Raw genomic sequence first — 57,671 nt, 5'->3', positions numbered from 1 at the left:
TCGCCGAACGATGGGACGGTCTACCGCATCGCCACCGGCGTGCAGCAGACCGCGGTGTTCTGGATCAAGGAGAAGGCCTACTCCTTGCAGGACATGCTGGCCAATCCCGACCCGGCGACGCTGCAGCGCTTCGTCGGCGGCACCGTCGTGCAAATCTTCCTGAGCGGTGCCGACTACCACCGCTGGCACGCACCGGTCGACGGCGTACTGGCGTACCGCAACGTGAACGGACTGCTGTTCAGCGAAAACGAGGACAGCACGTTCGATAAAGATGCCGGCGTGGCCTCGCAGGTGTACGGCGCAGCCGTCAACAACCGCGGCATCGTCGCCATCACCGCCGACGACGCGCGGATCGGCACGGTGTTCGTCATGCCGATCGGCATCACCGAGATTTCCTCGCTGACCCAGACCGTGGCCGATGGCCAGCACGTCAGCAAGGGCGAGGAGCTGGGCTATTTCAGCTACGGCGGGTCGACGCTGTGCGTGGTGTTCGAGAAGAAGGTGTCGCTGAACTTCGGCGCTCTCAAGCAGGGCGCGACCCTCCAGGTCAACGCGCAACTGGCGACGGTGAACCTCCCGGTCTGAGCTGTCGCCCGCGCTGCGAACGCGCCAGACGCCGCCGCGGACTTGCGGCTGCGTCCGGTCTCGCCTCCACGCGTCCGCCAGTCCATCGTTGCCACGATCACCAGCCATACCGGCGGCCAGTCGAGCGTCATGCGTCGCCACCTTTCTCCTGGTGGCGCACGGCCAAGAAGAGCGCCTACGACGACGAAGCACACGCCGGCAAGCAGGTGCCGCTGCCGGCGCTACGCAGGTGCTGCGCCTCAGGCCTCCTGCAAGCCGGGCTTGCCGTGGGCGATGGCGTAGCGCCGCCAGCTCTGCAGCGTTCCGTTCGGCCGCATCACCTGATCCAGCGTCTTCATGTCGCCGATCCACGCGTCGCGGCGCACGTCGCACAGCAGATAGCCGCGCTTGTCGGTACTGGCCTTCAGGTGCGGACTGTGTCGCAGCATGTTTTCGGCCACCGCATCCTCGCCGAGGCCATCGGAGCCGGAGGTGATCGAGGTGGCCAGCAGCTCACTGGAGACGATGCCGGAATCGGCGTCGTCCTGCACCAGGTCGCTGGCGAAATGGCGGTGCGCGTCGCCGCAGGTGGTGACCACGTTACCGAAGCCGACCCGCTGGATGTGGTCGAGCAGGCGCCGGCGGCTGGCCAGATAGCCCGACCATTGGTCGTCGGAATACACCACCTCGCCGTTCTTCTCGATCGCGTAGTTGCCCAGCGCGACCTGATGGGCAATGGTGTGCCAGCGCGGCGCCTTGTCGGCCAGGCCGTCGAACAGCCACTGCTCCTGCGCCTCGCCCATGATGCTGCGCGCCGGCGACTGCACCTGGTCGCGCTGCGTCATGTCGACCTGCTTGCTGCGGTACTGGCGGGTATCGAGCAGATGCAGGTCCATCAAGGTGCCGTAGCGGGCGCGCCGGTACAACTGCATGTGGCCGTCGCGCGGAAGCGCAGTGCGGCGCAACGGCATGTTCTCGTAATACGCCTGGAACGCCTGCGCGCGCCGCAACAGGAACACCTCGCTGGGGGTGTCGTCCTGGTCTTCGGCGCCGGCCCAGTTGTTGTCCACTTCGTGGTCGTCGAAGGTCACGAACCACGGCGCGGCGGCATGCGCCGCCTGCAGGTCGGCATCGGACTTGTACTGCGCGTAGCGGCGTCGGTAGTCGTCCAACGTGTAGATCTCCGGACCGACATGATTGCGCAGGTTGGTGAACGGACGGCCGTTCATCGTGCGCGGGCCGGGCCGCGCTGCGCCTTCGTAGATGTAGTCGCCGTAGTGGAAGACGAAATCCAGCGGCTCCTCGGCAACGCACCGCCATGCGGTGTAGTGGCCTTCCTCGTAGTGCTGGCAGCCGGCAACGGCGAAACGCACCCGCTCCACCTTGGCGGTGGCCGCCGGCAGCGTGCAGGTGCGGCCGACCGGGCTGGCGTGATCGCCGATCCTGAAGCGATACCAGTACGGCCTGGCCGGCGACAGACCTTCGAGTTCGACGTGCAGCGCATGGCCCAGTTCCGGATGCGCCAGCGACGATCCGCGTCGCACCAGCGTGGCGAATCCCTCGTCGGCCGCCACCTCCCAGTCGACCACCATCGGCCGCGTCGGCATCCCCCCGCCGTATACCAACGGCTCGGGCGCCAGCCGCGTCCACAGCACCACGCCCTCCGGCGAGGGGTCGCCGGAGGCCACGCCCAGGGTGAACGGCGTGGTCGCGAACCGCGGCGAGGCAAGCAGGTTGCGGGGGAGCAAGGTCTTGGCATCGGTCTGCGTGGCCAGCGCGGAGGCGGTCTGCATCCAGGCGCCGAACGCGGAAAGGCCGGACAGGGCGAGAAAACGCCTGCGATTGAAGGTACTCATGGCGATCGCCTCAGTTGTAGATCACATGGAAGTAGAAGAAACGGCCGTAGTCGTCGATCTCGGTGCGGAAGCGTCCGTTCGGGCCGGTGCTGTAGGTCGGCTGCGTGTTGAACAGGTTCTTGGCCTCGTACTTGAGCGTCACGTGCTTGCCGATCCTGTGGCTGAAGGCCAGGTTGAAGGTCATGTACGGGTCGTAGTACGAATCCAGCCACTGCGTATCGCCGAAGTCGACCAGCATGCGGCTGCGGTAGGTGCCGGAAAAGCGCAGTTGCGCGCTGTGCCAGGGCATGCGCCAGATCAGCGAGCCGTTCAACGACCAGTCCGGCTGGTACAGCAGGCGGTCCAGGCGGCGCTGGCTGCCGTCGGTGATGGTGTAGTTGGTCCGCCCTTGCAGGCGGGTAGCATTGAAATACATGTCCAGGTGCTGATTGCCCCAGCGCAGGTTGCGGTTGGCGACGGACAACTCGATGCCGCGCAGGGTGGACTGATCGGTATTCATCGGCTGGGTCACCCGATAGCGGACGTCGCCGATGGTCTCGTAGGTGGTCAGGGTATAGATGTCGTCCTGGATGACCTTGTCGAACAGCGCCACCGACACCAGGCCGTTGTTGCCGTTGAAGTACAGATCCCAGGCCAGGTCGAGGTTGGTGGCGCGGCGCGGCTTGAGGCCGGCGTTGCCCTGCTGGATGGTGCAGAAGTTCCCGCCCTGCCCATCGTCGCCGCAGTTGGTCTGGGTCGCCTGGGCGATGTTGCTCGGCGTCGGCCGGCCCAGCGTGCGGCTGGCCGACGCGCGCAGGCGCTGGTCGTCGCTGAGCTTGAAGGTGGCGTTCAGCGACGGCAGCACATTGGCGTAGCCGCCCGTGTTCTTGCGCAGGTCGGCGCTGTAGGTGGCGCCGCCATCGGCGCTGAAGGGGCTATACGCGTCGAAGCGCGTGTGGTCGTAGCGCAGGCCGCCGATCAGCAGCAGCCGCTCCCACGCATAATGCGCCGAGACGTAGGCATTGCCGATGTCCTCGACGTACCGGTAGTCGCTGGTGAGGTTGGCGTTCGGGTAGGCGGCGTTGTTGTTGCCCAGCGTCGGCAGCAGCTGCTCGGTCCACAGGCGGTTGTCGATCAGCGGAAAGCCCGGCACGCTGCCGACCAGGGTCGCGCCGGGATACAGATAGCGATTGAGCGTGGCGCCGGTCTTGTAGTAGGTGAAGTCGATGTTCTGCCAGATGTCCAGGCGGCGGTACTCGGCGCCGGTGGCCAGGCCGAAGCCACGCGCGTCGGCGTCGATGTTGTGGGTGAAATCCACGCGCACATCGTCGATGCTTTCCTGCGCGTCGCGCGGAGAGATGTAGGCCTGCGCCGGATTGAGCTTGAACGCCGAGGTGGTCAGCAGGCTCGGATCGGACACGCCGACCGCGTTCGGAAAACCGTTGCCGTCGTTGGCGTAGTCGACGAACAGCCTGCTCGGATACGCGCGCACGCCCCAGTACACCTGGGTGTTGTCGAACGTCTCTTCGGTATGACCGGCGCGCAGGCTGAGCCGCGAGCGCTCGCCCACGTCCCAGTCGAACACGGCGATGGCGCCGCGGTTGCTGCGATCCCAGCGGTCGTGCCGGTTCTTGATGTAGATGCTGTTGATCTGGGTGGTGCCGCCGTCCTCGCTGGCGTTGCGGATCGGGAACTTCGGATTGGAGTACAGGTCGGTCTTGTTCATCGTCGAGTTCTCGTAGAACCGGTACGAGTACAGCAGCAACGAGGCGTAGAACGGATCCTGCGACGGCTTCCACTCCAGCTTGGCCGACCCACCGAAGTTGGTGATGTAATTGGTATAGGTGCCGGTGCTGAAATTGCCCGGCGCACGCAGACCGTTCCAGCCGGCGGCCGCCTCGGGATCGGTGGTGCCGTCGGTCAGGTACTTGCCTGCGGCGTCGAAGTAATAGTTCGATTCCACCCAGCGCTTGATGCTGTTGCGCGAGCGTTGCTCATAGCGCGCCACCGCCACGACCCCGAATTCCTGATCGGCCCCGAACTGGTTGGAGAACACCGCCTTGGCGCTCTTGCCGAAGTGTCCCAGCGTCTTGTGGTCGCCGCCGGCGCTGCGGCCGACGTCGGTTTCGGCGGTGGAGTAGATGCCGGCGAGATCGGCGAAGACGTAGCGGCCCGAGCGATCGAAGGCGCTGCGGCTGACGATGTCGATCACCCCGCCGATGGCATCCGGCGCCTGCTCCGCACTGAAGCTCTTGTAGATGTCGGTGCGGGTGCCGATGTCGCTGGGAATGAGTTGCAGGTTGTTCATGCGCTCGCCCGAGCCGCTGCCGCCCACGCTGGCGATCGCGATCCCGTCGATGGTGGTGTAGTTGAGGTTGGGCTGCACGCCGCGCACGGTCACGTAGCGCGGCTCGCCCGCGTCCTCCACCGCGCTCACCCCCGGCGCGGCCATGAGGCTCTCGGCCAGCGTCTCGTCGCCGTAGCTGTCCATCTCGTCGTAGATCACCGAGTCCTTGATGCCCGGAGATTGCTTCTTCTGCTCGATCACCTCGTGCGCGGCGATCACGTTCACCGCATCCAGCGTCGGTGCCGCACTTTCCTGCTCGGCGCCCGGCTGCGGCGCGGCCGTCTGCGGCACATCGCGTGGCGGCGGCGCGGAATCGATCGCGATGACGTTGCCGTCCACCACCGAATAGCGCAGGCCGGTGCCTGCCAGCAGTGCCTCCAGCGCCTGCTTGACCGTCGACCCCGCCGCCACCGCGCCGCCCGTGCGCGGGGAGCCGTTGGGCGAGTACAGGAACTGCACGCCTGACTCACGCGACAGCTGCTGCAGCGCGCGGCTCAGCGGTTGCGCGGCGATCGGCGTGGTGATCTTCGCGGCCAGCGCATCCGGCGTCGCGGTCTGGGCCTGGCCGAGGAAGGCGTGGGAGAGGACGATGGCCAGGGCGATCGACAGGGAGAGCGGCTTCCGCATCACGGTTCCTTGAGGGAGAGAGGATGTCGACGCCGCGTCGCGGAACGACAGCGGCTTCTCCTTAAGAAAGAGCGGGCAAGCGCCGGGATGGAGAACGCGGATTCGATGAATTTTTTCTGACAACGTCCGCGGCATGCTCAGCGGCTGGAAACGCGCACCGTGTCGCCATCGCGCTGCACCACCAAGCGCGGGTCGCGCTGCAGGAAGGCTTGCAGGGCCGAGACCCGGTGCGCGTCCAGGCTGCCGGACAGGCGCGCCGATGCAGCCGCCTGGTCCGCGATCACCACCTGTACCGTGTTGTGGCGATTGAACGCCTGCGCGACCTCGTCCAGGCGTTCGTCGAGAAAGGAAATCTTGCGCTGCTGCCAGTCCAGCAGCATCGAGGCCGGCATGCTCAGCGGCCGCACCACCAGGCTGCCGTGATCGACCGTGGCCACCCGACCGGCATCCAGCCGCGCCAGGCAACGCGCATTCTCGCCATTGCTGCAGACCTCCACTGCACCGGACACCACCCCGATCCGGGTGTCCTGCAACCGGCGCGCGACGTCGAACACGGTGCCGATGTCGCGGATGTGCAGCCCGTCGACCTGCACCTGGAAGGGGCGCCGGTCCGCTGCGATGTCGAAACTGGCCTCCCCGCGCAGCAATTCGGCGCGCCGGGCCAGCCATCCCAGCCGCACGCGCACCACGCTGTCCGCGTTGAGCCGCACCCGGCTGCCATCGGCCAGGGTGAACGCGCGCAGCTGTCCGTGCCCGGCCTGCAACAGCAGTTCCGGCGATTGCAGATGCGCCAGCAGGACGCCCAGGGCGATCGCCACGCAGGCCGCCGCCGCAATCGCCACCTGCCAGCGTCGACGCGGACGCCGGGCGGCCGGTGCGGCATCACGCGATCCCGTGCCGGAGAACAGCGGCACGACCTTGGCGCGGGACGGATGCGCGGCGACGGCGGCTTGGCCGGCCGCCGCATCCTGCCGCCGCCGCGGGCTCATGGCCTCGCCCACTTCGCGATGCAGGCGCGAGGCGCGCAGGTATTCGCGCACATGTTCGGGCGAACGCTGCATCCACTCCAGGAACGCCAGACGCTCGGGCTCGCCCAATGGCGCCTCGCGATGACGCAGGAACCAGGCCGCCGCCTGCTCGGCCACGGTGCCGTCCATGGTGGGTGGCGCTTGGCTCATGCCTCACCCCGGATGCGCAACCTCGCCCTGCACGCCTGCAGGCCCCTGCCGATGTGCTTGCGCACCATGTGCACGGACACGTCCATCCGCGCGCTGATCTGCTGGCACTCCAGTCCGTCGCGATAGTGCAGTTCCATCATCTGGCGGGTGGCCGGCGGCAGTTGCGCGATGGTGTTGCGGATGGCGCTCCAACGCTGCCGGCGTTCGAACTCGCCCTCCACGTCCTCTTCGCTTTCGAGCACTTCGGCCAGCAGCTCGACATCCTCCAGCGGCGGCAGCGCAGCGCGCGAGCGCGCATGTTCGCGCGCCAGGTTGGCCGCCACGGTATAGAGATAGGCTTCCGGGTTGGCGACGGCCTCGGCGTTCTCGCCGGTGCTGCGCAACAGGCGCAGATAGACCTCCTGCGCAAGATCCTCGGCGTCCTCGGCATGCGATCCGCGGCGCAGGAAGAAGCCACGCAGCAGGCGCCCCCGCAGCGCATAGCTCTTTTCCCATACCCTCGCGCCACTCACGACCGCTCCAACCGCGTCCAGAGATGGAAACAGGTGATCTTCCGGGGAGAAGATGACGCCACGATTTCATCGCCAGGTCGGCCCCCGCATGACCTGGGATCCGTATGCGATGCAAGCCTCCGCTATCGCTCGGGGTTCGACGAGGCGGCGTTCGCTGTTTGTCAGGGTCCGGCAGTAGCTGGGGGGCGGCAACTGGCGTTGAGTCGCGCAACGAGTTGCATACGCGCGTCGCCGACCGCGGCGCCCAGAATCCCCGTTGCATCGGAGGTGGATGAGTTCCAGTTGATTCTGGCCGACTGCCCGCGCGCAACGAACGCCGAGGCACCGTGGGGCCGAATCTCGAATGCCGCCACCCCGGTGACGGTTGCGGGCAAGGCGCTCAGATAGAGCTTCTGAATGCTGATCGTCACCGATGGCGCGTCCGCATCGCGCGACCAGCCCACCGATCCCAGCGCCTCACGGACGCTGGCAGCGATGTCAGGAAAGGCATACGTGCGCTTACCAAGCATTCCCACCTCCGTGGTCGATCGCGCATCGACGATCCGACCCAGCCGGTAGGGGCAGCGCAGACCGGAGTTGACCGTCGTCGGCAGATGCAGCACCTCCGCGCGCTCCATGCGGGTAGCGCAGCCACTGAGCGATAGCAGCAGGCTGAGCGAAGCGGCGATGCGGATCATCAGGGATGGGCCGCTTGGCCTTGAGGAATCGGTTGGTCCTTCGGCCTGTATGTTTCCCAGAAGGTCTTGCGCCGGACCGGCACCGTGGACACGGACGTCTCTGCAGGCGCCTGCACTGGGTGGGCAGCCGTGTCGACGGCCGCAGACGCGACCACGCTCGGAGCCGGTTCGCCGTGCGACACGGCGGCGACCTGCACGATGGACGTGTCAGCGCTCGACAGAGTCGGCGCGACCGCCTGGGATGCCATTGCATCGGCGGCAACCGGCCGGTCCGCAACGGCCACCGTCAACGCTGCCGGCTGATAGTCGGAACGCAACCACTGGTACCCGGTGATGGCCTGAAAGCGCGTGTTGCCAGCACGCACCCACACCACGTCCCCGTCGCGCCGCTCGATGCGGCCAGACACACTCCGCCCGGCAATGTCCGATTTTCCCTTGATCTTCTGGTCCCATTGCTGGCGACCTTCTGCAGAAAAGTCGTAGACCATCATGGCAACGGCCTGGTCGATCGATTGATCGAGCAACCCGCCCATCCGCGCTGCTCCCAGATCGAGCCAAGGCCTGCTTTCGCCCGGGGCGGGCAACTGGAAACTGGAGCGAACAGCATAAGGACGCGAGAACAGGAACCTGGTCTTGACCGTTCCGTTCTTTATCTGGCGATCTTCGATCGTCACATTGAGCAGAACATAGGCCGTGCCCATCGCATCGCCCATGGCGTACCGCGGCCTGATGACCAAGACATGCTTCGGCATGCCATCCAGGTCCTGCCGTGCCTCCCAAGGCGCATGAACGACCGTGATCACAGGGCGATCGGCGATTCCCGAGCCAGGCAGTCGGCGTTGCAGGGATCGCATCAACGGCGTTTCGAAATCGTAGCCGACCATCATGTTGCGCAACGGCAGCACGGTAGCTTCGGCAGTCTTGTTCTTCGCGTTCTGCACGGCAGTTCCGATCAGGGCACCGACCAGCCCGAACTGCATCCCCATCTCCATCGCGGTTGACGAGACATCGATCGCCAGTTCCTGCTGGGTGAGTTGCACCTCGACCGGCATGTCGGACGCCAATGGCAACGGCAACGCATTGTCGCGGGCCATCGAAGACGCACAGAAAACGCTCAGCCCTAAGGCCAAGCACAGTCGCTTGAACATCGTTATCCCCCTGAGTCGGCACCGGCCAGCCGGCGGCGTGCCCGCCGGCCTCCCCGATTCGGCAGTCTAGCCACGCCACCTGGGTTGAGTAAAGGCGAGCGATCGCGCACCTCGATGCCCAGCATCCCGTGACAGGCAATGGCGGCGACGGTCGGCGCATGGGTGCGATCAAGTCATGGGCGCTATCAAGAACAGGCGCGACGCGCCGACAACATACAAATGGGCCAACCGATGGCGCATTCCGCGCAACAACGTCGACATCGGCCTTGTAATGATCGCGACATCATTACTCTTTCAGCACTTTAGCAACGGGTCGCCGGCATGGCCGCGGTACGCTCAACCCCGGACGGAACGATGGGCATGCTGGGCCGGTATCTCTTCTATTTTTTCGCCTGCGCGCTGATCAACTATCTCGCGCTGCTGGAACAGAGCGCAGTTGGCCTGATCTTCTTCTGGCCCGGCAATGCCCTGGGCGCGCTGCTCGCGCTGCACTGGCGCAGCCGCGACCGCCGCTGGGCTCCCTTGCGGCATGGCGCATTCTTGCTGCTGTTCTTTGCCGGCCATTATGCGACCTCGCTGCTGGTGCCGCAGCCGATGACGCCGCAGCAGCAATTCTGGGCATGTCTGTTCGATACGCTGCATGTCGCCTCCTACGGTATTGCGATGCGGCTCGTGGTGCGGCACCGGCACTGGTTCGCGCCCTACCGTCGCACCGCCCTGCTGATCGCGCCGGTGCTTCTGTCGGTCCTTGCCTCGGGAGCGTGCGTCGGGCTGCTTCTCAACCGCCTGGTTCCCCTCGGCACGACCGGTTTCGTCGTCATCGACTGGATCAGCGAACAGTTCCTCACCTGCCTGGTGGTCACCCTGATCTTCCATGGCGGCGTGCGGAGCAACTGGATCGCCGAACGGCGGCGCCACGACCGCCCCGCGGTCCTGCTGATCGCCGCGCTGGTGCTGGCGCAACTCATGCTGACCTTCAGCCCCTGGCTGACGATCACCTCGATCGCCGCCATTCCTGCCCTCGTCGCACTGGCACGGTTCGACTTCAAGGGCACCGTGCTGGTGACCGGACTGTGCATGACCCTGCCGACGCTGTCGCGCGTGCACTTCTACGTGGTCACCAACAACTACCAGAAGAGCGCCAACTTCTACCAGGAGATCTTCGCGCACCGGATCGAATTCGCCATCGTGGCGATCCTGGTGGTGTTCATGGCGGAACTGCTGGGTCAGAAGCACCGCCTGCTGGTGAAGACCACCTACCAGGCCGAGACCGATCGCCTGACCCGCCTGTACAACCGCGCCTTCATGGTCAAGGCCATCGATCGACTGCCGCCGGGGAGCAGGCTCGGACTCGCGGTCCTGGATATCGACGATTTCAAGAAGATCAACGACACCTACGGCCATGCCGTCGGCGATCGCATCCTGCTGATGGTATCGGCGGTCCTGCAACGCAGCGCGCACGCCACCGGCATCGCGGCGCGCTGGGGCGGCGAGGAGTTCCTGATCGCGCTACCCGACATCTCGATGGACGACTTCCTCATCGCCTGCGACCGCCTGGTCGCCGATGTCCGCAGCCAGCCGGACGAGCGCAGCAGCGGCCTCCCGCAAGTGACCATCAGCCTCGGCGGTGTCCACATCGAGCGCTTCGAGCGCGCCGCCTTCGAACACGCGTTCTCCGCCGCCGATGCACAACTGTACCAGGCCAAGCGCGAGGGCAAGGACCGCGCCCGCTTGCTGCGCATGCAGCAGGTGCCTGCTCTCGGCGGCTGAACCGGCAGCACGCGCGGCACGACCCGTCGCCCGTCCTGCTCTACGCGCGGTCGCCGCGCATGCAGCGGCTCACATGGGCCGCCAATCGGCGCGACGGCTCCATCGTCCATGCCCACGGTGCCCCGATCGCACGGCACCGGCGCTCCGGCCTCGCGACCCACCCGACCAGCCGCAACCCCAATCCACTAAACTTGCCTCCCCCACGGGCGGCCCGCCGCCCCATGCCCTGTCGCACCGGCGGCGCGCGCCATGCGCCCGCCGCCCCGCACGTCCGCACGAAGGCGCCATGACCTCCGAGAAAGTCCCCGAACACACCCCGCTCATGAAGCAGTTCTTCGCCGCCAAGTCCGAGTACCCGGACCTGCTGCTGTTTTTCCGCATGGGCGATTTCTACGAACTGTTCTACGACGACGCGCGCAAGGCCGCGCGGCTGCTGGACATCACCCTGACCCAGCGCGGCAGTTCCGGCGGCGCGCCGATTCCGATGGCCGGGGTGCCGGTGCATGCCTACGAGGGCTATCTGGCGCGGCTGGTGGCGCTGGGCGAGTCGGTGGCGATCTGCGAGCAGATCGGCGATCCGGCGCTGGCCAAGGGCCTGGTCGAGCGCAAGGTGGTGCGCATCGTCACCCCGGGCACGGTGACCGACGAGGCCTTGCTGGACGAGCGCCGCGACACTTTGCTGATGGCCATCGCGCGCACCAAGCAGGGTTACGGCCTGGCCTGGGCCGACCTGGCCGGCGGCCGTTTCCTGGTCAACGAGGTGGACAGCGAGGACGCGCTGGAAGCCGAACTGGCGCGACTGGAGCCGGCCGAGCTGCTGGTGCCCGACGAGGACCAATGGCCGGAATTCCTGCGCGAGCGCCGCGGCGTGCGACGCCGTCCGCCGTGGCTGTTCGACGCCGACAGCGGCCGCCGCCAGTTGCTGGCGTTCTTCCAGCTGCACGATCTGAGCGGCTTCGGCATCGACGACAAGCCGCGCGCCACCGCCGCCGCTGGCGCCCTGCTCGGCTACGTGGAGGAAACCCAGAAGCAACGTCTGCCGCACCTGACCGCGATCGCGATGGAGACCGCCAGCGAGGCGATCGCGATGAACGCGGCCACGCGTCGTCATCTTGAATTGGACACGCGGGTCGACGGCGACACCCGCAACACCCTGCTCGGCGTGCTCGACAGCACGGTCACGCCGATGGGCGGGCGCCTGCTGCGGCGCTGGCTGCACCGTCCGCTGCGCCTGCGCGAGGTGCTGGTGCAGCGTCACCACGCGGTCGGCACGTTGATCGACCGCGGCGCCGATGCCGACCTGCGCGAGGCGTTCCGCGCGCTCGGCGACGTCGAGCGCATCCTCACCCGCGTCGCCCTGCGCTCGGCGCGTCCGCGTGACTTCTCCACCCTGCGCGACGGCCTGGGCCTGCTGCCGAAGGTGCGCGCGATCCTGGCGCCGCTGGATTCGCCGCGGCTGGCGGCACTGGCGGCGGAGCTGGGCCAGCACGACGAGATCGCGCACCTGCTGGCGTCGGCGATCGCCGAACAGCCGCCGCTCAAGCTCAACGACGGCGGCGTCATCGCCGCCGACTACGACGCCGAGCTGGACGAACTGCGCCGGCTCAGCACCCACGCCGACCAGTTCCTGATCGATCTGGAAGCGCGCGAGCGCGCCAGCAGCGGCATCGCCACGCTGAAGGTCGGCTACAACCGCGTGCACGGCTACTACATCGAGATCAGCAAGGGCCAGGCCGACAAGGCGCCGGTGCACTACAGCCGGCGCCAGACCCTGACCAACGCCGAGCGCTACATCACCGAGGAACTGAAGAACTTCGAGGACAAGGTGCTGTCGGCGCGCGAGCGTGCGCTGTCGCGCGAGAAGCTGCTCTACGAAGGCCTGCTCGACACGCTGGGCGAGCGCCTGGAGCCGCTCAAGCGTGCCGCCGCCGCGCTCAGCGAACTGGACGTGCTGGCCGGCTTCGCCGAACGCGCGCAGGCGCTGGACTGGACCCAGCCGGAGCTGGACAGCGGTGCCTGCCTGCGCATCGAACGCGGCCGCCACCCGGTGGTGGAAGCGGTGCGCGAGCAACCGTTCGAGCCGAACGATCTGGATCTTCATCCGGACCGACGCATGCTGGTGATCACCGGTCCGAACATGGGCGGTAAATCGACCTACATGCGCCAGAACGCGTTGATCGTGCTGCTCGCGCACATCGGCAGCTATGTGCCGGCGCGGCGCGCGGTGATCGGCCCGATCGACCGCATCCTCACCCGCATCGGCGCCGGCGACGACCTGGCCCGCGGCCAGTCCACCTTCATGGTCGAGATGGCCGAGACCAGCTACATCCTGCACCACGCCACCGCGCAATCGCTGGTGCTGATGGACGAGATCGGCCGCGGCACTTCCACCTACGACGGCCTGGCCCTGGCCGATGCGGTGGCGCGCCATCTCGCCCACCACAACCGCTGCTACACGCTGTTCGCCACGCACTATTTCGAGCTGACCGCATTGGCCGACGAATCGGTCGAAGGCGGCCCCAGCGGGATCGCCAACGTGCATCTGGACGCGGTCGAGCACGGCGACCGCCTGGTGTTCATGCACGCGGTCAAGGACGGTCCGGCCAACCGCAGCTTCGGCCTGCAGGTCGCGGCGCTGGCCGGCCTGCCCAAGACCACGGTGGCGCAGGCGCGGCGGCGCCTGGCGGAGCTGGAGCAACGCGGCGGCGAGAGCCATGCCTCGCAGATGGCGCCGCAGGCCCTGGACGCGCCGCAGCAGTTCGGCCTGTTCGCGGCCACGCCCTCCGCAGCACAGGAAGCGCTGGCCGCGCTGGATCCGGACGAACTCACGCCCAAGCAGGCGCTGGAAGCGCTGTACCGGCTCAAGTCGCTGCTGTAGGGCGGCGTACGATTTAGCCCCTCTCCCATCGGGAGAGGGGTTGGGGTGAGGGTACGGGGCGCGCAGCGCCTGCACTGATCTGGCAATGCGAGACTGTGCCCGTACCCTCATCCGCCCCTGCGGGGCACCTTCTCCCGACGGGAGAAGGGAACAGCCGAGCCCCTGGGTTGGGGTGAGGGTGCGGGGCGCGCAGCGCCTGCATTGATCTGGCAATGCGAGGCTGTGCCCGTACTCTCATCCGCCCCTGCGGGGCACCTTCCCCCGGAGGGAGAAGGGAAGCGCCGAACCCCTCTCCCACCGGGAGAGGGGTTGGGGTGAGGGTACGGGGCGCGCAGCGCCTGCATTGATCTGGCAATGCGAGGCTGTGCCCGTACCCTCATCCGCTCCTGCGGGGCACCTTCCCCCGGAGGGAGAAGGGAAGCGCCGAGCCCCTCTCCCATCGGGAGAGGGGTTGGGGTGAGGGTACGGGGCGCGCAGCGCCTGCACTGATCTGGCAATGCGAGGCTGCGCCCCGCACCCTCATCCGCCCCTGCGGGGCACCTTCTCCCGGAGGGAGAAGGAAAGCGCCGAGCCCCTCTCCCACCGGGAGAGGGGTTGCCGCACGGCACCCCCAACCGCGGTGGTCCACCTTCCGCTAGGCGGTCGCCGGCACGGCGTTCGGGCGCGGCATGAACGGATTCGGATGCGCAGCCAGCAACGCATCGTCGATGGCCGCGGCACGCTGCGCCGCCGGCCGTGCCATGTGCCGCTGCACGAAGGCGACAAACGCCGGCCGCGCCTGCAGCACGCCGATGCGCGTGTAGAAGCCAAGGAACGCGGCGGCATACAGGTCGGCCGCACTGAAGCGGTCGCCGGCCAGGTGCTCGCGACCGGCGACGCCCTGCTCCAGCATGTCCAGCAGATCCTCGCCGTGGCCGTAGCCCGCACTGTGCGCCGGCGCCAGGGTGCCGTGCTGCCTGGCGGTGAGAAACGCCTCGGCCGGCCCGGCCAGCAGGAACAGCCAGCGGTAGTACTCGCCCCGCGCCGGCGATCCCAGCGGCGGCGCCAGTTGCCGCTCCGGCACCAGGTCGGCCAGGTAGGCGCAGATCGCCGCGTTCTCGGTGACGGTGGTGGTGCCGTGGACCAGCGCCGGCACCTTGCCCATCGGGTTGATCGCCAGATAGTCGGGCGACTTCATGCCGGTGCCGTAGTCGAGGATCTGCGCGCCGTACGCCAGGCCGGTTTCTTCGAGCATCCAGCGCGCGATGCGACCGCGCGACATGGGGTGGGTGTAGAGCACAAGATCGTGGGACATGGTCGGACTCCGTGGTGGACGCCACGCAGTCTGCGCGCGCCCTGCTGACACCTGCTGTCAGGAGCCGACGCCGTGTCCGGTGGCGGCGCGCCAGCGCCGGATCAGCAGATGCCGCCGCGTCGGATAGCGTTCGCCGTCGTCGTGCAGCGCCAGCACCCGGTCGGCGCGGAAATGACGGAAGTCGCCGCGCAGTTCGCACCACGCCGCAATCATGCCGAAGCCGCCCAGGAAGGCCATCGCGAACGGCCAGATGCGCCGTTGCGAGGCGACGCCGCCGGCATCGGCGTAGTCCATGTGCAGCACATGCTCCAGGCGGATGCCACGACGCAGGACCGGCAGCCACGGCGCCGCCGGCTGCGCGGGCGGGGCCGCGGGCACCAGCAACCCGCTGGTCTCCAGCGCCAGCCGCAACGGCGCCGGCAATGACGCCCCGATCCGGGTGATGGCGCGCTGCGCCGCCTGCGCCAGTTCCGGATCGGCCTGGCTCGCCACCCAGCGCGCGCCCAGGGTCAACGCCTCCAGCTCGTCCTCGCTGAAGTTCAGCTCCGGCAGCAGGAAGCCCGGGCGCAACACGTAGCCCACGCCCGGGTCGCCGAGGATGTCGGCGCCCTGCCCGCGCAGGCTGGCGATGTCGCGGTACAGCGTGCGCAGGCTCACCCCCAGGTCGGCGGCGAGCTGCGCCCCGGCCACAGGCCGGCGGCGCCCGCGCAGGGCGTCGAGCAGGCGCAGCAGACGGGTGGCGCGTTGGGTCATCGCGACAGGATAGTGGGCAGGCGCCGCCAACGGGAGGCACTGTTGCGTCAGGCATCGCCCGCCTGTCGCTGCATTCCGATCGGTGTCGCACGGCGCAGCGACGCTGTCGCCTGGAGGAAACAGGGACTTCTATACTCGACGGCGAACGCGCCGCCCCGCTCCGTCGCAAACGGAGCCGCGGACACCAGCACACGCCGCACGCGTCCGCGACGGCTACATCCAACGAGGGAACGCATGCAGCCACGCTCGCGAACGTCGTCACGCCCCCCGGTCCGCTGCGCCACCGCAGGTGCCATGCAGGCGCCACATCCGCGCAGCGGCCGTCGCGGTACCCAGGCCTGAGGCGACGATGATGGAATTTGCCCTTTTTGCCATCGGCGTGGTCGTCGGCGCGGTGCTGTTGCATCTGGCGCGTCCTCTCGGGCGCAGCGCCTCCGCGCAACGGCCTGCACCGGCCACCGACGCTGACGACCACTACCACGCCGCGCCCGAGGTAACGCAGGAGACCCCGGCGCAGCATCTGCAGCGGCTGCGGCAGCAGGTGGAAGCACAGGACGAGCAGATCCACAGCCCGGCCGATCTGGCACAGATTCCGCAGTTCCAGCAAGGCGTGGCGCTGCTGGCGGGCGCGGAGTTCTCCCATGAGGAGCTGGTCGAGGCGCTGGGCAGCCCAGGCTACGTGCTGCCGTGCATGGCAGCGCAGGCCTTGGCGCAACGCCGCCACCCGGATGCGGACGCGGTCCTGGACGTGCTCCCGCACCTGGGCTCGTATCCACTGAGCTTCCTGTTCGACTACCTGCAGCGCCTGCCGGATGCCGACCATCTGCACGCGCTGCTGCGCCACGCACGCGACTGGTGGTGGAACGTCGTCCCGTTCCGGCAACGCCTGCGCGCGTATCTGCAGTGGGCCGCGAGCAAAGCCCCGGCGGACCGCCCGGTGGATTTCGACGAACTCGATGATGCAGCGCTGACCGCACTTGGCGACACCCTCGCGCAGTTCAAGGAACCGGTGCTGGAGCCGTTCCTGCAGCGCCTGCACGACGCACGCAAGCAGCGTCGCGAGCAGCGCGTGCTCGGCGCCTTCGGCCGTGTCGTCGCCGCGGTGCCGGCGCGCCTGCGCCTGCGCCACCCGGGGCTGGACGCGGCCTTGCAGCGTGCCTACGAGCACGTGGTGACCACGCCCCCGCAGCCGGTCCTGCTGGTCGGCGAACACGGCGTGGGCAAGAGCGTGCTGATCGACCTGCTCAGCGAACGCCTGCTCGGCGAAGGCTGGCGTGTGTTCGAGGCCTCCGCCGCGGAGATCCTGGCGGGGCAGAGCTACATCGGCGAACTGGAGGGGCGCATCCGCGAGATGCTGGCGGTCCTGCATCGCGAGCGCGCCCTGTGGCGCGCGCCGGACTTCTACGACCTGCTGCACAAGGGCGCGCATTCGCGCGATCCGCGCGGCATCCTCGATCTGGTGCTGCCGGCGCTGGAGCGCGGTGAGCTGCGCCTGATCGGCGAGATCACGCCGCGGCAACTGGCGCAATTGCAGGTGGCGCGGCCGACCACGCGCTCGCGCTTCGAAGTGGTGACGCTGGAACCGGCCGCGTCCACCGCGCTGGCGCAGATCGGCGCACAGTGGGCGCAGGCCCAGGCGCAGGCGCTGCAGACCGAGGTGATCGACGCACGGGCCCTGGCCGAAGCCGAACGCCTGGCCGCGCAGTACTTCCCCGATCAGCACGAACCCGGCCGCCTGCTGCAACTGCTCGACGAGACCCTGCAGTCCGCGAAGGACGGCGACGACGCTCGCCTGCCGCTGGACGACGATGCCCTGCTGCAGGCGGTGGCCAGGCGCAGCGGGCTGCCGCTGGAGGTGATCGATGATCGCCAACGGCTGGAACTGGAGACGCTGCGCCGTTTCTTCCGCAAGCGCGTGCTGGGCCAGGACGAGGCGGTGGAGACCCTGCTCGACCGCATCGCCATGCTCAAGGCCGGGCTGATCGACAGCCGCCGCCCGATCGGCGTGTTCCTGTTCGCCGGTCCGACCGGCACCGGCAAGACCGAATTGGCCAAGGCACTGGGCGAACTGCTGTTCGGCACTCCCGAGCGCCTGCTGCGCCTGGACATGAGCGAGTTCCAGGGCGAGGACGCGCTGTATCGGCTCACCGGCGACGACAGCGCCGGGCAGCGCACGCTGATCGCTCGCATCCGCGAGCAGCCGTTCTCGGTGGTGCTGCTGGACGAGTTCGAAAAGGCCCACCCCAAGGTCTGGGACCTGTTCCTGCAGGTGTTCGACGACGCCCGCCTGAGCGACCGCAACGGCAACACCGCCGACTTCCGCCACAGCATCATCATTCTCACCAGCAACGTCGGCGCCACGCTGGCCCGCGGCGCCGGCCCCGGCTTCGCCACCGTCGCCGGCGGCTACTCGCGCAACGCGGTGGAAAAGGCGGTGTACGAGACGTTCCGCCGCGAGTTCGTCAACCGGCTCGACAAAGTGGTGCTGTTCAACCCGCTGGATCGGGCGCTGATGCGCGAGATCCTGCACAAGGAACTGGATCGCACGCTGACCCGGCGCGGTCTGCGCAATCGCGCCTGGGCGGTGGAATGGGAGCCGTCGGCGATCGAGTTCCTGCTCGACCGCGGCTTCACCCCGGACCTGGGCGCTCGGCCGCTGCGCCGCGCGATCGAACAGCATCTGCTCGCGCCCCTGGCACGCAGCATCGTCGAGCAACGCGCACCCGAGGGCGACCAGTTCCTGTTCGTGCGCGGCGCCAGCGACCGCCTCGACGTGCGCTTCATCGCACCGGACGCGCCGCCGACGCCGGAGCCCCTGCCCGCCGCGGTCGACCCCGCCGCGCCGACGGATCTGCGCGACCTGGTGTATGCGCCCAACGCGGACAACGCGGTCCTGCCGCGCCTGGATGCGGCCTTGCATCGTCTGCAGGAATCGCATGCCACGCCGGCCTGGCGGCAGGCGCGCGAGGCCGACTTCGCCGCCATGGGCGAGCGCGATTTCTGGTCGCAATCCGGCCGCTTCCAGGTGCTGGACCGGATCGAGCGCCGCGACCGCATCGAAAGCGCGCTGGCCACCGCCGTGCGCCTGCGCGCGCGGCTGGACGGCGGCGCCCAACGCGACGGCGAGTTCGTGGCGCGGCTGACGCAGTTGCTGTGGCTGCTGCACCTGGCCAGCACCGCGCTGCAGGAGCAACGCCCGCAGGATGCGCTGCTGGACCTGCGCATCGGTGCCAGCGAGCTGCACCGGCATCCGGCCGAAGCGCGGCAGTGGTGGCAACGTCTGCTGCAGATGTATCTGGCCTGGGCCGAGCAGCGCAACATGCGGGTGGACGTGCTGGCACAGGATCCGCAGCAAGGTCGCGCCTGGCTGGCCATCGCCGGCTTCGGGGCACTGGCGTTGCTGGACGCGGAAGCCGGCCTGCACGTGCAGGAACAGGAGGTCGACGAACCTACCCTGCGCCGGCTCGCGGTGCAGGTGCGGGTCGCCCCGGACCTGCCCGGGCAGGCACGGCGCGCACCCATCGGCGAGGACGAACTGCGGGTGTGCCGACGCTATCGGATCGCGCCTTCGCCGCTGGTGCGCGACAGCGTCCGCGGCTGGCGCAGCGGACGCCTGGAACGGGTGCTGGGCGGCGATTTCGACGTGATGCCGGTGGACTGAGTCCTGTCAGGGACGGGCACAGCATGCGGGCCACTGCAGGGACCGCCGGCCGGCGCGCGATGCGCGCGACCACACCGCGCATCGCCATCGATGCGATAGCCAGCCTCTATCGATTGATTAGAATAATTCGAATTCTATAAATCACGGCTTCCGCCTATGGTGTCTCCAGTTTCACCGTATCGCCGCCGTATGATCGCGGCGCCGAGCCACCCCATATCGTCCCTCGAGATCAAGGCAGCCTCCCATGACCAGCGAATCGAAATGCCCGTTCCACCAGGCTGCCAGCGGCAGCGGCACCAGCAATCGCGACTGGTGGCCCAAGCAGTTGCGCGTGGACCTGCTCAACCAGCATTCGGCCCGCTCCAACCCGCTGGACCCGCAGTTCGATTACGCCAAGGCGTTCCAGCAACTCGATCTGGAAGCGCTCAAGCGCGACCTGCACGCGCTGATGACCGACTCGCAGGACTGGTGGCCGGCCGATTTCGGCCACTACGGCCCGCTGTTCGTGCGCATGGCCTGGCATAGCGCCGGCACCTACCGCACCGGCGACGGCCGCGGCGGCGGCGGCCGCGGGCAGCAGCGCTTCGCCCCGCTCAACAGCTGGCCGGACAACGTCAGCCTGGACAAGGCGCGGCGCCTGCTGTGGCCGATCAAGCAGAAGTACGGCCAGGCCATCTCCTGGGCCGACCTGCTGATCCTCACCGGCAACGTCGCGCTGGAATCGATGGGCTTCAAGACCTTCGGCTTCGCCGGCGGCCGCGCCGACACCTGGGAGCCGGATCAGGACGTGTACTGGGGCCGCGAGACCAAGTGGCTCGGCGGCGACGACCGCTATGCGCACGGCTCGCCGGGCGTGGACGAAGCGCACGGCGTGCTGGTGAAGGACGACGACAGCGAAGTGCGCCACACCCGCGACCTGGAGAACCCGCTGGCCGCAGTGCAGATGGGCCTGATCTACGTCAATCCGGAAGGTCCGGACGGCAATCCCGACCCGCTGCTGGCAGCCAAGGACATTCGCGACACCTTCGGCCGCATGGCCATGAACGACGAAGAGACCGTGGCGCTGATCGCCGGCGGCCACACCTTCGGCAAGACCCACGGCGCCGGCCCGGCCGACCACGTCGGTGCCGAGCCGGAAGCGGCCGACCTGGAAAGCCAGGGCCTGGGCTGGTCCAACAGCTTCGGCAGCGGCAAGGGCGGCGACACCATCACCAGCGGCCTGGAAGTCACCTGGACCACCAAGCCGGCACAGTGGACCAACGAGTTCTTCGAGCACCTGTTCAAGTTCGACTGGGAACTGAGCAAGAGCCCGGCCGGCGCCCACCAATGGGTGGCCAAGAACGCCGAGGCGGTGATCCCGGACGCGCACGATCCGTCGAAGAAGCACCTGCCGACCATGCTCACCACCGACCTGGCGCTGCGCTTCGACCCGGCCTACGAGAAGATCTCGCGCCGCTTCCTGGAGAACCCGCAGCAGTTCGCCGACGCCTTCGCCCGCGCCTGGTTCAAGCTGACCCATCGCGACATGGGCCCGCGCGCGCGCTATCTCGGCCCGGACGTGCCGGCCGAAGAACTGCTGTGGCAGGATCCGATCCCGGCCGTGGACCATCCGCTGGTCGACGCGCAGGACATCGCCGCGCTCAAGAAGACCCTGCTCGATTCCGGACTGAGCGTGGCGCAACTGGTGTCCACCGCCTGGGCGTCGGCGTCCACCTTCCGCGGTTCGGACATGCGCGGCGGCGCCAATGGCGCGCGTATCCGCCTGGCCCCGCAGAAGGATTGGGAGGTCAACCAGCCGGCGCAACTGGCACAGGTGCTGGCCACGCTGGAGCGCATCCAGGCGCAGTTCAACGGCGCGCAGAGTGGCGGCAAGAAGATCTCGCTGGCCGACCTGATCGTGCTCGGCGGCGCCGCCGCGGTGGAACAGGCGGCCAAGCTGGCCGGGCAGACCGTCGAGGTGCCGTTCGTGCCGGGTCGCATGGATGCCTCGCAGGAACAGACCGACGTGGAATCGTTCGCGGTGCTGGAACCGATCGCCGACGGCTTCCGCAACCATGCCAAGCGCCGTTACGCGCTGTCGGCCGAAGCGCTGCTGATCGACAAGGCGCAGTTGCTGACCCTGACCGCGCCAGAGATGACCGTGCTGGTCGGCGGCCTGCGCGTGCTCGGCGCCACCAGTGGTCAGTCCGCGCATGGCGTGTTCACCGATCGCCCGGGCGTGCTCAGCAACGACTTCTTCGCCAACCTGCTGGACATGGACACCGAGTGGAAGGCGACCTCGGAGATGAAGGACGTCTACGAAGGCCGCGACCGCAAGAACGGCGCCGTGAAGTGGACCGGCACCCGCGCCGATCTGGTGTTCGGTTCCAACTCGGTGCTGCGCGCAGTGGCCGAGGTCTACGCCAGCGCCGACGCGCAGAAAAAGTTCGTGCGCGACTTCGTGGCCGCCTGGACGAAGGTGATGCAGCTGGACCGCTTCGACCTGGCTGCCTGAAGACCGTAGCGCACGCCACGACAACGCCCCGCTCGCCGGGGCGTTGTCGTGCGTGTGAATGGCAACCGCCATGCGCCGAACGTGTGGCAGAGACGACAGGATGGTCGCGCGACGTCTCAGCGCGACAACGCGTGGCCGCATCCATCGACGCGAGCGGCCTGCAGGTCCACAGCCCGTCCGCTGGCCGCGATCGATACCGCGCCGTCGTGCCAATCGCGCGACGACGCACCGCGCTCGGCTACAGCGCGTCCAGATCCCCCAGCGCGTGGATCAGCCGCCGCGCACGCTTGTCCGGCTTGCCCTCCGGCGCCTGGTAGCCGTTGCGCTCGGCGCTGCGTTGCGCGCGCAACTGCGCACGGCGTTCGCGCGAGGCCTCGCTCTCCTGGTACAGCGTCTGCGCCACGCTGGCCGGGCCGCGCGTATCGCTCAGCCCCAGCACCTGGATCTCGAACACCTCGTCGCCGCGCTGCACGCGCACCTGCTCGCCTACGCGCACCGCGCGCGAAGATTTCGGCCGCTGCCCGGCCACGTCCACCTTGCCGGTTTCCACCGCCTGCTTGGCCAGGCTGCGGGTCTTGAAGAAGCGCGCGGCCCACAGCCAGACATCCAGGCGCACCGCGGCAGCTTGCACGACAGATTCATTCATTGCGTTGCTCGACATCCACTTGCGTTGGAGGTTGTAGGCAGCCAGAAGCGATGCCGGAACGGAACACCGCGCCGGCCGGAAACATGGGCCGGCGCGCATGTCTCCCCGCACAAATGGCGATGCCATCGCTTCAATACAAGCACCGCGCCCGCCAGGACCCGCCCCTCCAGGATGAATGGGTTGGCAGGGAAGAATGGGGCGATGGGTAGCAACAGGCCACGATGCGGACGCGCCCGGGCGCGGCTTGCCCAGGTCGTTCGTCACGGGCCGCCGGCACACGCCTCGATCCACGCCCGCGCCAAGGCGCGCATGATGCGATCTGTGCCGAACGCGCGCCCATCCTCGCCGCAAGCACACGACCGCGCGACTCGGGTAAGACTGACCGCCGCACGCGACGGCACAGGCCACACGCCGCGCGGCAGCGCAGGCCCGCACCATGCACGACTACCACGCGAACGCGCCAGACCACGGCGCCCAACCCGTCCATCGCCCCACCGCCATCCGTCGGTGCTAGTGTGGCCGGCTCACGCTCGATCCCGACCCGCGATGCCCAAGCCCGCCGTGCTCACCGAAGGCCCGATCGGCCGCCAGTTGCTGCTGTTCTCGCTGCCGATCATGGCCGGCAACATCGCGCAATCGCTCAACGGCTCGGTCAATGCCGTGTGGATCGGCCGCTATCTCGGCGAAGCCGCGCTCACCGCCGCGGCCAACGCCAACAGCATCATGTTCTTCCTGATCGGCTCGGTGTTCGGCATCGGCATGGCCTCCACCATCCTGATCGGCCAGGCGATGGGCCGCAGCGACGTGGCCCAGGCGCGGCGGGTGATGGGCACCAGCGCCACCTTCTTCATCGGCATCTCGGTGCTGATCGCCGCCAGCGGCTGGTGGCTGGCGCGGCACCTGCTGGCGGCGATGGGCACGCCGGCGGCGTCGCTGCCGCTGGCCGAGGCCTACCTGCGGGTGATCTTCCTGGCGATGCCGCTGCTGTACACGTTCGCGTTCCTGTCGGCGGCGCTGCGCGGCACCGGCGATTCGCGCACGCCGTTCCGCTTCCTGCTGCTGTCGGTGGTGCTGGACATCGGTTTCAATCCGCTGCTGCTGTTCGGGCTGGGGCCGTTCCCCAAGCTGGGCATCGCCGGTGCGGCCTGGGCCACGCTGATCGCGCAGGCGGTGGCGCTGACCGGCTTGCTGCTGTACCTGCGCCACAAGCGCCACGTGCTGTGGCTGGGCCGCCGCGACGCGCGGCTGTTCCGGCTCGACCTGCCGATCCTGCGTGCGCTGATCGTCAAGGGCGTGCCGATGGGCCTGCAGATGGTGCTGATCTCCCTGGCGATGATCGTGATGATCGCGCTGGTCAACGGCTACGGTACCGCCACCTCCGCGGCCTACGGCGCGGCGCTGCAACTATGGGCCTATCTGCAGATGCCGGCGATGGCGATCGGCGCGGCCTGCTCGTCGATGGCCGCGCAGAACGTCGGCGCGCAGCGCTGGGACCGGGTGGCGGCGACCGCGCGCAAGGGCGTGCTGTTCAACTTCCTGCTGACCGGCGCGCTGATCGCGCCGCTGATCCTGTTCGATCGCTGGACCCTGGCGCTGTTCCTGCCGCCGCACAGCGCAGCGCTGGAGATCGCGCGCCATCTCAACCACATCGCGGTGTGGTCGTTCCTGTTCTTCGGCGTCACTTTCGTGATTTCCGGCGTGGTCCGCGCCACCGGCGCGGTGATCCCGCCGTTGCTGATCCTGGCGCTGTCGCTGTGGGGCATCCGCGTGCCGTTCGCGCAGTTGCTACAGCCGCAACTGGGCGTGGATGCGGTGTGGTGGAGTTTCCCGACCAGCGCCACCTGCGCGATGCTGCTGTCGCTGGCGTATTACCGCTGGGGCAACTGGCGCAAGGCGCGCATGCTGGCGCCCTCGCCGCCGGAGACGGTGGCGCATCCGGCGGAAGTGCCGGCGCAGCCGCCGGCACCGGTCGCCGACGTGGCGGTCGCCCAGGACCCGGCGCGCTGAGTGCCTGGCGGCGGCAATGCCTTGCGGCCGAATCCTCCGCCACTTGTAGGAGCGGCTTCAGCCGCGACCAGCCCGCCGACCATCATCGAGACGCAGGCAGGCGCTCGGCGGCGAGCGATTCTGGGAATGCCCGGTCGCGGCTGAAGCCGCTCCTACGAGGGCGTCCCGCGCGTGCGTCGGTTAAACAACAGCGTCGCGAATCATCGCACCGCAGGCCACGGCGCACATCCAGCCCATTCCACAAATGCAAACGGCCGCCCGAAGGCGGCCGTTGCGGCAGCGACCAAGGGTCGCTGGAAATTACTCGGCCTTGGCGGCAGCAGCAGCGGCCTGACGCGCGACCTTGGCCTGCGCAGCGGCGGCCAGATCTTCCTTGATGCGGGCGGCCTTGCCTTCCAGGCCACGCAGGTAGTACAGCTTGCCGGCGCGGACCTTACCGCGGCGCTTCACTTCGACCGAGTCGATGGTGGCGCTGTGGGTCTGGAACACGCGCTCGACGCCGTAGCCGTGCGAGATCTTGCGCACGGTGAACGAGGAGTTCAGGCCGGCGTTCTTGGTGCCGATCACCACGCCTTCGTAGGCCTGCACGCGCTCGCGGTTGCCTTCCTTCACCTTGACGTTGACGACAACGGTGTCGCCCTGGTTGAACTCCGGCAGCTTGCGCTGGATCTGGGCGGCTTCGAAGTCGGCCAGGATGGTCTTGTTGAGCTTGCTCATGGTGGGCACCGCTTGTGTCTGGTGAGGTGGTCCGGCAGTCGCCGCACGGCGATTGCACGATATCGGATGGGCCAAGCACGGAACGCACTGGCCGGAAAGCCGGGCATTTTAACCCAGCCCGGCGGCCATGGCTAGGGCCTGGGTGGATTTTCCTGTTCGGCGGCCGCGGCCGCTTCCCGTTCCTGGCGAAATTCCTGCAGCAGCCGCCGGTCGGCCACGCTCAGCGCCGCCTCGTCCAGCAGCTCCGGGCGCCGCAGCCAGGTGCGTCCCAACGCCTGCATGCGCCGCCAACGGGCGATCGCGGCGTGGTTGCCGGAACGCAGCACCGCCGGCACCTCGCCCAGGGCGTGCTCGCGCGGGTGCGTGTAGTGCGGGCAGTCGAGCAGACCGTCCGGGCCTTCGAAACTGTCCTGGGCCGCGGATTCGGCGTCGTTCAGCGCGCCCTCCTGCAGCCGGGTCACCGCATCCACCAGCACCGCCGCGGCCAGTTCGCCGCCGGACAGCACGTAGTCGCCGATCGAGATTTCCTCGTCTACCGCGGCGGCGACGAAGCGCTCGTCCACGCCCTCGTAGCGTCCGCACAGCAGCAGCAGCCGCGGCAACGCAGCCAGTTCGCGGGCCTTGGCCTGGGTCAGCGGCCGCCCCTGCGGGCTCAGGTAGATCAGCGGCGCCGGTTGCGGATCGGCGTCGCGCACCGCCTGCAGGCAGGCCTGCAGTGGCTCGATCATCATCACCATGCCCGGGCCGCCGCCGAACGGGCGGTCGTCGACCTTGCGGTAGCCGCCCGTGGCGTAGTCGCGCGGGTTCCAACCATGCAGGTCCAGCAGCGCGCGCTCCTGCGCGCGCCCGACCACGCCGAACCCGGCGCACTGGGCGACGAACTCGGGGAACAGGCTGATGACGTCGATGCGCATGGGGCGGGGATTGGGGAGTCGGGATTGGGGATTCGGCAAAGCGACAGCGGGGCCGGCGTGCGGCCGGCATCGCTCAGAACTCGGGATCCCAGTCGACCACGACCAGGTTGGCCTCGAAATCCACCGACTTGACGTAGTCCGGTTGCACGAACGGCACCAGCCGTTCGCGGTCGCCACGCACCACCATCACGTCATTGGCACCGGTGGAAAACAGGTGCGATACCTGCCCCAGCGCCACGCCGTCGACGGTGCGCACGTCCAGACCTTCCAGGTCCACCCAGTAGTACTCGTCCGGGCGCGGCGGCGGCAGGCTGCTGCGCGCCACGTAGATCTCGGTCCCGCGCAGGGCCTCGACCGCGTCGCGGTCGGTGACCTCGGGCAGTGTGGCGATCAGGTACTTGCCGGACTCGCGGCCGCGCACGCCGTTGAGGCTGCTTTCGCTGCCATCGGGCTTGCGCACGATCCAGGGCTGATAACGGAAAATGGCGAGGCGCGGCTCGGTCCAGGACTCGAGCTTCGCCTCGCCACGAATGCCGAACGCGCCGAGGACCCGACCAAGCAGGATGCGGCGCTGGCTGTCTTTCATCGGAGCAAACGCAAGGGCCGCGCGCGGGGCGCGGCCCGCAGGATCAGGCCGCGACGGCCTGGGCCTTGGTGGCTTCCTTGTACAGGTTGCGCACCTTGTCGGTCAGCTGCGCGCCATTGGACACCCAATGGTCGACGCGGGCCAGGTCCAGCACCACGCGCGGCTCGGCGCCCTGGGCAACCGGGTTGTAGTAACCCAGGCGCTCGATGTTGCGGCCGTCGCGCGCGCTGCGCACGTCGGACACGATGATGTGATAGAAGGGGCGCTTCTTGGCGCCGCCACGGGTAAGGCGGATCTTGACCATGGTGAGTTTCCGGTGTTGCCCAGTCGCCAGGATGGCGCGGTGAACCGACGATTATAGCCACCGTCCCCGCCGCTGCCAAGTCGTTGCCGCTGATGCGGCAAGGGAATTGGGGATTTGGGATTGGGGATTCGCCAAAGCGGCGCCGCTCAGATTGCCTGCCAGGGCTGGGTGCTTAGCGCTTGTTCCAGTAACGCCAGCAGTTCCTCGGCCGGGCGCAGCGTGCGCCCGTCCACCGCCGCGACCGCCTGTTGCCCGCGGGCATTGCAGGTGAAGGCGGCCACGTCCGCGCCGAGTTCGTGGAGCGACAGCGGCCGCACGGCCTGCGCCACGCCCAGCGCGGCGAGCCCGGCCTGCAGCAACCGCTCCTGGGTGCCGCGCAGTGCCGGCGCCTGCGGCCAGTGCAGGCAGGCCCCGTCCCACAGTCCCAGGTTCCAGGTCGGCCCCTCGGCCACCTGCCCCTGCGAGTCCACGAAAAGCGCATCGTCGCTGCCCGCCTGCAGCGCCAGGCGGCGCTGGTGGAATGCGCCGAAGGTGCCGACATGCTTGAACTGCGGCGCCTCGCGCGCGAACACGACGCTGCGCAGGCGCAGCGGCGCCAGATCGGCCTGCGCAGGCGCCGCCAGCGACACGAGCAGTTCCACCGCGCAGTCGGCATCGGCCCGGCGCAGCGAGAAACCCGGCGCGAACACGGTGACGCGCAGCGAGGCGTCGCCACTGCCGAACGTGACCAGCGCCGCACGCAGCGCGTCGCGCACGCGCGCAGCCGGCAAGTCGCTGCCGAACAGCGCCGCGTTGGCCTGCTGCAGCCGCTGCAGATGCAGATCGAACCCGCGCACGGCGCCGTCGCGGACCTGCATGGTGCTGAAATGCCCGTAGTTCACCAGCGCGACCGCGGCCAGCAGTTCTGCGCCCGCAGGCTGCCCGTGGTGGAAGACCTGCGCGCTCACGGCAGGTCCTGCGCCTGCGCCCACCAGCGTGCCAGCAGGTCCGCGGCAGGCGCGGCCGGCGCCATCCATGCCGACTGCCCCGCCCAGGCCTGCATCGTCGCCAGGTGGTCGTCGCGCTGCGCGGCCTGGCGCATCGGCGCGGTCAGCCCGCGCTGCACCGGGTACGGCCGCGGCGGCGGCGCCTCCGGCGCGGCGGCCGCGCGCACGTAGTCGGTGACCAGCGCCCGGCCGAGGCGGCCCGAGAAGGCGCGGGTCAGCGCGGTCTGCTCGGGTTCGGCCTGGGCCAGCGCGGCCGCCCAGGCCGGCGCCAGTGCTGCCTCGGGGCTGCGCAGCAAGGCGGTGCCGATCTGTACCGCACTCGCACCCAGGGCCAGCGCGGCGGCGATGCCGCGCCCGTCGCCGATGCCGCCTGCGGCGATCACCGGGATCTGCAGATGATCGACCAGCCGCGGCAGCAGGGCGAACAGCCCGGTCGCCTGCCGCTCGGCGCTGCCGGCCTCGAACGCACCGCGATGGCCGCCAGCCTCGGCGCCCTGCGCGACCACCGCATCGGCGCCGGCGGCCTGCGCGGCCAGCGCCTCGTCCAGGGTCGTGGCGCAGGCGAACCAGGCGATTCCGGCCTGCTGCAGGCGCTGCACCTGGTCCGGCCGGAACAGGCCCATGATCGACGAGGCCACCGCCGGCCGCGCCGCCAGCAGGGCCTCGAACTGGGCGTCGAAATCGGCCGGCGCCGCATCGCCGGCGGCCGCCTCGACCGGCGGCCCCCAGGCGCCGAGAAAAGCACGCACCTCGGCCTCGGCGGCGGCATCGCGCGCGGGCGGCGGATCCGGCACCCACAGATTGATCTGCGCCGGCCCGCCGCCAGCGGCGCGGAATGCATCCATCCACGTCACGATGTCCTGCGGCGCGGACAGCACCGCGCCCATCGCGCCCATGCCCCCGGCCGCGGCGACCGCGGCCGACAGCGGCACCGGGCAGGCACCGGCCATCGGGCTGAGCAGGATCGGCAGGCGCAGGCCGAAGCGGGCGCAGAAGGTGGTGGCGCGAGTCTGAAGCGAAGGATGCATTGCCCTCTCACCGTGCACGGAAGGCGTCAGTATGCGGGACGCACCCCGCCCTCTGCCGGTCGGGAGCATCAGCAGCAAAGAGCTTCCTATCGTGGTGGGCGGCGCATCCAGCGCGATGTCGTGGGCTGCCGTGCGCGCCACGGCATGTCTTGCCGGGATTTCGAGCGCCCCTCTCGCACATCCGATGACGTCACGAGCGCAACGAAGTAGAAGCGGGTCCGTGCATCACGGACCCGCCAAGCGCAGTCAGGCGCCGAAGTGGATGCTGCCACGCAAGGGAGCGGGATTGGCATCGCAGTACTGCTCGAAGTCCGCATAGAACCGGACCACATTGCCCTGCGCATCCTGTTCAATCTTGCGCACGTTCAAGGTGCCACGGGTCGCGTTGCACCCGCGCCCGTTGCCATAGAAATCGAAACCGGCGTTGACGCTATCGGCGAACCGGCTGATGGAATAACGCCCCGGTGCCAAGGTCTTGCCAGCGGGCGCCGCAATGGTCGCAGTCCAATCGTCGCGCAGGCCCGAGGCGGCATAGCGAAGCCGTGACGGCGTCCCGTCCAACGCAAACACGCTCGTGTCGTTGTAGTACGTCTTGTCCACGCCACCCCCGACATAGTCGCCATCGCCGCTGTTCAATTTCAGAAACAGCGGCGCCGCGTTATAGCTGACCACGCCCGCAAGCGCCGGCGCCTTGTTGGTCTCGCATTGCTGAACGAACGACGCTTCCAGCTGATCCACGTTCCCGGCAGAGTCGAACGAGACCTGCCGGATCGACACCTTCCCCCAGATCCGGTTGCAGCCCCGTCCGGTGCTTGAGACGTCGAGCCCGGGCGAGCGGCCGGTCTTGAACGACGAGCGCTCTGCATTGGCATAAACACCGGGAGCGAGCCCAGTCCCGACGGGAGGCGCGATCGTGATCGACCAGTACTCGCCCGTCGTACTGGTGATGGATAGCGCGACCCGATCCTTGTTGCCACGCACGCCGAAGGTCGCGTTCGCGTCGGTCAGGACGGCCTTCTTGCCCTGGCCGATGTAGTCGCCCGCGTTGCTGGAGTAAGAAAATATCGAGGCTGCGTCACACGCGAACGCCAATCCGGCACCCGCCAACACCGCCGCGAACCTGCACACGTGTCCATTGAGTCCTTGCATACATCCTCCGATGATTAGGGTTGCCCGGTCCGGAGCAAGCCGCGCCCGTCCGCGGACGCGTCATCCTAAACATCGGCAGTGTCATGGGCTGCGACAGGCGTCGCCGCCGCGGACTCAGCGGAACGGCAGGCCGCCGCGGCCTCCCATGCCACCCATCATGCCCTTCATGCCGCGCATCAGGCCCTTCATGCCGCCGCCTGCCATCTTGCTCATCATCTTTTCCATCTGCTGATACTGCTTCATCAGCTTGTTGACGTCGGCCGGCTGGGTGCCGGAGCCGCGGGCGATGCGCGCGCGGCGCGAGCCGTTGAGCAGGCCCGGGTTGCGCCGCTCCTTCTTGGTCATCGAGCCGATGATGGCGATCATCCGCGGCACGTCCTTGTTGCCGGCGACCTGCTGCTTGAGGTGCTCGGGGATCTGGCCCATGCCCGGCAGCTTGTCCATCAGTCCGGACAGGCCGCCCATGTTCTGCATCTGCTCGAGCTGGTCGCGCATGTCGTTGAGGTCGAACTTCTTGCCCTTGGCGACCTTCTCGGCCAGCTTCTGCGCCTTGTCCTTGTCGACCTGGTGCTCGACCTGCTCGACCAGCGACAGCACGTCGCCCATGTCGAGGATGCGGCTGGCCAGGCGGTCGGGGTGGAACACATCCAGGCCGTCGGGCTTCTCGCCGACGCCGATGAACTTGATCGGCTTGCCGGTGATGTAGCGCACGCTCAGCGCCGCACCGCCGCGGGCGTCGCCGTCGGTCTTGGTCAGCACCACGCCGGTCAGCGGCAGCGCCTCGCTGAACGCCTTGGCGGTATTGGCCGCGTCCTGGCCGGTCATCGCGTCGACCACGAACAGCGTCTCGGCCGGGTTGATCGCCGCGTGCAGCGCCTTGATCTCCTCCATCATCGCCGCGTCGATGGCCAGGCGGCCGGCGGTATCCACCAGCAGCACGTCGACGAAGGACTTGCGCGCGTCGGCGATGGCGGCGCGGACGATGTCCACCGGCTTCTGCGAGGCCTCGGACGGGAAGAACAGCACCCCGACCTGCTCGGCCAGGGTCTTGAGCTGCTCGATCGCGGCCGGGCGGTAGACGTCGGCCGACACCACCATCACCTTCTTCTTGCGCTTTTCCTTCAGGTGCTTGGCCAGCTTGCCGACCGTGGTGGTCTTGCCTGCGCCCTGCAGGCCGGCCATCAGCACGATCGCCGGCGCCGGCACGTTGAGGTTGAGGTCGCTGGCGGCCGAGCCCATCACCGCGGTCAGCTCGTCGCGCACGACCTTGATCAGCGCCTGGCCCGGGGTCAGGCTCTTGAGCACTTCCTGGCCGACCGCGCGCACCTTGATGCGCTCGATCAGCGCCTGCACCACCGGCAGGGCGACGTCGGCCTCGAGCAGCGCGATGCGCACTTCGCGGGTGGCTTCGCGGATGTTCTCCTCGGTCAGGCGACCGCGGCCGCGCAGGCGCTGCATGGTGCCGGAGAGGCGTTGGGTGAGGGATTCGAACATGCGGGCAGGTCGCGGACGGGAAACGGCCGTCGATTATAGCCGGGCGCGCCGGCGATCCCCCGGCGGCGCCGTCACGGCCGCCGGCGCGATATGCGAAACTGACCCGATGCTCATCACCGTCCTCGCCACCCTGCTGTACCTGGCCGCCAGCGGCCTGCTGATCGCCGCGGTGGTGCGCGACCGGGTGGACCGCAGCCGGGCCTGGTTGTGGCCGGCGCTGCCGGCGGTGGCCCTGCATGCGGGCTATCACGTGCAGGTCGCCCTGCACACCGCCGGCGGCCCGGACATGCACTTCTTCGCCGCGCTGTCGCTGGTCAGCTTGGGCATGGCGCTAATGACCGCGCTGGTCGGCGCCAGCGGGCGCATGGCCGCGCTGGGCGTGGTGGTGTTCCCGCTGTCGGCGGCGCTGCTGCTGGCCTACCACGGCTACGGCCACGAGCCGGCGCCGGTGCTGGACTGGCGGCTGCAGTTGCATGCCTGGCTGGCGCTGCTGGCCTACGCCACGCTGGGCATCGCCGCCCTGCTGGCGGTGATGCTGTGGCTGCAGGAGCGCGCACTGCGGCGCCGCGACTTCCATCCCTGGCTGCGCGCGCTGCCGCCGCTGACTGCGCTGGAGACGCTGCTGTTCCGCACTATCGTGGTCGGCTTCATCCTGCTGACCCTGACCCTGTTGACCGGCGTGCTGTTCGTGCAGGATTTCCTGGCGCAGCGGCTGGTGCACAAGACCGTGCTCAGCGTGCTGTCGTGGATCGTGTTCGGCGCGCTGCTGTTCGGCCGCTGGCGCTACGGCTGGCGCGGGGTCAAGGCGGTGCACTGGACCCTGGCGGCGATGCTGTTGCTGCTGCTGTCGTTCTTCGGCAGCAAGTTCGTGATCGAGCTGGTGCTGGGGCACGCGCAGTAGTCCGCACAACCTGACGCGGCGCGTGTTTTGTAGGAGCGGCTTTAGCCGCGACCGGGCGTTTCCAGGAACGCCCGGTCGCGGCTAAAGGCGCTCCTACGATGTTCCCCGCATCAACCGCCGCCCTGCCCCGCCAGCGCCGCCTCCACCGCCGTCCAGTCGGCGCCGCGGTCGACCTCGGCGAAGTGGTAGGCGATGCGATGCCGATAGACCTGGCCCGGACGCAGGATGCTGTCGGGGAAACCAGGCTGGTTCGGGGCGTCCGGATAGCCCTGCGGCTCCAGGCAGATACCGCGGCCCAGCGCCGGATGCTGGCGGTCCAGGCCCTGGCCTTCATAGAGTTGCACGGCCGGCATCGGGCTGACAATGCGCATGGCCACGCCACTGTGCGGCGAATACAGCATGGCGGTGCAGTCGTGGCCGTCGGCCAGCACCAGGCAGTGGTCGTAGCCGGCGCTGATCGACAGTTGCGGATCGGCGGCGATGTCCTTGTCGGCGATGGCGCGCGCGTGGCGGAAATCGAACGGCGTACCGGCCACGCTGGCGACCTCGCCGCGCGGCAGCAGCGCGGCGTCGCCGACTGGCAGATAACGATCGGCCGGCACGCGCAGCCACTGCGCCGCGGCGGGCACCGCGGCATCGCCGGCCAGGTTGAAATAAGGATGATGGGTGAGATTGAGCGGGGTCGGCGCATCGGTCTGGGCGACGAACTCCACGCTCAGGCAGCGGCCTTCGACGCGGTAGGTCGCCTCCACCGAGACGTTGCCCGGGTAGCCCTCCTCGCCGGCCGGCGAGTCGTAGCGCAACTGCAGCATGCGCTCGGTCTGTGCCAGCACCGTCCACACCCGGCGACCGAAGCCCAGCGCCCCGCCATGCAGATGATTGGCGCCCTCGTTGGCGGTGACCGCGTAATGCCGGCCATCGAGGGTGAAGGCCGAGCCGGCGATGCGGTTGCCGAAGCGCCCGACCAGCACGCCCAGGTAGGCCGGATCCTGCAGGTAGTCCTGCAGCGTCGGCAGCCCCAGCACCAGCTCGGTCTCGCCGTGCGCACCACGCAGGCGCAGGCTGCGCAACAGGCCGCCGTAGGTCAGCAGTTCGGCGCGCAGGCCGTCGCCGCTGTCCAGGACCATGCACTGGATGGCGGTACCGTCGGGAAGATGACCGAAGAGCGAGGACATGCAGGAGCCTGGGCGGTGCGCGCATGCGCGGGGTCCGCAGCATAACCAGCGATGGCGCGACGCGGCCATCGCTGCACGGGCATCGGCGTTGCGCTGTGCGATACCGCGCACGTTCTGGGCGCGGACAAGGTGGGATGCCGTACGCGCATTGCAATTCCGGTATAGCGGCGTCGCATTTGCGCATTGGTCCACCCTGCGCGTGTCTTCTATGCTCGGACCAGGGGACAGACAGCGGTAACCGGGGGCAGCGCACCGAGGCAGCGCCGACGCGATCGCGTCGAGGTTGCCTCCCAGCAGGCGACATCCCCTTGGCGCCACGCCAACGCGACGCGCCGGCCGTCACTCACACGCAGCGCTGGCGACGGCGCCGCCCTACCCGACAAGGAGTTCCCGATGCGTTCGCCCCGTTTCCTGAAGCAGCGTGCGGTGTGTTGGCGGCGGTTGCCGCTGATCGCCGCGACGATCGGCCTGGCACTGACCGCCACGCTGGCGCAGGCCGCCGACGTCGAGGTACGCGGCACCCTGCATGCCGACCGCCCTGGCGCCGCGGTGTCGCGCCACCTGTTCGGGCAGTTCGCCGAACACCTGGGCAACGGCATCTACGGCGGCGTCTGGGTCGGCCCGGACTCGAAGATCCCCAATACCCGCGGCTACCGCAACGACGTGGTCGCCGCACTGAAAGCGCTGGATGTCCCCGACATCCGCTGGCCCGGCGGCTGCTTCGCCGACGAGTACCACTGGCGCGACGGCGTCGGTCCGCGCAACCAGCGTCCGACCAGCGTCAACACCCACTGGGGCGGCGTGGAGGAACCCAACAGCTTCGGCACCCACGAGTTCATGGACTTCACCGAACTGCTCGGCACGCAGGCCTATGTGGCCGGCAATGTCGGCGATGCCGCACCGGACGAGATGGCGCAGTGGGTGGAGTACATGACCGCGCCCACGCGCTCGACCCTGGCCGAGCAGCGCCGCCGCAACGGCCGCCAGGACCCGTGGAAGGTGCCGTTCTTCGGCGTCGGCAACGAGCTGTGGGGCTGCGGCGGCAACATGCGCGCCGAGTACGCCGCCGACGTGTTCCGCCGCTACCAGACCTTCGTCAAGGCGCCGGCCGACCAGAAGATCATGAAGATCGCCCCCGGCCCCAGCGATGCCGACTACCACTGGACCGAGGTGATGATGCGCGAGGCCGCCAAGTTCATGGACGGCCTCAGCCTGCACTACTACACCATCCCCGGCGGCTGGCCGCCGCGCGCCTCTTCCACCACGTTCGACGAGGCGGCCTGGATCGAGACGCTGTCGCGCACACTGCTGATGGACGAGCTGATCACCAAGCACAGCGCGATCATGGACAAGTACGACCCGGACAAGAAGGTCGCGCTGGTGGTCGACGAATGGGGTACCTGGTACAAGGGCCTGCCCGACGTGAACCCGGGGTTCCTGCGCCAGCAGAACACCTTGCGCGACGCACTGGTGGCCTCGCTCAACCTGGACATCTTCGTCCAGCACGCCGACCGCGTGCGCATGGCCAACATCGCGCAGATGGTCAACGTGCTGCAGGCGATGATCCTCACCGACGGCGACAAGATGCTGCTCACGCCGACCTACCACGTCTTCATGCTGTACAAGCCCTACCAGGACGCGACCGCGCTGCCGCTGCAGATCAGCACGCCGGACTACCGGCATGCCGGCTACACGGTGCCGGCGGTGCACGGCTCGGCGGTCCGGGCCAAGGACGGGCACGTGTATGTGGCGCTGACCAATCTGGACCCCAACCGCAGCGCCGACGTCGCGGTCCAGGTCGACGGCGTGCAGGCGCGCGGCGTGGGCGGGCAGATCCTGACCGCGCCAACCATCGACGCGCTCAACACCTTCGCGCAGCCGCAGGCGGTGCGCCCGGCCGCGTTCCAGGGCGCGCGCCTGCAGGGCGGCACGCTGCAGGTGACGTTGCCGGCCAAGGCGATCGTGATGCTGAAGCTGCAGTAGTCCCAGACCACTGCCGCGCTGCTAGCCCCTCTCCCGCCGGGAGAGGGGTTGGGGTGAGGGTCTGTGCGCGCAGCACATCCATTCATCACCAATCGCCGGCCGCCGATCGATAGCGTATGCGCGGAGCAGACCCAACTGCCAGCGCATCCATGGTCTCCCGCCCAGCGAGGGCGGCATGCGGCAATGCGCACGGCGCACCAGCCCTCTCGCAGCAGAAGGATCTGGATTCCTGGGCGACATGCCGCGCTGCGCGCCTAGCCCTCCGGGTCGGTCAGCAGTGCGAACAGCGACTGCCCATCCGGCGCGATCAGGTCGCTGACCGCCCAGCAGCCGTTGCCGCGACGCTGCAGTTCGATCTTGACCGAGCGCGCCCGCGCGGCGCGGCCGCCGAGCGCGAGCCGGTAGTCCATCCGCACCTCCACCACGGTGGCCTGCGACCCGCCCGAGACCAGGGTGAAGGTCGGCGCGCCCTGAATGTCGCCGTCCTGCGCGCTGGTCCACGGATCGAAGTCCAGGCGGCACACGCCCTCGCGCGCGGCGCAGCGCTGATCGGCCTGCAGCGCGTGCGCGAAGGACGGCGTCAGCAAGCCGTCCAGGTTCTGCGGCTGCCAATAGAAATCGCGCGCCTTGTACAGGCGCTCGGCCATCTGCAGCGGCGTCGCGCATGCCGGCGGCTGCGCCGCGGCGAGTGCCGGCGACAGGGCAAGCAGGGTCAGGAGGGCAAGACGGCGATGCATGGGCGGCTCCGGCGATCGGGGCCGGCTATGAAGCCCGGTTCGCGGCCTCGACGCAAGCGGTGCGCATCAGCATGGCGAACAAAACGTCGCGTGCCGTTGCCAGGATTGCGAGCGCCATCCACGCCCGCTTGGCGACTGCGCCACGGCGTTGCGTGCCGCAAAAAAAGAGGAGCCGGCGAACCGGCTCCTCGTCCTTCTGCCGCATTGCCAGATGGTAATCCGGCTCACGCGGCCTTGACCGGCGCATAGCCGTCGAAGGTCATGCTCGCCGATGCCCGACCCTGGGTCAGCGAGCGCAACGCGGTGGCATAGGCCTGCAGTTGCGCCAGCGGCGCCTGCGCGACCACCTCGGCACGGGCGCCGCGCTCTTCGATCGCCACGACGCGTCCCTCGCGCCGCTGCAGATCGCCGAGCACGTCGCCGACGCTGTGCGCCGGCGTCTCGATCGCCAAGGCCATCACCGGCTCCAGCAGCAGCGTGCCGGCCTGCGCCAGCGCCGCCTTCACCGCTTCCGAGGCCGCGCGCTGGAACGCCAGGTCCGACGAATCCACCGCATGCGCCTGACCATCGACCAGCACCACCTCCACGCCGACCACCGGGTAGCCACGCGGACCTTGCGCCAGCGCCGCGCGCACGCCCTTCTCGGTGGCGGCGACGAAGGCCTTCGGCACCACGCCGCCGCGGCTGCGGTCGACGAAGGTCACCGCACCGTCCGCACGCGGCAGCACATCCAGCACCACCTGCGCGAACTGGCCCTGGCCGCCGTTCTGCTTGGACAGCCGTGCCGCCACGCCCAGCGCGGCCGCACGCGGCGTTTCCTGGTAGGCCACGCGCGGCGCACCGGTGCGCACGTCCACGTGCCACTCGCTGCGCAGGCGCTCGACCATCACCTCCAGGTGCAGCTCGCCCATGCCCCAGATCACCGCTTCGCCGGTCTCCGGATCGCTGTCGACGCGGAACGAGGGATCCTCCTGCGCCAGCCGCGCCAGGCCCTGTCCCAGCCGCACCAGCTCGGCCGCGTTGGCCGCGCCGAGCCGCCACGCCAGCACCGGCGGTTGCGTGCGGATGCGCTCCAGCACCCACCGCGCCTGCACGCCGCTGAGCGTCTCGCCGCTGACCGCATCCTTCCAGCCGAGCACGGCGACGATCTCGCCGGCCTGGGCCTGGTCCACGTCGTGGGTCCGCTGCGCCTGCACCACCGCCAGCCGACCGACCCGGCGTGGCCGCCGCGCATGCGACGTCCACACCGTGTCGCCGACGCGCAAGGTGCCCGAATACACGCGCACGAAGGCCAACGGCCCCTGCGCGGTATGCGCGAACTTGAACACCAGCGCCGCCAGCGGACCGGATGGATCCGGCGCCAGCAACGTGTCGTGTCCATCCTCGGCGTCGGCGTCGGGGCTGGCGGCGACCGGCGGGCGGTCCAACGGCGATGGCAACCAGTCGACGATCGCGTCCAGCAACGGCTCGATGCCTTTGCGCTTGAACGCCGATCCGGCCAGCACCGGCACACCGGCGCCGGCCAGGGTGGCCCGGCGCAAGGCAGCGCGCAGCAGCTCGGCGTCGATCGCGCGTTCCTCGAGATAGGCCTGCGCCAGCGCCTCGTCGTGTTCGGCCACGGCGGCGATCAACTGCTCGCGCGCGTCCGCGAACGCGGCTGCCTCGGCGGCATGCCAGGCGCGCGTGTGCAATTGTCCCTCGTCGTCCCAGGTCAGCAGGCGGCCGCCGACCAGGTCGCTCCAGCCGTCGAAACCGGAGTCGCCCGGCATCGGCACGCCGACCGCCCAGACCGTCGCGTCGAGCTTGCTGCGCAACTGCGCCAGCACGCCGTCGAACGAGGCGCCGGCACGGTCCATCTTGTTGACGAACGCGAGCATCGGCACGCCGTGGCGACGCGCCTGCCGCCACACGGTTTCCGACTGCGGCTGCACGCCGTCGACCGCGGAGAACACCGCGACCGCGCCGTCGAGCACGCGCAGCGAGCGTTCCACCTCGATCGCGAAATCGATGTGTCCGGGCGTGTCGATCAGGGTCAGGCGATGCGTCGGCTGTCCAGCCGGCGCCCAGTGCACCTGCACGGCGGCCGCGCCAATGCTGATGCCGCGCGCGCGCTCGATGTCCGAGAAGTCGGTGGTGGCGGCACCGTCGTGGACTTCGCCGAGACGATGGATCGCACCGGCGGCCCACAGCAGGCGTTCGGTGAGGGTGGTCTTGCCGGCGTCGATGTGGGCGATGATGCCGAGATTGCGCCAGCGGGAAAGGGTATTCGTGTTCATGAGAGAGGTTCCGCATTGCCAACACTGGGGAAGCCGCATGCCCCGGTTGGCGAGGCGGGCATGCGGCTAGGTTTCGGGTTCGGCGGCGTAGTGCATGGCACGTTCTCCTTGGCGTGTCGGAACGGTGGAACAGCAAAAAACAGGCAATAAAAAAGCACCCATCGGGTGCTTGTCTGCGTCGGATCGGCGATGGCCGGCGTTAGCGCACGGCGTCGACCACTCCTTCAGGCAGGCGCACCCGGCCTGCGCTGACGCGCAGGGCGTTGGGCAATATCAGCAGCGGTGCGTAGGCCATGGCGGCGTGGACGTTCGGGTGGAAATGTGGTCGCAAGTCTGAACCTGTGCCGGGATATGGTCAATGCGGGCGGTGCAGCGCCGCTGGAACGGTGTGAGATGCTGCGTGCAACGTTAGACCTATCGCGGCGTTATGCCAGGCCCATTGCGCACTGCGCACTGCGCAGCGTCACACGCTCCAGATTTCGCCGAAGACCCGCTCGAAGTTCAGGCCCAGCACCTTTTCGGCGACGCGGGCGCCGTAGCCCTGGCGCAGCAACGCGTCGGCGACGCGTTCGAGTTTGCGCGGAGTGTTGGCGTCGGGCAGGTAGGGCAGACGGTTCTCGCCCGGGGCGCCGATGCCATCGCGGCGCCGCTGCACCAGGTCCGCGGCGAAGGCGCGCCGGTCCTCGTCGGTGATCGGGAAAAACAGCGTGTCGGTGCCGATACCGACATGATCCTCGCCGCAGACGTCGAGAGCGTGCTGCAGGTGACGCATGTAGTCGGCCAGCTGCGGCTGGCGGCGGTCCTCGGTCAGGAACGGCAGCATGTAGACGCCCATCACTCCGCCCTTGTCGGCCAGCGCGCGCAACTCGGCGTCCTGCTTGTTGCGCGGATGCGCGAACACCGCGGCGCATCCGGCATGGGTGATGACCGGCGGGCGCTGCGACAGGGCAATGCCATCGCGCGTGGTCTGCAGGTTGCAATGGCTGAGATCCAGCGCCACCCCGAGCCGGTTCATGCGCGCGACCGCGTCGCGGCCGAGCGCGGTGACGCCGCCCGCGTCGCCGTCCAGGCAGCCCACGCCGAACGGCGTGGTGCGGTTGTAGGTCAGTTGCATGACCCGCACCCCGAGCTGGCGGAACAGGTCGATGCGCGCGGGCTTGTCCTCCAGCATCGCCGCCGACTCGAAGGAGAAGATCAACGCGACGCGCCCCTCGCGCTTGGCGCGACGCAGGTCGGCTGGCTGCAGCACCTTGAGGAAGTGCTGCGGCTCGCGTTCGACCAGCGCCTGCGCGGCGGCGATGTCCTGCACGGCGGTCTCGAAGTCGCCCGCCGCACCGCCCAGCGTGGTCTTCAGCACCGATACGCCGGAGTCGCGCAGTTGCTGCAGCAGTTGCGGCGCATCCGCGCCAGCGAACACCTCCCCGATCGACGCCAAGGCATTGGCGTCCAGCACCAATGTGCGCCGGTACAGCGCATCGGCGCCGCTCGCATCGGCAGTGGCGGCGCCCGCGATGGCGGCCCCGGGCCGCAGGCCGGCCACGGCGCCTGCGGCAGCGGCAGCGGCGCCCAGGCATTGCCGCCGCGTCCATCCCTTGCTCATCGCTTCGTTCCCCGGTGCGTCCTGCGGTGTCGGCGCGCGTGCGTGCCGTCATGCGCGATGCGGCGCGCGCGAGGCACCATACCGCAAACGCGCCCCGCTCCACCACGTGGCGCGGCGGCCGCATGGATTTCGCGGCGCCGGCCTCCTATCATCCGCCGACACTTCCAGGACGGCCGCCCATGACCACCCCGCAGATGTCGGTGTATTTCTTTCTGCAGGCAGCGGCGATCCTGCTGGCGTGCCGCCTGGTCGGCCTGCTGGCCAAGCGCCTGGGACAGCCGCAGGTGGTCGGCGAGATGATCGCCGGCGTCGCGCTGGGGCCGTCGCTGTTCGGCGCGCTGCTGCCGGACCTGCAGCACGCGCTGTTTCCCAAGCCGACCCTGGACATGCTGTACGTGGCCGCGCAGTTCGGCGTGGGCTTGTACATGTTCCTGGTCGGTACCGATTTCCGTGGCGAGCACTTCCGCACGCGCTACCGCAGCGCGATGGGCGTGTCGCTGGCCGGCATCGCGGTGCCGTTCGTGCTGGCTTTCGTGCTGGCGCCGTGGCTGCTGCACGTGCCGGGGCTGTTCTCGGCCAAGGCCAAGCTGCTGGAGGCCTCGCTGTTCCTGGGCGCGGCCATCGCCATCACCGCGTTCCCGATGCTGGCGCGGATCATCCACGAGCGCGGCCTCACCGGCAGCCCGCTGGGCACGCTGGCGCTGACCGCCGGCGCGGTCGACGACGCCGCGGCCTGGTGCATCCTTGCGTTGGTGTTGGCCAGCTTCGGCGGCAGTTGGGGCAGCGCCTATCTCGCGATCGGCGGCGGCGTGGGCTACGCGCTGTTCATGATGCTGGTCGGCCGCCATTGGCTGCGCCGCCTGGCCGACCACGTGCGCCCCGACCAGCCGCTGAGCGCAGGCGTGCTCGCGGTGGTGCTGATGCTGTTCTGCGTCAGCGCCTGGGCGATGGACGCCATTGGCATCCACGCGGTGTTCGGCGGTTTCCTGCTCGGTGCCTGCCTGCCCAAGGGCGCGCTGACCGAGAAGCTGCGCGAGCAATTGCAGCCGTTCGTGGTGGTGTTCCTGCTGCCGATGTTCTTCACCTTCTCCGGGCTCAAGACCGAACTGAGCGTGCTGCTGGACCCGCAAATCCTGCTGGCCGCCGGCGTGGTGCTGCTGGCCTCGTTCCTGGGCAAGGGCATCGCCTGCTGGGCCGCGGCGCGGATCAGCGGCGAGAACAACCACAATGCGATGGCGATCGGCGCACTGATGAACGCGCGCGGCCTGATGGAGCTGATCATCATCAACATCGGCCTGCAGGCCGGGGTGATCGAACAGGGCCTGTTCTCGATCCTGGTGCTGATGGCCATCACCTCCACGCTGATGGCCACCCCGCTGTTCAACTGGGTGATGCGCCGCGCGGCTGGCGACGCGGTGCCGGCGGTGGCCGGCGGGAGACCCTGAGGCGCACAGGCGCCGACGAGGGCATCATCGCAACGCCGCATCCGGAGCAGACCAGGCTCACTGAGCAAAACAGCCGTACGCAGCGCAGGCGCGGCGAGCAGCTCATCAAGCCCTGCTCGCCACACACGGATCTCGGAAGAAACGCACCGTCAGAGCGGCGTCAGCCGCCACAACCCGTAGGGATTGGCGAACAGGTCGCCGGGCTGGAACTGGCTGCTGGCCTCGGCCTGGATCCGGTAGCGCGGCGCATCCGCCGCGACCGAGAACGTATGACCCTCACGCACGTCGGGCGCTTCGTTGAACAGATAGGAGGTGAAGGTGTGCAGCAGGCCGACCGGCTCGGTCGCCGCCTGCGCCGCGACGATCGCGTCCTTCATGCCGAACTGGTGCATGCCGCAGGAATGCACCTGCTCGCCGGTGATGTTCAGCACGTAGGCGCGATGGGCGCTGCCAAGCGCCAGGTCCGCGCACAGTTGGCGCCAGTCGGCCGGGCTGTGGGCGACGCCGCTGCTTTCGACCTTCACCCCCAGGCCGCCGGCGTCCAGCAACGCAGCGGCCGCACGCATCATCGTCTCGGCGCGTACCCGCGAGCCGCCGGCGCCGATCAGGTACACGACCGACGCATGGGTGCCGATGCGTGCCATGTCCGTGGAGCCACGCCAGTGCGGTCCGGCGGCGGCGAACGCGTCGGCCATGCGTGCATCGTGCGGCTCGTGCTGCAATTCGCACGCCGCGCCGCTGTCCATGTGCATCAGCACGTGCCCGGCGAACAGGTAACCGCCACTGTCCTGGACGATGCGCGCCAGCAGGTCGGCGCGATCCGGCCATGACCCGGGAATGCAGAGAACGATCTTGGGAGGTTCGATCATCGGTCGCGGCTCCTTGCCGTCAGTGGGATCGCAAATGCGCGCACGTCACAGGCATGTAGCCGCGACGACGCGCCGGCCGTGCACGATGCCGCTCAGGTCAGCGCCGTCATCACGCCCTTGCGGTAGGCCGGGCGCTGCTGCAGGCGTTGGTACCAGGCGTGCAGGTGCGGCAGCGCCGGGCGTTCGATCGGCATCTCGAACCAGGCGTAGGCGAAGCTGCCCAGCGGGATGTCGCCCATCGCGAAGTGCTCGCCCGACAGCCACGGCTGCTGCGCCAGCGCGGCATCGGCGGTGTGCAACAGCTCGGCCGATTGTTCCAGCGCGGCGGCGATCCTGGCGGCGTCGCGCTGTTCCGGCGCCGTGCGCAGTACGCCCCAGAACAGGTCGCGGAAGGCGCCGGCGAAGCGCGAGGTGGTCCAGTCCATCCACTTGTCGCCCTGCGCCCGCAACACCGGATCCTGCGGGTACAGCGTGCCCGGGGCGTAGCGCGCGGCCAGGTAGCGCACGATGGCGTTGGATTCCCACAACGCCAGGCCGTCGTCCTCGATCGCCGGCACCAGGCCGTTCGGATTGAGCGCGCGATAGGCCGGTGCGTCGTTGCCTCCGAACGCGCCACCAACCTCGATCGATCGGTACGCCACGCCGGCTTCCTCGGCGCACCACAGCACCTTGCGCACGTTGCTCGAGTTGTGGCGACCCCAGATGGTCAGCATGTCGGCGCTCCGGTTGCGGTTGCCGGATTCTACGCTGCAGCGCCGTGCAAGCGCGCACCGCCCGCCGCCGTCGGGAAGGCGGCCACAGCAGGAAGCACTGCAGCAGACTGCCGATCAGGATGCGCGTCCACCACGCAACCACCCGCGACAGCGCGATCCGTCGCGGGCGGCGACACCTCATCCCAATTCGGATATCGCAGCGCCGATTTACGCGATTGTTCGATGGTGGCTGGCGGCCCTATCCTGCCGCCAAGACCCGGCGGGCGATGGTTTCGCCACGCGCCGGCCGCATCGTGCCATTGCCGACATCCCGCCCATGCTCGCATCTGTTCGTTTCCCCGTCCCGCGGCTGCTGGCCCTCTGCCTCGCCACCTGGGCCGGCACCGCGACCGCGGCCGATCGCCTCACCGTCGACCTGGCGCAGGACACCGGCCCGTTCCATGGCGGCGCCTCCGGCAGTCTCTACGGTCTGTACGACGCGCGCCTGCCGTCACCCAACCTGGTCGAGGGCATGGGCCTGCGCAGCGTGGCGACCAAGGCACAGGACGGGCTGCAACATCCCGGCGCCGATGCGCTCGAGGTGATTCGCTCGATCGCCACCGGCTCCGGCGGCGATACCTACATCTACATGACCGACATCCACCGCGGCTTCCCGTACCGTTGGACCCAGGGCGACTGCGCGCAGTCCGTAGCGCACTACCTGGACGAGATCGCGCGCCAGGTCGAGCAGGTCAAGGCGCTGCCCGCGCAATACCGCCGGCACGTGGTGTTCGTGCCGTTCAACGAGCCCGAAGGCAACATGTTCGCCAAGGCCGCCGCGCCGGGACAGGCGGGTCCGGACAGTTGCAACGGCGTGGATTGGCGCAGCGACCCGAGCGCCTATTTCGACGCCTGGGACCGCGCATGGCGACGCATCCGCGCCATCCTGCCGGACGCGCGCATCGCCGGCCCCAACACCAGCATTCTGTTCGACCAGGACAAGGGCTTCCTGCAGCATGCGCTGCGCGCGGGCACCCTGCCCGACGTGGTCACCTGGCACGAACTGAGCAATCCCGCGTCGTTGTCGCGCAGCGTGGCCCGCTTCCGCCGCTGGGAACAGGAACTCTTCGCCGGCACCGCGCTGGCCGGCCGGCACCTGCCGATCAACATCGACGAGTACGCGTTCAACTACCACACCTCGGTGCCGGGGCAGATCGTGCAGTGGGCGGCGGCGATCGAAGCGGCCAAGGTCGATGCCGACCTGGCGTACTGGAACATCGACGGCAACCTGAGCGACTCGGCGGTCCAGGCCAATCGCGGCAACGGCCAGTGGTGGCTGCTGAACGCCTATGCGGCGATGCGTGGCATGCGCACCGTGGCGGTAACGCCACCGCATCCCGGGCAGGACGACAGCCTGCAGGCGGTGGCCGCCCTCGACCCGCGACAGACGCAGGCGCGCGTCCTGTTCGGCGGCAGTAGCGGGCCCGCCACGCTGGCGTTGACCCACATTCCGAGCGCCTCGTTCGGCAAGCGAGTGCGCGTGGTCGTGCGCGAAATCCCCTGGACCGGACAGCTCGGCGACGCCGCCGCACCGCGCCTGCTCGCGGACGTGCAGGTGCCGGTGGTCGCCGACCGCATCGATCTGCAGTTCGGCCACGGCGCATTGCCGGCGCTGAACGCCGAATCGGCCTACAGCCTGGTGGTCATGCCGGGCATGCACGGCGGCCCTGCACAACCGCCGGCACTGCGCTGGCAGCAGCGGTACGAAGCAGAGAACGCCGCGCATCAGGGCAGCGGCTACGAACGGCACGGTCCGGAAGGCTCGCCGCAGGCGCTCGATCGTTTCTTCACCTCCGGCCGCTACGCCGTCGGCGGATTCGCCAGCGACCGCGATGTGCGCCTGGACTTCGCCGTCGCGGTGCCGCAGGACGGCCTCTACGATCTGCGCATCCTCGCCAACAGTTTCAACCAGGATCCGCTGGTCGCCGCACTGGGGCCGACCAATGTCTTCGTGCGCATCGACGGGGATCCGGCCAGCGAACGCGAGGTGATGCTACCGCTCGGCTACAAGCCGGTGGTGTGGGACCACGCCGACCTGCGCCTCCGCCTGAGCGCGGGCCGCCACGTGCTCGGCATCGCCAGCGCAAGCGCGGATGGGCGGCGGCACACACGCGGCAATGCGCTGATCGACCGCATCACCCTGTCGTTGCCCGATCCCGCCAGCGAGACGCAGGTCTACGAGGCCGAACTCGCCACGCTGGCGGGCGGCGCGCAGGCGCGCTACGACCGCGACGACGTCTCCGGCGCCGGCGCGGTGGCGCTGCCGGCCGGCGCCACCGCCACCTTCTGGGTGTATGCGCCGCAGGAAGGAGTGACGCCACTGTCGATGGACCTGGCCACGCCCGGCGCGTTGTCGCTCGCCGTCAACGGCCGCCCGCTGCAGACGCCCACGCAAGCGGTGTTCCTGCTGGGCGGGATCAACAAGATCGTGGTCGGCGGCAGCGCCGAGCGCCCTGTGCTGGATCGCCTGCGGGTGGGTCCCGGCGCCATGCTCGGCCCGCACTACGAAGCCGAACAGGCGACCATCGCCGGCAGCGCGCATCGCACCCAGGCCACCCTCGCCAGCGGCGGCGCAGCGGTGACCGGCATCGGCGGCGAACCCGGCAACGGCAATACGCTCACCTTCGCCTCGGTCATGGTCGAGCGCGCCGGCCCGTACATGCTGACCCTGCGTTACGCCAACGACGAACAGTCGAAGGCGAGCCATTACAACCCGGATCCGCTGGCCCGCGTCGGGCGCATCCGCGTCAACGGGGCGCCGCCGATACTGGCGACCTTCCCGCACAGCTTCCACCGCAACAACTGGTGGGAACTGAGCGTGCCGGTCGAACTGCGCGCCGGGCGCAATCGCATCCAGCTTTCCGGCGAAGAAGTCCCCGATGCCGACGGCGTCCACTACATCTCGCAGCGTGCTCCCGACATCCTGCTGCGCTCGCGGTACGCACCGGACATCGACTGGATCGCGGTCACGCCGCTGCAGGACGATGCGGTGCCGCCGGCCCCCCGCTAGCGGGGACTGTCGCGAGAAACGGCCGCACGCGCGCGCTGGCGCGCTGGCGCCGCCCGGCGCCCCAGGTCAGGCAACGGCATCCCCAGCCGGCAGGCGCCGGGTCAGCAGTCGCTGCAGCAGGCAGAACAGCAACAGCAAACCGCCGATCACGATGCGCGTCCACCACGAACTGAGCGTGCCGTCGAACACGATCAAGGTCTGGATCGCGCCCAGGATCAGCACGCCGAACAAAGTGCCGATCACGTAGCCGCTGCCGCCGGCGAGCAGGGTGCCGCCGATCACCACCGCGGCGATGGCGTCCAGCTCCAGGCCTTGCGCGTGCAGGCTGTAGCCGGACAGCATGTAGAACGTGCACACCACCCCGGCCAGTGCCGAGCAGAAGCCGCTGAAGGCGTAGACGCGCACCTGTGTCGCCTCCACCGGCAGGCCCATCAACCGCGCCGAGGCCTCGCTGCCGCCGAGTGCGTACACGCAGCGGCCGAAGCGGGTGCACTGGGTCAGCCACATGCCCAGCGCCACCATGGCCAGCGCGATCAGCGCGCCGACCGACAGCGACGCGCCGCCGCCCAGCGGCAGCCGCGCCTGCGCGATCGCGGTATACAGCGGGTCGGTGATCGGGATCGAGTCGACGCTGATCAGATAGCTGGCGCCACGCGCCAGGAACATGCCGGCCAGGGTCACCACGAACGGCTGCAGGCGATAGCGCTGGATCAGCAGGCCCATGCCGGCGCCGAACACGCTGCCGAGCAGCAGCACCAGCGGAATCGCCGCCAGCGGCGACCAGCCATGGCGCTCGACCAGGGACGCCGACAGCACCGTGCTGAAGGCCAGCACCGCACCGACCGACAGGTCGATGCCGCCGCTGAGGATCACCAGGCTCATGCCGACCGCGGCGATGCACAGGAAGGCGTTGTCGATCAGCAGATTGGCCAGCACCTGCGGTGCCAGGAAGCCGTCGTAGAGCACGCCGCCGGCCGCGAGCATGGCCACGAACAGCGCCACGGTGATCGCCAGCGGCAGGCGCGCGCCCTGCAGCGTGCCCGCCGCCTTGCGCAGGCCGGACACGGTCGCGCGCGGCGCCGCCGCGCTCATGGCCGCACCTGCGGCGGCGAACGCCTGATCCAGTTGCGCAGGTTGGCGCGGAACACCGGCGATTGCAGCAGCATCACCGCGAACACCAGCAGCGCCTTGATCAGCATGGTGACCTGCGCCGGCACGCCGAAGGCATAGATGGTCGCGGTCAGGGTCTGGATGATCAGCGCACCGATCACGCTGCCGGCCAGGCTGAAGCGGCCGCCATCGAGCAGCGTGCCGCCGAGGGTGACCGCCAGGATCGCGTCCAGCTCCATCAGTTGCCCGGCGTTGTTGGCGTCGGCGCTCTTGACGTTGGAGCTGATCAGCAGCCCGGCGAGGCCGGCGCTGAACGCGCAGAACACATACAGCAGCACCGCGATCAACCGCGCACGCACGCCCGCCACCCGCGCCGCCCGCGGGTTGTGGCCGATGGCGCGCACGAACAGCCCCAACGCGGTGCGCCCCAGCAGCAGCTGCAACACCACGAACACCGCGGCGACCACGAACAAGGCGAACGGCAGGCCGAGCAGGAAGCCGTTGCCGAGATAGAAGTACGGCGGGTAGTAGATGGTCAGGATCTGTCCGTCGCCGAGCAGTTGCGCGATGCCGCGCCCGGCCACCATCAGGATCAGCGTGGCGATGATCGGCTGCATGCCGACCTTGACCACCAGCAGCCCGTTCCACAGCCCGCACAGCGCCGCCACCAGCAGCGGCGCCAGCAGCACCGCCCACAGCGGGAAGCGGCTGTGTTCGCCGCCACCGATCATCCAGGCCGCCACCGTCGCGGCGATCGCCACCACCGCGCCCACCGAGATGTCCAGGCCGCGCACCGCGATCACCAGGGTCATGCCCATCGCCACCAGCGCCAGCGGCGCGGCGCGGTTGCCGATGTCGACCAGGCTGCCGTACAGATGGCCATCGCGCCATTGCAGGCTCAGGAAGCCGGGATCGAACACGCCGTTGCCGAGCAGCAGCACGGCCAGCGTCGCCAGCGGCCAGAACAGCGGGTGCGCGCGCAGCCGCGCAGGCCAGCGCGCGGCAGTCGTATCGGGCGTGGCGGCGGCGCTCATGCCGCGCTCCCGGCGATCAGGTCGAAGATCGCACGCTCGCCGCAGCCGCCGGGCAGTTCGCCGACCAGACGGCGTTCGCGCAGCACCGCGATGCGGTCGGCGATGCGCGCGATCTCGGCGACTTCGGCGGAAATGAACAGCACCGCCATGCCCTCGCGGGCCAAGGCCAGGATCCGGGTCATGATGTCCTGCTTGGCGGCGATGTCGATGCCGCGGGTGGGTTCGTCGAGGATCAGCAGCCGCGGCCGCGTCGCCAGCCACCGCGCCAGCACCACCTTCTGCTGGTTGCCGCCGGACAACAGCCCCACCGGCGTGTCCAGGCTGGCGGTCTTGATGCCCAGCACGTCCACATAGCCCTGCGCGATGCGCACCTGCTCGGCCGGCGCCAGGAACCGGCGCAGGCCCATGCGCGCCTGCAAGGCCAGCACGATGTTCTCGCGCACCGACAGCTCGGCGACGATGCCCTCGGTCTTGCGTTCTTCCGGGCACAGCGCCAGGCCGTGGGCGATCGCGTCGGGCGGGCCGCGCAGGGCCACGTCGCGGCCGTCGATCGACACGCGGCCGCGATCGGCGCGGTCCAGCCCGAACAGCAGCCGCGCCAGTTCGGTGCGGCCAGCGCCGAGCAGGCCGGCCAGGCCCAGCACCTCGCCGCGGCGCAGTTGCAGATCGGTCGGGTGCAGCTGGCCGCGCCGGCCCAGGCCCTGCGCCTGCAGCAGCGGCGCCGCGTCCTCGGGTGTGGCGGCGCGCACCGCGGCGGCTGCGGCGCTGGCCGGGTCGAGCGCGCGCCCGACCATCGCCGCGACCAGTTGCGGTGCGGGCAGCGCGTCGGGCGTGTCCTCGCCGACCAGGCGGCCGTTGCGCAGCACGCTGATGCGGTCGGCCACCGCATACACCTGGTCCAGGAAATGGGTGACGAACAGGATCGCCATGCCGGCCTCGCGCAGCGCGCGCATCACCCGGAACAGCTCGGCCACCTCGCCCTCGTCGAGACTGGAAGTCGGTTCGTCGAGGATCAGCACTCGCGCAGAGACGCTAACCGCACGCGCGATCGCCACCATCTGCTGCACCGCCACCGGATAGGTGCCCAGCGCGCGACGCACGTCGATGGCGATGCCCAGCCGCTGCAGTGCGGCCTCGGCGTCGCGCTCGACCCGGCGCCAGTCGATGCGCCGCGGCCAGCCGCGCAGCGGATAGCGACCGGCGAACAGGTTCTCGGCCACCGACAGGTTCGGGCACAAGTTCACTTCCTGGTACACGGTGCTGATGCCGAGCCGTTGCGCCTGCTGCGGCGACGCCGGCGCGACGACGGCGCCGTCCAGCACGATGCGCCCGGCGTCGGCGGCCGCCACCCCTGTCAGCAACTTGATCAGGGTCGACTTGCCGGCGCCGTTCTGGCCCATCAGCGCGTGGATCTCGCCGCCGCGCAGGCGCAGCGCCACGTCCTCCAGCGCGGCCACGCCGGCGTAGGCCTTGCTCAGTCCCTGCGCCTCCAGCACCAGCGGATGCATGCGCGCGCCCTCAGTACTTGCGCTTGGGCAGTTCGGCCGCGGCCTGGTCCTGGGTGTACACCGACTCCTCCACCACGATGCGCTTGGGCAGGGTCTTGCCGGCCTTGAGGTCGCGGATGGCCTGCACCAGTTGCGGGCCCAGCAGCGGATTGCATTCGACGGTGACGTTCAGCTTGCCCGCCTGCATCGCCTCGAACGCGCCCTTCACCCCGTCCACCGAGATCACCAGGATGTCCTTGCCCGGCGTCAGCCCGGCCTCCTCGATCGCCTGGATCGCGCCGATCGCCATGTCGTCGTTGTGCGCATAGAGCACGTCGATGTTGCGCCCTTCCGCCTTCAGGAACGCCTCCATCACTTCCTTGCCCTTGGCGCGGGTGAAGTCGCCGCTCTGCGAGCGCACGATCTGGAAGCGCGGATGCGCCGCCAGGATTTCCTTGAAGCCCTTCATGCGATCGATCGCCGGCGCCGAGCCGACGGTGCCTTGCAGCTCGACGATGCGCACCGGCTTGTCGCCGTCCTTCAACGGCGACTGCTCGACCAGCCAGCGCGCCGCCTTGCGCCCTTCCTCGACGAAATCCGAGCCGATCAGGGTGACGTACAGGCTGTCGTCGGACACCTTTACCGCGCGGTCGGTGAGCACCACCGGGATCTTCGCGGCCTTGGCCTCGCGCAGCACGGTCTCCCAGCCCGATTCCACCACCGGCGAAAACGCGATCACGTCCACGCGCTGGGCGATGAACGAACGCAGCGCCTTGATCTGGTTCTCCTGCTTCTGCTGCGCGTCGGAGAACTTCAGCTTCATGCCGGCATCGGCGACGGCCTGCTTGATCGAAGCGGTGTTGGCGGTACGCCACTCGCTCTCGGCGCCGACCTGGCTGAAACCGACGGTCAGTTGTCCGGGCGCCTTGCCCGCGTCCTTGCCGCCGCCGGAACAGGCGGCCAGCGCCATGCCCAGCAGCGCCACGATGCCCAGCGCACGCATTCCCGACTTGTGCTTCTGCATAGCCCCTCCTCGTTGATGGCACGCTGGCGGCGGACGGGCCCTGAGGCCGCGACGCGCCGCCCACCCTCCCAGGCCGGCGTGCGCTGGTTCGATCAGTTCATGGTGCGGATGTATAGGCGGTCTTGACCGTGGTGTAGAACTCCACCGCATACCGGCCCTGCTCGCGCGGGCCGTAGCTGGACGCCTTGCGCCCGCCGAACGGCACGTGCGGGTCGACGCCGGCGGTGGGCAGGTTGACCATCACCATGCCCGCCTGCGCGTGCCGCTTGAAATGCGTGGCGTGCTTCAGCGAGCGCGTGGCGATGCCGGCGCACAGGCCGAACTCGGTGTCGTTGGCCAGGGCCAGCGCGTGCTCGTAGTCGTCGGCCACCAGCACCGCCGCGACCGGGCCGAACACTTCCTCGCGGGCGATGCGGTGCTGCGGCTGCGCGGCGACCAGCGCCGGGCGCAGGTAGTAGCCGCGGTGCGCGCACTCCAGCGCTTCGCCGCCGTAGAGCAGTTCGGCGCCTTCTTCGCGGGCGATGCGCAGGTAGTCGCGGTCCTGTTCGAACTGGCTGGCGCTGGCGACCGGGCCGATGTCCACGCCCGGCTCCAACGCATGGCCGATCTTCAGTGCAGCCAGGCGCGTACGCACACGCCCGACGAATTCATCGTGCACCTCGCGTTCGACGATCAACCGGCTCGAGGCGGTGCAACGCTGGCCGGTGGAGAAGTAGGCGCCGTTGACCGCGATCTCCACCGCCAGGTCCAGGTCGGCATCGGCCAGCACCACCAGCGGATTCTTGCCGCCCATCTCCAACTGGATCTTCAGCCCGCGCTCGGCGGCCTGGCGCAGCAGCCGGTTGCCGGTGGGCACCGAGCCGGTGAAGCTCAGCGCATCGATGCCGCGCTCGGCGACCAGCGCCTGGCCGACCGTGCTGCCGCTGCCGAGCACCAGGTTGAACGCGCCGTTGGGCAGGCCCGCGCGGCTGAGGATCTCGGCCAGCGCCCAGGCGCAACCGGGCACGATCTCCGCCGGCTTGAACACGACGGTGTTGCCGTAGGCCAGCGCCGGCGCGATCTTCCACGCCGGGATCGCCAGCGGGAAATTCCACGGCGCGATGATGCCGACCGTACCGACTGGCTCGCGGGTGATTTCGACGTTGACCCCGGGCCGGGTGGAGGCCAGCGTCTCGCCGGGAATGCGCAAGGCCTCGCCGGCGAAGAACTTGAAGATCTGCCCGGCGCGCGCCGCCTCGCCGATGCTCTCCGGCAGGGTCTTGCCCTCTTCCGATGCCAGCAGCGCGCCCAGTTCCTGCTTGCGCGCCAGGATCTCGCTGCCGACCGCATCCAGCGCGTCGGCGCGCTGCTGCGGCGTAGTCGCGGCCCAGGCCGACTGCGCTGCGTTGGCCGCGGCGATCGCCTCGCGCACCGTGGCCGCATCGACATTGCCGGCCTCGCCGACCGGTGCCGACAGGTCGGACGGATTCTCGTCGGGGGCGATCGCATCGCCGGCCACCCAGCGGCCGTCGATGTAGCTCTGGAAACGTCGGGTCATATCTACCTCCGTGCGGTTCTACAGCGCGCGCACGCCGCCCAGGGCGAATCCGCTCTCGACGCGCTGCAAGGGATTGACCAGCGCCGCGCCGAACTCGGGCAGTTCGATCTCGAAGCGGTCGCCGGGCTGTGCCTGCACGCCGTCAGCGAAGCTCAGCGTGGCGGTGCCGAAGAAATGCAGGTGCACGTCGCCGGGCACGCGGTGCGCGGCGTACTTGAAATGGTGGTATTCGAGATTGGCCAGCGAGTGGCACATGTTGGCCTCGCCGGTGACGAAGGGCTTTTCCCAGATCACCGCATCGCCGCGGCGGATGCGGCTGTGCCCGCGCAGGTCGCGTGGCAGGTCGCCGATGCGCAGCTCCGGGCCGACCGCGCAGGCGCGCAGCTTGGAATGGGCCAGGTACAGGTAGTTCTGGCGCTCGGTGACGTGGTCGGAGAATTCGTTGCCTAGCGCAAAGCCGAGCCGGTACGGCACGCCGTCGGCGCCGATCACGTACAGCCCGACCAACTCCGGTTCCTCGCCGCCGTCCAGGGCAAAGTCCGGGGACGGCAGCGGCGCGCCCGGCGCGACCAGATTGCTGCCGTCGCCCTTATAGAACCATTCCGGCTGCGCGCCGGGCTGGCCGTCGCGCGGGATGCCACCTTCCACGCCAAGCTGGAAGATCTTCATCGAATCGGTGAGCGTGCCCTGCTCGGCCTGCTGCTGCAAGTTCTGGTGCATGGCATCGCGGGTCGCCGCGCTGCCCAGGTGGGTCAGGCCGGTGCCGGTGACGCGGCAATGCGCCGGGTCCGGATGGGTCAGCGGCGGCAACACCCGGCCGGCGGCCAGCAGCGCGGCATAGTCGAGCACACGCTCGCCGCGCAGGAGCTGCGCCTGCGCGTCCAGGCGGTTGCCGGCGGCCAGCGCCACGTTGGCCAGCGCGTAGGTCGAATCCACCTCGCGCAACAGCCGCACCTGGCGGCCGTCGTCCTCCACCACGCCGACGCTGGGGGTCCCTGCGTCATCGAGCAACTGGATCAATCGCATGAATCGGTCGCCTGTCGGAATGCGGGCGCGCAGCGCGCGGCGCGGGACACGCGCGACGCGATGCGCCGGTCCTATTCTGGCCGGACGACCTATATGCAACAAATATCGGTTTTGGCTTAACGTATACGAACATTCGTATCTTTGTGAGCGCCATGCCCGCCGCCCCGCCCTGGTTCGTCCGCGCCCGCCTGAAGACCCGGCAATTGATGCTGCTGCTGGCGATCGAGGAGGAAGGCAACATCCACCGCGCCGCCGAGACCTTGAACATGTCGCAGCCGGCTGCCTCCAAGCTGCTCAAGGACCTGGAGGACATGCTGGCGGTGCCGCTGTTCGAGCGCCTGCCGCGCGGCATGCGTGCGACCTGGTACGGCGAGGCGATGATCCGCCACGCGCGCATCGCCCTGGCCAGCCTCGGCGAGGCCGGCGCCGAGATCGAGGCGCTGAAGGCCGGCTATGCCGGCAGCGTCGCCGTCGGCGCGATCGCCGGCCCGGCGATGAGCCTGCTGCCGTCGGCCCTGGCCCAGGTCGGCGCGCAGCATCCGCTGCTGCGGGTGAGCCTGCGCGTGGACGGCAGCGACGTGCTGCTGGAGCAGCTGGCGCAGAACAAGCTCGACATCGTGGTGGCGCGGCTGTTCGCGCGGCACGACAAGCGCCACCTGCACTACCAGGCGCTGGCCGAGGAAAAGGTCTGCGCCATCGCCCGCCCCGGCCATCCGCTGCTGGCGGCGCCGGCGCCGGCGCCGACACTGGCCGTGCTGGCCGAGGCACCGTGGATCGTGCCACCGGACGGCAGCGTGCTGCGCCACCGCTTCGAACTGATGTTCCAGAACGCCGGGCTGGAGGCGCCCAAGCGGGTGATCGAGACCTCGGCGCTGGTGGTGCTGCCGCAGCTGCTGCGCCATGGCGACGCGCTGGCGGTGGTGCCGGAGGACGTGGCCCGGCATTTCGCCGACCACGGCAGCGTGGCGATCGTGCCGGTGACGCTGTCCTGCCGCATGGACGCCTTCGGCCTGATCACCCGCCGCGACTGGCTGCTGTCGCCCGGCGCGCGGATCGTGCTGCAGGCGCTGCAGGAGGCGGCCGCCACGGTCTACGGCGTCACCGTGGCAGCGGCCGCGCCGTCGCTGACTGCGGAGGGCTGATCGCGTCGGGACTGAAGTCCCTCCCACAACGCGCCTCCCAGCAGCAGCGCCAGGCTGTTTGTGGGAGGGGCTTCAGCCCCGACGCGCGAAGCGGGACACCTCCTCCGCTATGGCCCTGTCCGAGCCGACGCCACCCCGCAGGGCATCCCTACACCGCCCGCCGCCGGACCTGGCTCAGGTCCAGCCGCCATCCACCACGAACTCCTGCGCGGTGATCGCTCGCGCCTCGTCCGAGGCCAGGAACAGCGCCATGCGCGCGATGTCGTCGGGCATCACCTTGTCCGGCAGGCACTGGTTGCGCGCCAGTTCGCGCTCGCCGGCCTCGTCCAGCCACAGGGTGACCTGGCGCTCGGTCATCACCCAGCCCGGGGTCAGCACGTTGATGCGGATCCGCGCCGCGCCCAGGTCGCGGGCCAGGCCGCGGGTCAGGCCGTTCACCGAGGACTTGGCGGTGGCATAGACCGGATAGCCGCCGGTCTTGCTCTGCCAGCCGGTGGAGCCCAGGTTGACGATGGAACCGCCCCCCAGCCGCTGCATGCCCGGCACCACCGCCTGGATCGCGAAGAACGCCGCACGCTGGTTGATCGACACGCAGCGCTCCCAGTACTCCGGCGTCACCGCCTCCAGCGCATGGCGGTCGTCGCTGCCGACGTTGTTGAGCAGCACGTGGAAGTCGCCCAGTTCGGCCGCCGCCGCGCCGATCGCCGCCTGCAGCGCGGCCACGTCGGTGACGTCGCAGCGGCGCCACCAGGGCGCGGTCAGGCCCGCCGCGGCTAGCCGCTCGGCCAGCGCGGCGCTGGCCTCGGCCGCGACATCGACGAAGGCCACCTGTGCGCCCTGCGCAGCGAAGGCCTCCACCAGCGCGGCGCCGATGCCGGAGCCGCCGCCGGTGATGAAGACGCGGCGGCCGCGCAGGCTGCCGTAGGTTGCGTTGCCGAGGGAGGAAGGCGCCGCGCTTGCCGAGTTGTCCATGCCGTTTCGCTCTAGGTGGATAGGATTTCGATATATGAAAACAAATATCCATTCGAAGATATTTGCTATTTTTCACGTATCAATATGCCCGCTAGCATCGCCGACGTAAAGCATCCGGGGGCGGCTTGCGCGCAGGCGGATCCCGGCGTCCTGGACTCGAGGAATCCGCCGACATGGGCTCACCCAGCAAACCGCCGCGCCGCAGCCAGGCGTGGTTCGGGCGCGAAGGCAAGCAGGGCTTCTACTACCGCAGCTGGCTCAAGAGCGCCGGCCATCCGCACGACATGTTCGATGGCCGCCCGGTGATCGGCATCTGCAACACCTGGTCGGAGCTGACCCCGTGCAACGGCCATCTGCGCGAACTGGCCGAGCACGTCAAAAAAGGCGTGTACGAGGCCGGCGGATTCCCGCTGGAATTCCCGGTGATGTCGCTGGGCGAAACGCAGATGCGCCCCACCGCGATGCTGTTCCGCAACCTCGCCAGCATGGACGTGGAGGAATCGATCCGCGCCAATCCGCTGGATGGCGTGGTGCTGCTGATGGGCTGCGACAAGACCACCCCGTCCTTGTTGATGGGCGCGGCCAGCGTGGACCTGCCGACCATCGGCGTGTCCGGCGGGCCGTCGCTGTCGGGCAACTGGCGCGGGCAACCGCTGGGCTCGGGCACCGGCGTGATCGAGATGTCGGAGATGGTCCGCGCCGGCACCCTGAGCCAGGACGACTTCGTCGAGGCCGAGGCCTGCATGCAGCGCTCCAAGGGCAGTTGCATGACCATGGGTACCGCGTCGACCATGGCCAGCATGGTCGAGGCGCTGGGCATGTCGCTGCCGGAGAACGCGGCGATCCCGGCCGTGGACGCGCGCCGCGCGCGGCTGGCCCGGCTCAGCGGGCGGCGCATCGTGCAGATGGTGGAAGAGGACCTGCGCATGTCGCAGGTGCTGACCGCCGATGCGTTCGCCAACGCGATCAAGGTCAATGCGGCGATCGGCGGCTCCACCAATGCGGTACTGCACCTGCTCGCCCTGGCCGGCCGCGTGGGCGTGCCGCTGCAGCTGGACGACTGGGACCGGCTCGGCTCGCGGCTGCCGTGCCTGGTGAACCTCAAACCGTCCGGCCAGTACCTGATGGAAGACTTCTACTATGCCGGCGGACTGCCGGCGGTGATGCGCGAGCTCGGCAGCGAACTGGCGCTGGACGCACGCACCGTCAACGGCCGCACCGTGGGCGAGAACGTGGCGCAGGCGCCGTGCTGGAACCGCGAGGTGATCCATCCGCTGGACGCACCGGTCCGCGCAGAGGCCGGCATCGCCGTGCTGCGCGGCAACCTGGCGCCTGACGGCGCGGTGATCAAGCCCTCGGCCGCGTCCCCGCACCTGCTGCGGCACCGCGGGCGCGCGGTGGTGTTCGAGAGCATCGAGGATTTCAAGGCGCGCATCGACGACGAGGCGCTGGACATCGACGCCGACTGCATCATGGTGCTGAAGCACTGCGGTCCGCGTGGCTACCCGGGCATGGCCGAAGTCGGCAACATGCCGCTGCCGCCGAAGCTGCTGCGCGCCGGCATCACCGACATGGTGCGCATCTCCGACGCACGCATGAGCGGGACCGCCTACGGCACCGTGGTGCTGCACGCCTCGCCCGAAGCCGCGGCCGGCGGCACCCTGGCGCTGGTGCGCGACGGCGACATCATCGAGCTCGACGTCCCCGGCCGCGCACTGCACCTGGAAGTCAGCGACGAGGAACTGCTGCGCCGGCGCAGCGAATGGACGCCGCCGCCGGCGCCGACGCGCGGCTGGAGCAAGCTCTATGTGGAGCACGTGCAGCAGGCGCACCTGGGCGCGGACCTGGACTTCCTGGTCGGTAGCAGCGGCGATGCGGTGGCGCGCGATTCGCATTAGCACCCGCAGCGAGATGCTTCCACGACTTTCGTAGATACCGTCTTATCCCCTAGCAGGCAAGGCCCCTTTTCGGGTCGAACGCGGTGCCCGATTTGAGGACGCCATAGGCGAGGTGCAGGAGCTT

42 protein-coding genes (1 of these 42 running past the window's edge) are annotated in these 57,671 nt (G+C 69.3%); 12 read left to right on the top strand and 30 right to left on the bottom strand.

Translation table 11 applies throughout. From position 1 onward, the window contains the following. On the top strand, positions 1-585 hold the final stretch of the coding sequence (locus GGR66_RS16230; RefSeq protein WP_184449092.1) for a phosphatidylserine decarboxylase family protein. 684 nt of this gene lie to the left of the window's left edge; only the last 585 of its 1,269 coding nucleotides appear in the window; the start codon falls outside the window, past its left edge; the stop codon is at positions 583-585. 239 nt (positions 586-824) lie between these two features. Here GGR66_RS16230 and GGR66_RS16225 read toward each other — a convergent pair whose 3' ends face one another. The 6 genes from GGR66_RS16225 to GGR66_RS16200 form a co-directional block, all read right to left on the bottom strand. After that, on the bottom strand, positions 825-2,420 hold the full coding sequence (locus GGR66_RS16225; protein WP_184449090.1) for an alkaline phosphatase D family protein: 1,596 nt from the start codon (positions 2,418-2,420) through the stop codon (positions 825-827). A gap of 10 nt (positions 2,421-2,430) precedes the next feature. Further along, positions 2,431-5,373 (bottom strand): TonB-dependent receptor, encoded by a 2,943-nt coding sequence (locus GGR66_RS16220; protein WP_184449088.1) that lies wholly within the window; start codon positions 5,371-5,373, stop codon positions 2,431-2,433. 137 nt (positions 5,374-5,510) lie between these two features. Continuing rightward, complete coding sequence (locus GGR66_RS16215; RefSeq protein WP_184449086.1) at positions 5,511-6,551, bottom strand: FecR domain-containing protein; 1,041 nt, start codon at positions 6,549-6,551, stop codon at positions 5,511-5,513. Further along, positions 6,548-7,063, bottom strand: coding sequence for an RNA polymerase sigma factor (locus GGR66_RS16210; RefSeq protein WP_184449084.1), 516 nt, complete (start codon positions 7,061-7,063; stop codon positions 6,548-6,550). Before GGR66_RS16210 ends, GGR66_RS16215 begins: the two co-directional genes overlap by 4 nt. A gap of 161 nt (positions 7,064-7,224) precedes the next feature. Then, on the bottom strand, positions 7,225-7,740 hold the full coding sequence (locus tag GGR66_RS16205; RefSeq protein ID WP_184449082.1) for a hypothetical protein: 516 nt from the start codon (positions 7,738-7,740) through the stop codon (positions 7,225-7,227). Next, a complete protein-coding gene (locus tag GGR66_RS16200) occupies positions 7,740-8,888 on the bottom strand; it encodes a hypothetical protein (RefSeq protein WP_184449080.1) in 1,149 nt (382 codons plus the stop codon). The genes GGR66_RS16205 and GGR66_RS16200 overlap by 1 nt, the downstream gene beginning before the upstream one ends. Positions 8,889-9,242: 354 nt before the next feature. Between GGR66_RS16200 and GGR66_RS16195 the strand changes: the two genes are divergently transcribed. Together GGR66_RS16195 and mutS are read left to right on the top strand one after the other, a co-directional pair. Beyond that, positions 9,243-10,658 carry a diguanylate cyclase gene (locus GGR66_RS16195; RefSeq protein WP_184449078.1) on the top strand — a complete coding sequence of 472 codons (1,416 nt, stop codon included), beginning with the start codon at positions 9,243-9,245 and terminating at the stop codon, positions 10,656-10,658. Positions 10,659-10,944: 286 nt separating this feature from the next. Continuing rightward, positions 10,945-13,536: a DNA mismatch repair protein MutS gene (gene mutS / locus GGR66_RS16190; RefSeq protein WP_184449076.1), complete on the top strand. Its 2,592-nt coding sequence runs from the start codon at positions 10,945-10,947 to the stop codon at positions 13,534-13,536. A 634-nt stretch (positions 13,537-14,170) separates the two neighbouring features. On the opposite strand, the gene GGR66_RS16185 is transcribed toward mutS, so the two are convergent. After that, complete coding sequence (locus tag GGR66_RS16185) at positions 14,171-14,830, bottom strand: glutathione S-transferase family protein (RefSeq protein WP_184449074.1); 660 nt, start codon at positions 14,828-14,830, stop codon at positions 14,171-14,173. A gap of 57 nt (positions 14,831-14,887) precedes the next feature. Beyond that, positions 14,888-15,583, bottom strand: coding sequence for a YafY family protein (locus GGR66_RS16180; RefSeq protein WP_167087363.1), 696 nt, complete (start codon positions 15,581-15,583; stop codon positions 14,888-14,890). Positions 15,584-15,935: 352 nt separating this feature from the next. Here GGR66_RS16180 and GGR66_RS16175 point away from each other — a divergent pair, with 352 nt between their 5' ends. Next, complete coding sequence (locus tag GGR66_RS16175) at positions 15,936-19,244, top strand: AAA family ATPase (protein WP_255421735.1); 3,309 nt, start codon at positions 15,936-15,938, stop codon at positions 19,242-19,244. A 244-nt stretch (positions 19,245-19,488) separates the two neighbouring features. After that, entirely contained in the window at positions 19,489-21,738 is a 2,250-nt protein-coding gene (katG, locus tag GGR66_RS16170; RefSeq protein WP_184449070.1) for a catalase/peroxidase HPI, read from the top strand. 238 nt (positions 21,739-21,976) lie between these two features. Here katG and GGR66_RS16165 read toward each other — a convergent pair whose 3' ends face one another. After that, on the bottom strand, positions 21,977-22,384 hold the full coding sequence (locus GGR66_RS16165; protein WP_184449068.1) for an RNA-binding S4 domain-containing protein: 408 nt from the start codon (positions 22,382-22,384) through the stop codon (positions 21,977-21,979). A gap of 546 nt (positions 22,385-22,930) precedes the next feature. Here GGR66_RS16165 and GGR66_RS16160 point away from each other — a divergent pair. Further along, positions 22,931-24,391, top strand: a complete 1,461-nt coding sequence (locus GGR66_RS16160; protein ID WP_167087358.1) for an MATE family efflux transporter — start codon at positions 22,931-22,933, stop codon at positions 24,389-24,391. A gap of 300 nt (positions 24,392-24,691) precedes the next feature. On the opposite strand, the gene rplS is transcribed toward GGR66_RS16160, so the two are convergent. The 8 genes from rplS to ffh form a co-directional block, all read right to left on the bottom strand. Next, positions 24,692-25,108: a 50S ribosomal protein L19 gene (gene rplS / locus GGR66_RS16155; RefSeq protein ID WP_010342237.1), complete on the bottom strand. Its 417-nt coding sequence runs from the start codon at positions 25,106-25,108 to the stop codon at positions 24,692-24,694. A gap of 131 nt (positions 25,109-25,239) precedes the next feature. Then, entirely contained in the window at positions 25,240-26,022 is a 783-nt protein-coding gene (trmD, locus tag GGR66_RS16150) for a tRNA (guanosine(37)-N1)-methyltransferase TrmD (RefSeq protein WP_184449066.1), read from the bottom strand. 73 nt (positions 26,023-26,095) lie between these two features. Next, complete coding sequence (gene rimM, locus GGR66_RS16145; RefSeq protein WP_160964415.1) at positions 26,096-26,608, bottom strand: ribosome maturation factor RimM; 513 nt, start codon at positions 26,606-26,608, stop codon at positions 26,096-26,098. 43 nt (positions 26,609-26,651) lie between these two features. Continuing rightward, entirely contained in the window at positions 26,652-26,912 is a 261-nt protein-coding gene (rpsP, locus tag GGR66_RS16140; protein ID WP_160964414.1) for a 30S ribosomal protein S16, read from the bottom strand. 146 nt (positions 26,913-27,058) lie between these two features. After that, a complete protein-coding gene (locus tag GGR66_RS16135; RefSeq protein WP_184449064.1) occupies positions 27,059-27,859 on the bottom strand; it encodes an aminotransferase class IV family protein in 801 nt (266 codons plus the stop codon). Then, positions 27,856-28,926 (bottom strand): nitronate monooxygenase, encoded by a 1,071-nt coding sequence (locus GGR66_RS16130; protein ID WP_184449062.1) that lies wholly within the window; start codon positions 28,924-28,926, stop codon positions 27,856-27,858. The genes GGR66_RS16135 and GGR66_RS16130 overlap by 4 nt, the downstream gene beginning before the upstream one ends. 246 nt (positions 28,927-29,172) lie before the next feature. Continuing rightward, positions 29,173-30,075, bottom strand: a complete 903-nt coding sequence (locus GGR66_RS16125) for a hypothetical protein (RefSeq protein ID WP_255421734.1) — start codon at positions 30,073-30,075, stop codon at positions 29,173-29,175. A gap of 114 nt (positions 30,076-30,189) precedes the next feature. Continuing rightward, positions 30,190-31,569 (bottom strand): signal recognition particle protein, encoded by a 1,380-nt coding sequence (gene ffh, locus GGR66_RS16120; protein WP_184449060.1) that lies wholly within the window; start codon positions 31,567-31,569, stop codon positions 30,190-30,192. Between the two features lie 106 nt (positions 31,570-31,675). Between ffh and ccsA the strand changes: the two genes are divergently transcribed. Further along, positions 31,676-32,470 (top strand): cytochrome c biogenesis protein CcsA, encoded by a 795-nt coding sequence (ccsA, locus tag GGR66_RS16115; protein ID WP_184449058.1) that lies wholly within the window; start codon positions 31,676-31,678, stop codon positions 32,468-32,470. A 110-nt stretch (positions 32,471-32,580) separates the two neighbouring features. On the opposite strand, the gene GGR66_RS16110 is transcribed toward ccsA, so the two are convergent. Further along, positions 32,581-33,645 carry an aldose epimerase family protein gene (locus GGR66_RS16110; RefSeq protein ID WP_184449049.1) on the bottom strand — a complete coding sequence of 355 codons (1,065 nt, stop codon included), beginning with the start codon at positions 33,643-33,645 and terminating at the stop codon, positions 32,581-32,583. Between the two features lie 393 nt (positions 33,646-34,038). Between GGR66_RS16110 and GGR66_RS16105 the strand changes: the two genes are divergently transcribed. After that, positions 34,039-35,628 (top strand): alpha-L-arabinofuranosidase C-terminal domain-containing protein, encoded by a 1,590-nt coding sequence (locus GGR66_RS16105; RefSeq protein ID WP_255421733.1) that lies wholly within the window; start codon positions 34,039-34,041, stop codon positions 35,626-35,628. Between the two features lie 254 nt (positions 35,629-35,882). Here the strand turns inward: GGR66_RS16105 and GGR66_RS16100 are convergent, their stop codons facing one another. The 3 genes from GGR66_RS16100 to GGR66_RS16090 form a co-directional block, all read right to left on the bottom strand. Beyond that, the gene (locus GGR66_RS16100; protein ID WP_160964409.1) at positions 35,883-36,365 is read right to left on the bottom strand and encodes a hypothetical protein; all 483 of its coding nucleotides are present in this window, start codon (positions 36,363-36,365) and stop codon (positions 35,883-35,885) included. A 224-nt stretch (positions 36,366-36,589) separates the two neighbouring features. Next, a complete protein-coding gene (gene fusA / locus GGR66_RS16095) occupies positions 36,590-38,641 on the bottom strand; it encodes an elongation factor G (protein ID WP_184449047.1) in 2,052 nt (683 codons plus the stop codon). A 463-nt stretch (positions 38,642-39,104) separates the two neighbouring features. Beyond that, positions 39,105-40,241 (bottom strand): membrane dipeptidase, encoded by a 1,137-nt coding sequence (locus GGR66_RS16090; protein ID WP_255421732.1) that lies wholly within the window; start codon positions 40,239-40,241, stop codon positions 39,105-39,107. A gap of 179 nt (positions 40,242-40,420) precedes the next feature. Between GGR66_RS16090 and GGR66_RS16085 the strand changes: the two genes are divergently transcribed. Next, positions 40,421-41,686, top strand: a complete 1,266-nt coding sequence (locus GGR66_RS16085; RefSeq protein ID WP_184449045.1) for a cation:proton antiporter — start codon at positions 40,421-40,423, stop codon at positions 41,684-41,686. Positions 41,687-41,835: 149 nt separating this feature from the next. Here GGR66_RS16085 and GGR66_RS16080 read toward each other — a convergent pair whose 3' ends face one another. Then, entirely contained in the window at positions 41,836-42,555 is a 720-nt protein-coding gene (locus GGR66_RS16080; RefSeq protein WP_184449043.1) for a hypothetical protein, read from the bottom strand. Positions 42,556-42,647: 92 nt separating this feature from the next. After that, positions 42,648-43,268: a glutathione S-transferase gene (locus GGR66_RS16075; RefSeq protein ID WP_184449041.1), complete on the bottom strand. Its 621-nt coding sequence runs from the start codon at positions 43,266-43,268 to the stop codon at positions 42,648-42,650. Positions 43,269-43,584: 316 nt separating this feature from the next. Here GGR66_RS16075 and GGR66_RS16070 point away from each other — a divergent pair, with 316 nt between their 5' ends. After that, complete coding sequence (locus tag GGR66_RS16070) at positions 43,585-46,317, top strand: cellulosome protein (RefSeq protein WP_184449039.1); 2,733 nt, start codon at positions 43,585-43,587, stop codon at positions 46,315-46,317. 66 nt (positions 46,318-46,383) lie between these two features. On the opposite strand, the gene yjfF is transcribed toward GGR66_RS16070, so the two are convergent. The 6 genes from yjfF to araD1 form a co-directional block, all read right to left on the bottom strand. Beyond that, positions 46,384-47,409 (bottom strand): galactofuranose ABC transporter, permease protein YjfF, encoded by a 1,026-nt coding sequence (yjfF, locus tag GGR66_RS16065; protein WP_184449037.1) that lies wholly within the window; start codon positions 47,407-47,409, stop codon positions 46,384-46,386. After that, positions 47,406-48,461 carry an ABC transporter permease gene (locus GGR66_RS16060; protein ID WP_184449035.1) on the bottom strand — a complete coding sequence of 352 codons (1,056 nt, stop codon included), beginning with the start codon at positions 48,459-48,461 and terminating at the stop codon, positions 47,406-47,408. Before GGR66_RS16060 ends, yjfF begins: the two co-directional genes overlap by 4 nt. Further along, positions 48,458-49,969, bottom strand: a complete 1,512-nt coding sequence (locus GGR66_RS16055) for a sugar ABC transporter ATP-binding protein (RefSeq protein ID WP_184449033.1) — start codon at positions 49,967-49,969, stop codon at positions 48,458-48,460. Before GGR66_RS16055 ends, GGR66_RS16060 begins: the two co-directional genes overlap by 4 nt. A gap of 10 nt (positions 49,970-49,979) precedes the next feature. Then, the gene (locus tag GGR66_RS16050) at positions 49,980-50,972 is read right to left on the bottom strand and encodes an ABC transporter substrate-binding protein (RefSeq protein ID WP_255421731.1); all 993 of its coding nucleotides are present in this window, start codon (positions 50,970-50,972) and stop codon (positions 49,980-49,982) included. Between the two features lie 97 nt (positions 50,973-51,069). Continuing rightward, positions 51,070-52,509 (bottom strand): aldehyde dehydrogenase family protein, encoded by a 1,440-nt coding sequence (locus GGR66_RS16045; protein WP_184449031.1) that lies wholly within the window; start codon positions 52,507-52,509, stop codon positions 51,070-51,072. A gap of 18 nt (positions 52,510-52,527) precedes the next feature. Beyond that, entirely contained in the window at positions 52,528-53,535 is a 1,008-nt protein-coding gene (gene araD1 / locus GGR66_RS16040; protein WP_184449030.1) for an AraD1 family protein, read from the bottom strand. 152 nt (positions 53,536-53,687) lie between these two features. Here araD1 and GGR66_RS16035 point away from each other — a divergent pair, with 152 nt between their 5' ends. Continuing rightward, positions 53,688-54,677: a LysR substrate-binding domain-containing protein gene (locus GGR66_RS16035; protein ID WP_184449028.1), complete on the top strand. Its 990-nt coding sequence runs from the start codon at positions 53,688-53,690 to the stop codon at positions 54,675-54,677. 174 nt (positions 54,678-54,851) lie between these two features. Here the strand turns inward: GGR66_RS16035 and GGR66_RS16030 are convergent, their stop codons facing one another. Continuing rightward, a complete protein-coding gene (locus tag GGR66_RS16030; protein ID WP_184449026.1) occupies positions 54,852-55,649 on the bottom strand; it encodes an SDR family oxidoreductase in 798 nt (265 codons plus the stop codon). A 173-nt stretch (positions 55,650-55,822) separates the two neighbouring features. Between GGR66_RS16030 and GGR66_RS16025 the strand changes: the two genes are divergently transcribed. After that, positions 55,823-57,547 carry an IlvD/Edd family dehydratase gene (locus GGR66_RS16025; RefSeq protein ID WP_160964394.1) on the top strand — a complete coding sequence of 575 codons (1,725 nt, stop codon included), beginning with the start codon at positions 55,823-55,825 and terminating at the stop codon, positions 57,545-57,547. Positions 57,548-57,671: the final 124 nt, after the last annotated feature.

Origin of the sequence: Xanthomonas sp. 3498 (assembly GCF_014199795.1) — a bacterium.
Classification (GTDB): domain Bacteria; phylum Pseudomonadota; class Gammaproteobacteria; order Xanthomonadales; family Xanthomonadaceae; genus Xanthomonas_A; species Xanthomonas_A rydalmerensis.
This window is presented reverse-complemented; position numbering and strand designations above follow the sequence as displayed.

Excerpts from the sequence above, each read along its gene's own strand:
- GGR66_RS16225 (WP_184449090.1), bottom strand. The coding sequence starts at position 2,420 with ATGAGTACCTTCAATCGCAGGCGTTTTCTCGCCCTGTCCGGCCTTTCC.
- GGR66_RS16220 (WP_184449088.1), bottom strand. The coding sequence starts at position 5,373 with ATGCGGAAGCCGCTCTCCCTGTCGATCGCCCTGGCCATCGTCCTCTCC.
- GGR66_RS16215 (WP_184449086.1), bottom strand. The coding sequence starts at position 6,551 with ATGAGCCAAGCGCCACCCACCATGGACGGCACCGTGGCCGAGCAGGCG.
- GGR66_RS16205 (WP_184449082.1), bottom strand. The coding sequence starts at position 7,740 with ATGATCCGCATCGCCGCTTCGCTCAGCCTGCTGCTATCGCTCAGTGGC.
- GGR66_RS16200 (WP_184449080.1), bottom strand. The coding sequence starts at position 8,888 with ATGTTCAAGCGACTGTGCTTGGCCTTAGGGCTGAGCGTTTTCTGTGCG.
- GGR66_RS16195 (WP_184449078.1), top strand. The coding sequence starts at position 9,243 with ATGGGCATGCTGGGCCGGTATCTCTTCTATTTTTTCGCCTGCGCGCTG.
- mutS (WP_184449076.1), top strand. The coding sequence starts at position 10,945 with ATGACCTCCGAGAAAGTCCCCGAACACACCCCGCTCATGAAGCAGTTC.
- GGR66_RS16185 (WP_184449074.1), bottom strand. The coding sequence starts at position 14,830 with ATGTCCCACGATCTTGTGCTCTACACCCACCCCATGTCGCGCGGTCGC.
- GGR66_RS16180 (WP_167087363.1), bottom strand. The coding sequence starts at position 15,583 with ATGACCCAACGCGCCACCCGTCTGCTGCGCCTGCTCGACGCCCTGCGC.
- GGR66_RS16175 (WP_255421735.1), top strand. The coding sequence starts at position 15,936 with ATGGAATTTGCCCTTTTTGCCATCGGCGTGGTCGTCGGCGCGGTGCTG.
- katG (WP_184449070.1), top strand. The coding sequence starts at position 19,489 with ATGACCAGCGAATCGAAATGCCCGTTCCACCAGGCTGCCAGCGGCAGC.
- GGR66_RS16165 (WP_184449068.1), bottom strand. The coding sequence starts at position 22,384 with ATGAATGAATCTGTCGTGCAAGCTGCCGCGGTGCGCCTGGATGTCTGG.
- GGR66_RS16160 (WP_167087358.1), top strand. The coding sequence starts at position 22,931 with ATGCCCAAGCCCGCCGTGCTCACCGAAGGCCCGATCGGCCGCCAGTTG.
- rplS (WP_010342237.1), bottom strand. The coding sequence starts at position 25,108 with ATGAGCAAGCTCAACAAGACCATCCTGGCCGACTTCGAAGCCGCCCAG.
- trmD (WP_184449066.1), bottom strand. The coding sequence starts at position 26,022 with ATGCGCATCGACGTCATCAGCCTGTTCCCCGAGTTCGTCGCCCAGTGC.
- rimM (WP_160964415.1), bottom strand. The coding sequence starts at position 26,608 with ATGAAAGACAGCCAGCGCCGCATCCTGCTTGGTCGGGTCCTCGGCGCG.
- rpsP (WP_160964414.1), bottom strand. The coding sequence starts at position 26,912 with ATGGTCAAGATCCGCCTTACCCGTGGCGGCGCCAAGAAGCGCCCCTTC.
- GGR66_RS16130 (WP_184449062.1), bottom strand. The coding sequence starts at position 28,926 with ATGCATCCTTCGCTTCAGACTCGCGCCACCACCTTCTGCGCCCGCTTC.
- GGR66_RS16125 (WP_255421734.1), bottom strand. The coding sequence starts at position 30,075 with ATGCAAGGACTCAATGGACACGTGTGCAGGTTCGCGGCGGTGTTGGCG.
- ffh (WP_184449060.1), bottom strand. The coding sequence starts at position 31,569 with ATGTTCGAATCCCTCACCCAACGCCTCTCCGGCACCATGCAGCGCCTG.
- ccsA (WP_184449058.1), top strand. The coding sequence starts at position 31,676 with ATGCTCATCACCGTCCTCGCCACCCTGCTGTACCTGGCCGCCAGCGGC.
- GGR66_RS16110 (WP_184449049.1), bottom strand. The coding sequence starts at position 33,645 with ATGTCCTCGCTCTTCGGTCATCTTCCCGACGGTACCGCCATCCAGTGC.
- GGR66_RS16105 (WP_255421733.1), top strand. The coding sequence starts at position 34,039 with ATGCGTTCGCCCCGTTTCCTGAAGCAGCGTGCGGTGTGTTGGCGGCGG.
- GGR66_RS16100 (WP_160964409.1), bottom strand. The coding sequence starts at position 36,365 with ATGCATCGCCGTCTTGCCCTCCTGACCCTGCTTGCCCTGTCGCCGGCA.
- fusA (WP_184449047.1), bottom strand. The coding sequence starts at position 38,641 with ATGAACACGAATACCCTTTCCCGCTGGCGCAATCTCGGCATCATCGCC.
- GGR66_RS16090 (WP_255421732.1), bottom strand. The coding sequence starts at position 40,241 with ATGAGCAAGGGATGGACGCGGCGGCAATGCCTGGGCGCCGCTGCCGCT.
- GGR66_RS16085 (WP_184449045.1), top strand. The coding sequence starts at position 40,421 with ATGACCACCCCGCAGATGTCGGTGTATTTCTTTCTGCAGGCAGCGGCG.
- GGR66_RS16080 (WP_184449043.1), bottom strand. The coding sequence starts at position 42,555 with ATGATCGAACCTCCCAAGATCGTTCTCTGCATTCCCGGGTCATGGCCG.
- GGR66_RS16075 (WP_184449041.1), bottom strand. The coding sequence starts at position 43,268 with ATGCTGACCATCTGGGGTCGCCACAACTCGAGCAACGTGCGCAAGGTG.
- GGR66_RS16070 (WP_184449039.1), top strand. The coding sequence starts at position 43,585 with ATGCTCGCATCTGTTCGTTTCCCCGTCCCGCGGCTGCTGGCCCTCTGC.
- yjfF (WP_184449037.1), bottom strand. The coding sequence starts at position 47,409 with ATGAGCGCGGCGGCGCCGCGCGCGACCGTGTCCGGCCTGCGCAAGGCG.
- GGR66_RS16060 (WP_184449035.1), bottom strand. The coding sequence starts at position 48,461 with ATGAGCGCCGCCGCCACGCCCGATACGACTGCCGCGCGCTGGCCTGCG.
- GGR66_RS16055 (WP_184449033.1), bottom strand. The coding sequence starts at position 49,969 with ATGCATCCGCTGGTGCTGGAGGCGCAGGGACTGAGCAAGGCCTACGCC.
- GGR66_RS16050 (WP_255421731.1), bottom strand. The coding sequence starts at position 50,972 with ATGCAGAAGCACAAGTCGGGAATGCGTGCGCTGGGCATCGTGGCGCTG.
- GGR66_RS16045 (WP_184449031.1), bottom strand. The coding sequence starts at position 52,509 with ATGACCCGACGTTTCCAGAGCTACATCGACGGCCGCTGGGTGGCCGGC.
- araD1 (WP_184449030.1), bottom strand. The coding sequence starts at position 53,535 with ATGCGATTGATCCAGTTGCTCGATGACGCAGGGACCCCCAGCGTCGGC.
- GGR66_RS16035 (WP_184449028.1), top strand. The coding sequence starts at position 53,688 with ATGCCCGCCGCCCCGCCCTGGTTCGTCCGCGCCCGCCTGAAGACCCGG.
- GGR66_RS16030 (WP_184449026.1), bottom strand. The coding sequence starts at position 55,649 with ATGGACAACTCGGCAAGCGCGGCGCCTTCCTCCCTCGGCAACGCAACC.
- GGR66_RS16025 (WP_160964394.1), top strand. The coding sequence starts at position 55,823 with ATGGGCTCACCCAGCAAACCGCCGCGCCGCAGCCAGGCGTGGTTCGGG.